Origin of the sequence: Streptomyces sp. NPDC001851, assembly GCF_040297165.1 — a bacterium.
Classification (GTDB): Bacteria; Actinomycetota; Actinomycetes; order Streptomycetales; family Streptomycetaceae; genus Streptomyces.
In genome coordinates, this window is the sequence record NZ_JBEOYR010000005.1 from 1 (window position 1) to 56,079 (window position 56,079).

Sequence of the window (56,079 nt, forward strand, 5' to 3'; positions counted from 1 at the left end):
AGAACTCGTACCAGGAGCCGTACAGGGCGCGTTCACGCTCCACCAGCAGCGGCATCGGATCGGAGGCGGTGACCAGCTCCCGCAACGGATGGCGGTTCAGCAGCGCGTCCACCTCCGGGGCCAGCGCCGCCTTCAGGCGCTCGTGCACGGACAGGCAGTCGTCACCGAGGGCCTGTGCGGCGGCGAGGACGACGTTGCGCTCCGGGCCCTTCGGCACTCCGGCGGCCGCCCGCTCGTACAACTCGGCGCCCTCCTCCAGCACCAGCCCGATGTCGATCCCGGCCGGCACCTTCACCGAGGCGGTGTGCCGCCAGGTCGCGAGCGGATGGCTCCAGGCCTCCACCCGGAAGGTCCAGCGGCCCGTCGCGTCCGGGGTGATCTCCGCGCCCCAGCGGTCACTGCCGGGGGACAGCTCGTGCATCGGCGTCCACGGGCCACGGCGGCCCTTCGGATCGCGCAGGACCACATTCGCGCCCACGGCATCGTGCCCTTCGCGGAACACGGTGGCCGTCACCTGGAACGTCTCCCCGGCCACCGCTTTCGCCGGGCGCCTGCCGCACTCCACGGCCGGCCGTACGTCACGTACCGGTACACGGCCGATGGCCGGGGTCCTGCGCATGTATCTCACCTCCGCCGTGCGCGAAGCCGGGCACCTGGCCCGGCTTCGCGATCCGAGACGGGGCCGACCGACGTCGGTCCCGTGGGGAACGCCTTGTACGGTGCCAGGTCAGGGGCTTGGCGCCGTGGAACGCCGCTCCGGTGGCGGCGCTCTTCTGGCCGACCGGCGCGGCCGCGGTCGCCCGTCCTGCTCGCGCAGGTAGGTGACCAGGTTCGTGCGCAGATAGCGCTCGGCGGCGTCCGCGGCCTCGCGGGCGCAGCGTTTGCCCATCAGCACGCACAGCGTGTAGCCCGAGTCCTCGAAGGTGGCCCGGACCGTGCGGTCGTGGGGCGAGGCGAGCATCACGCGCTCCCACGCCCGGTAACGCCGCAACGCCCGGGCCACTTCGGCCTTGGCGGGTAGCAGCATTGCCCTCTTCACCCTCCACGCTCTCGACTGGGCGCGTTCCCGACGGTCGGGTGGTGTCCGCACGCAGGAGGGCACGGCACCGTTACGGCGATCGAGGCTTTCACTTATGGTGCACGTACGACGACGCAGCGTCTTGTTGGACCTTCAACCACGGACGGTGTCGGGTGCTCATGTTGCACGAATGGCGTAGTGCCGTCACCGTAGAGGTGACTCAGAAGCGATGAGCGCTCACGCTGTGTGTCCGGATCGCACCCGGACGGGCATCCGGGATCCCTCCCGGACGGGCGAGGGGAGCGAGAGCTTCGCCGGTGAGGAGCAAGCGACGATGAAGACCGCAGTGCCCTGCTACTACCACATCGACGTGGAAGTCAGCCCGGAACGGGTGGGACAGGTCAGCCGCATCCTGGCGGCCCACCTCCGCTACTGGGACCTCGACAACCTCACGGTCCCCGTCTGCCGCGGCGCCGAACTGCTGCTGCGCGCTATCGACCAGCACGCCAACGACAAACACACGTCGATCGAGATGTGGTGGAACGGCCAGCACCTCATCACCGCCTTCGGGGACGACGACCCGGATCTGCGCCCCGATCAGGACCTGCGGGCCTGTCTCGCCGACATCGCCGCCATGAGCGACGGGTGGGGCTGCTGCGCCTCCGCCAACGGCACCAAGATCATCTGGTTCTCGCAGCGCGCCCGTGCCGGCCAGCGTGTCCCGCTGGTGCCGACCGCCCCCGCGCCCACGCTGCGGACGGGCCGCCCAGTGCCGCGCAGCGAGCCCGTCGTCGTGCTGGCCGCGCGGGCGCCCGCCGGTGACGAAGTCCTGGAGGGCAGCCGGTGACCCCCCGCAGGACGAGGAAAGGGCTGCCCGTGTGGAGCGGGCAGCCCTATCCGTTGGGTGCCGCGTTCGACGGACAGGGCACCAACTTCGCCCTGTTCAGCGAGGTGGCCGAGCGGGTCGAGCTGATCCTCGTCGACGACGCGGGCAAGGAGAGGCCCGTACGTCTGCACGAGGTCGACGGCTTCGTCTGGCACGCCTATCTGCCCGGCATCGCGCCCGGCCAGCGCTACGGCTACCGGGTGCACGGACCCTGGCAGCCCTCCCTCGGCCACCGGTGCAATCCGGCGAAGCTGCTGCTGGACCCGTACGCCCGGGCCGTCGACGGCCAGATCGACAACCACCCCTCGCTGTACGAGCGGGCCCCGGACGGCCCGGCCCCGGCCGACAGCGCCGGGCACTCCATGCTGGGCGTGGTCACCGACCCGTACTTCGACTGGGGCGACGACCGCCCGCCCCGGACGCCGTACTCGGACTCGGTGATCTACGAGGCGCACGTACGCGGCCTGACCCGCACCCACCCCGAGGTGCCCGAGCGGCTGCGCGGCACCTACGCCGGCCTCGCGCACCCCGCCGTGACCGAGCACCTGACCTCGCTCGGCGTGACCGCGGTGGAGCTGATGCCGGTGCACCAGTTCGTCCAGGACGGTGTGCTCCAGGACCGGGGCCTGTCCAACTACTGGGGCTACAACACCATCGGCTTCTTCGCCCCGCACAACGCCTACGCCGCCTGCGGCACCCGCGGCCAGCAGGTCAACGAGTTCAAGGCCATGGTGAAGGCGCTGCACGCGGCCGGCCTCGAAGTCATCCTCGACGTGGTCTACAACCACACCGCCGAGGGCAACGAGCGGGGCCCCACGCTGTCCTTCCGGGGCATCGACAACGCCTCCTACTACCGGCTGGTCGACGGCGACTGGGCGCACTACTACGACACCACCGGCACCGGCAACAGCCTGCTGATGCGGCACCCCTACGTGCTGCAGCTGATCATGGACTCGCTGCGGTACTGGGTCACCGAGATGCACGTCGACGGCTTCCGCTTCGACCTCGCGGCCACGCTGGCCCGGCAGTTCCACGAGGTGGACCGGCTCTCGGCCTTCTTCGACCTGATCCAGCAGGACCCGGTGATCAGCCGCGTCAAACTCATCGCCGAACCCTGGGACGTGGGCGAGGGCGGCTACCAGGTGGGCAACTTCCCGCCGCTGTGGTCGGAGTGGAACGGCAGGTACCGGGACGCCGTACGGGACTTCTGGCGGGGCGAGCCCGGCTCGCTGGGCGAGTTCGCGTCCCGGCTGACCGGCTCCTCGGACCTGTACCAGCACAGCAGGCGCCGGCCGCGCGCGAGCGTCAACTTCGTCACCGCGCACGACGGTTTCACGCTGCGTGACCTCGTGTCGTACAACGACAAGCACAACGCGGCCAACGGAGAGGACAACCGGGACGGCGAGAGCCACAACCGGTCATGGAACTGCGGCGTGGAGGGCGACACCCGCGATCCCGCCGTCCTCGAACTGCGCGCCCGCCAGCAGCGCAACCTGCTCGCCACGCTGCTGCTCTCCCAGGGGATCCCGATGCTCTGCCACGGCGACGAACTCGGCCGCACCCAGAAGGGCAACAACAACGCCTACTGCCAGGACAACGAAATCTCCTGGGTGGACTGGGAGCTGACAAAGGACCAGCGGGCCCTCACCGACTTCACCCGGCACCTGATCGCCCTGCGCGCCGCACACCCCGTCCTGCGCCGCAGCCGCTTCTTCCGCGGCGAGACCGTGACCAACGCCGAGCAGCCGCTGCCCGACCTGATGTGGCTCAGGCCCGACGCCCGCGAGATGACCGAGCGGGACTGGCAGCGCGACGACGCGCACTCCATGGGCGTGTTCCTCAACGGCGACGCCATCGCCGAGCGCGACCCCTACGGGCGCCGCGTGGTCGACGACTCCTTCCTGCTGCTGATCAACGGCTACTGGGAGCCGGTCGACTTCCGGCTGCCCGACAACTCCTTCGGGGAGCGCTGGACGACCCTGGTCGACACCGCCGACCCCGACGGCATCCCCGACGAACGCGAACGGAAGGCGGGCACGAGGCTTCGGGTGGAGGCCCGCAGTCTGATCCTCTTGTCGAGACCGTCGCGCGCGGCGAGCTAGCGGGTTCCGTCCGGATCAGGCCGGATCAGGCCGCGGCGTCCGGTGCGGTGCAGCGCAAGCGCAAGGCGGAGGCCGTCAGCGTGTCCGGCGGGACGTCACCGTGAACTGGGCCCCGTCGGCATCGCGCAGGATCGCCTCGTCCTCGTCTTCGCTCAGCACACTGCCGCCGTGCTTCTCCGCCGCCCGGGCACACCCCGCCACGTCCGCGACGGCGAAGTGGATCTGCCAGTGCGGCCGCACGGAGGGATCGGGGGCCGACTCCACAGCGCCCGAGTCGATCCGGGCCACGATGTCCCCCTGGCTGCGCAGCACCACCTCGCCGCCCTCGTACTCCACCTCGCAGCAGCCCGGCTTCCCGGACGCCCAGTCGAGGACCTCGCCGTAGAAGATGGCGGAGTCGAAGGCGTCCCGGGTGTGCAGTCGCACGAAGGTCGGTGCCGCCCGCCGCCACGCCTCCCAGTTGCCGACCAGTTCCCCCTGCCAGATACCGAAGGTGGCGCCGTCGCGGTCGGCGAGCAGCGCGGCCCGGCCCGGCGGGAAGGACAGCGGTCCGACCGCCGCCGTACCGCCGCGCTCACGGGCCCGGGCCACCGCGATGTCGGCGTCCGGCACGGCGAAGTACGGAGTCCAGGCCACCGCCATCTGCCACATGGCGGCCACCGCGGCGATCCCCGCCACCGGCACCCCGTCCGCGAGCGCGATCCGGAAGTGCTCGCCGAGCTTGGCGCCGCGCCAGCGCCAGCCGAGGACGGCGGAGTAGAAGTCCTGGGTGGCCCCGAGGTCACGGCTGGTCAGGCTCACCCAGCAGGGGGCACCGAAGACGGAGTGCGTGGAGACGACGTCGCGCCTCCGTGGTCCGCCGCTGACGGGGGCGTTCTGGTTCATGGCAGTCGCGTCCTGCTCTCGGGGCCGGGCGGCCACCGGTCTGGGACCAGTGTCCAACCGGAAGGGGGTGGCGTGCCTGTCGAGTACCCCCGGTGGCATCCGTCCAGGCCACCGAGGACGATGGGGGCATGGGAGCGAGCGAGCCGGAACAGATCGCGGAGCTGCAGGCGCAGGTCGACCAGTTGAAGGAGGCCGTCGCATCCCACGCCGTCGTCGACCAGGCCATCGGGATGATGGTGGCCCTGGGCCGGGTGACCCCGGACGAGGGCTGGGAGATCCTGAAGGAGGTCTCCCAGCACACCAACATCAAGCTGCGCTACATCGCGGAGCTGATCCTCCTCTGGGGCCGTCGCGGCGACATCCCGCCCGAGGTCCGCGCCGCGCTGGAGGACGCCCTGGACCGGTACGGGCCCACGCAGGTGCCGGGATCCGCGGAGGAGTGAGCCCCGGCAGGGGTCACGGCGGCCCCCGGGCCCGGGGGCGGTCCGGCGCCGGCTCAGCGGACCTCGGCGAGCAGTTCCTCGCGCATCCGGTCGAAGCAGGCGCTGAGCAGCCGCGAGACGTGCATCTGCGAGATGCCGAGCTGCTCGGCGATCCGGCTCTGGGTCATCCCGCGGAAGAAGCGCAGGTAGAGGATGGTGCGCTCGCGTTCCGGCAGTGCCTCAAGACACGGCTTGACGGCGGCCCGGTCGACCACGAGGTCGTATCCGGGGTCGGGGGCGCCGAGCGAGTCCCCGAGGGCGTAGCCGTCGGTGCCGGCCACCTCGGCGTCCAGTGACAGCGCGGAGAAGCACTCCAGTGCCTCCATGCCGGTGCGCACCTCGTCCTCGCTGAGCCGCGTGTGGGCGGCGATCTCCGCCACCGAGGGCGGGCGGCCGGAGGTGGTCTGGGAGAGTTCCTTCGTGGCGGTGCGGACCCGGTTGCGCAGGTCCTGTACCCGGCGGGGCACGTGCAGCGTCCACATGTGGTCGCGGAAGTGGCGCTTGATCTCGCCGGTGATGGTGGGCACCGCGTACGCCTCGAAGGCGCGACCGCGCTCCGGGTCGTAGTGGTCGACGGCCTTCACCAGGCCGAGCGCAGCCACCTGGTACAGGTCCTCAAGAGACTCCCCACGGCCGCGGAACCGCACGGCGATCCGCTCGGCCATGGGCAGCCACAGACGGACCAGCTCATCACGCAGCGCCCGCTGTTGGGGGCCCTCGGGCAGCTGTGCGAGCCGTTCGAAGGACTCCGCCGTGTCGGGGGCGTCGTCGTGAGGGTGGGGGGACGTGGTGCCGGTGACACGCATCGTGCGCACCTCTCTCAGGTGCTGGATGGACAGACACCGCGGGAGGTGCGCTCGGACCATGGAGAGGACACCGGGGCGTCCGGCGATGCCGGCTCCCACGGACGTGCCTCCTGTCCGAAGCACTGACGTTCGTTTTCCCGCTCAGGGACATCATCAAACAAATAGGTACAAACGGGATGCGGCTCGGCTGAAAGCAGCACCCGGACGCGCCCGGGTCCTGGACCGCGTCGCTCGGCGCGCTGGGCGGCTCGGTCCGTCGGCTCAGTGATCTTGCCGTGGACGTGATGTGCGGCACGCGTGCGTACCCCCGCCGGAGGCGCCGCGAACGGATTCTTCCTGGGCAGCGCTTGATCACCGATCAAAGCGGGCGAACCCCCTGGCCACAGCGCATTCTGCTCATTTGACAGTGCACTCGGCGCGCAGATAGACAGCAGCTCTCGAAGGTCGAGAGGGGCACTGTGTACGAGCCGAACGTGGTCGGGGACTGGCACGAATACGACGAGCATGCCGGTCTGCGGGTCCGCGTCCACCGCCTGGAGGCGGCCGAGCCGCCGCGCGGACGCGACGACGCCGCTGCCGGGCTGACGTACTTCAGCGTCCGGGTGACGGTCGAGAACCGCGGCGCACGGCCCCTGGGCATCCACCTGGAAGACGGCCAGCTCGACGTCCGGGTCGGCGCCGACGGCGAGGGCGCCTTCATCGACTGGCGCAGCTCCCAGTTCATCGAGGGCTTCGACGTCTACCCGCTGCGCCGCGCCACCGCCGTGCTCTACGCCGCCGCCCCCGAGGCCAACCTCGCCCACGTGGACGTACAGGTGCAGCTCCGGGTGGACGACGAGTGGGCCGACCGCCGGCTGTGGACCGGCGGCATCGGCGTCCTGGAGGCGACCCCGGCGGCCGCGCCCACGGCCGCCGGACAGGGCAGCCTGGCCCACCAGGTCAGCGCCTTCCTGAGGGACCAGACGGAGCCCGGCACCGCCTGACACGGGCGGCCGGGCCCCCGCCGTACGGTCAGTGCGGGATCCCGTCGATGATCTCCCGGGCGCCCTGCCGCAGCAGCGCCACCGCGACCGATGTGCCGAGCGTGGCCGGATCGAGCCGGCCCGCCCACTCGTGGGCGTTCAGCCGGGTCTTGCCGTCCGGGGTGAACACACAGGCCCGCAGGGACAGTTCCCCGCCGCGGTCCACGCGCGCGTAGCCGGCGATGGGGCTGTTGCAGTGGCCCTGCAGCACATGCAGGAACATCCGCTCGGCCGTCGCCTCCCGGTGGGTGTCCGGGTCGCCGAGCCCGCTGACCGCGTCGATCAGGTCGGTGTCGTCCTCGCGGCACTGCAGGGCGAGGATGCCCGCGCCGATCGGCGGCATCATCGTCTCGGTCGACAGCACCTCGCTGATCACATCCGTGTGGCCGATCCGCTCCAGGCCGGCCACCGCCAGCAGCAGCGCGTCCGCGTCCCCGGCGGCGAGCTTCTCCAGCCGGCGGTTGTCGTTGCCGCGGAACGGCACGCACTGAAGGTGCGGGTGCGTGGCGGCCAGCTGGGCCACCCGGCGCACCGAGGAGGTGCCGATCCGGGTGCCGGCCGGCAGCTCGTCCAGGGTGAGCCCGCCCGGATGGATCAGCGCGTCCCGGATGTCGTCGCGCTTGAGGAACGCGGCGAACGCCGTCCCGGCGGGCAGCGGCCGGTCGGCGGGCACGTCCTTGACGCAGTGCACCGCGAGATCGGCCTTCCCGGCCAGCAGCGCAGCGTCCACCTCCTTGGTGAACGCCCCCTTGCCCTCGACCTTGGACAGATCGCCGAGCCACTTGTCGCCGGTGGTCCTCACCGGCACCACCTCGGTGCGCACACCCGGATGCAGGACGGCCAACTCGGCCCGGACCCGCTCCACTTGGGCCAGGGCCATGGGGGAGTCGCGGGAGACGATACGGATCAGTTCGGGAACCGGCATGCGCACACGATAGACCCCTCACCCCGAGCCGGACTCGACCGCCCGATCCTCAGCCGAGGCCCTCGGGCAGGTCCGCCGCCGACTCCTCCGGCGTCAGATCGGGGCGCAGCCGCAGCCACGAGGGCTGGCGCAGCAGTCCGGAGCGGGTACGGGTGCTGTAGCTGACCTCGCCCACCAGCCGGGGCAGCACCCAGCGGGCGTCCGGGATCCGCGGGACCGGGTCGAACGGGCACCGCCCGCTCGCCGCGTCCGCCAGCAGCCGGGCCAGTTCCGTCCGCTCCGCCTCGCTCCAGCCGGTACCCACCCCGCCGACGTACCGCAGCCGGCCGCCCGCGGCGCGCTGCCCGACCAGTACCGCGCCGGGCAGCCCGGTGAGCCGCCCCTTGCCGGGCAGCCAGCCGCCGACGATCACGTCCTCGGCGCGCATGTTCCGGATCTTGATCCAGGCGCGTGAGCGCACCCCGGGCTCGTACACCGAGTCCAGCCGCTTGCACACCAGGCCCTCCAGACCGTGCTCCCTGGTCGCCGCGAGCGCCTCGGCGCCATGCCCGGTCACCGCGCCCGGCACCGACCAGTACGGCCCGGCCAGCCCGAGCTGCTCCAGCCGCGCCCGCCGTCGTGCATACGGCAGCCGCACCAGGGATTCCCCCAGGTACGGCACGTCGAACAGCACCAGGTGCACCGGCACCCGGGCGGCCCGGCGGGCCGCCCGCGCGGGGGCGTGCGCCAGACCCATCCGGCTCTGCAGCAGCTGGAAGTCGGCCCGTCCCCGGTCGTCCAGGGCCAGCACCTCGCCGTCCAGCACGGCGGGTGCCGGGCCCAGCGCGGCGCCCAGCGGGCGCAGTTCGGGATAGGCCGCGGTGATGTCCTCGCCGGAGCGGGCGCGCAGCAGCACGCTGCCGTCGCCGGGCAGATAGACCATCACCCGCTGGCCGTCCTGCTTGGTCTCGTACGCCCACCGCTGGTCCTGGGCCGCGGGCGGCAGGGTGCCGGGGGTGGCGAGCATCGGTGCGATGAGCGGCAGGGGTACGACGGTCACGGCTGAAGGTCTCGACCGCTCCCGGCGGCGTCACGCGCCTTCGGCCGCCGGTTCCCCTGAACGGGCCCCGGGCGGCCGACGGCATCACGCGCGACGCGGCCGGGCCGACTTCATGAGACGTCGCCGACGCGCCTGCTGACGGAGCGACGGGAGATGACCGGCATGCGATCGATGGTGGGGTTGCCGTGGCCGGAAGTGCCGTCGCGGCCTCATCGGTCGAGCGCCGCGCGCAGGCCCTCGTCGCGGCAGTCCGGTCGGGGGTGGCCTCCGCTCAAGGGCCGCCCGGGGCCGGTCAGGCCGGTGTCGTCGCGAGGCTTGCCGCGTTGGCCAGCACCACGGCCCCGATGCCCGCCCACTCCGCGCCGCCCAGCTTCTGGCCGAGCACCGCCCAGCCGACCACGGCGGCCAGGACCGGGTTGACGCTCATGAACAGGCCGAACGTCTGCGCGGGAACATGACGCAGTGTCATGAGGTCGGCCAGATACGGCACGGCGGAGGACAGGACGCCGGCCGTCACCGCGCACAGCACCGCACCGGCCGTCGGCGGATGGCGCAGCGCGACGACGATGCCGGCGGGCAGGAAGGCCAGCGCGGAGACCGTCGCGGCGGCCGCCGCACCCTGGGCCCCGGGTATGCGCTGACCGACGAGGCGGTTGAGCAGGATGTACGACGCCCAGCAGCACGCGGCGACCAGGCCGAGGGCCATGCCCGTGTAGTCGGCGGAGGGACGGGGCCGCATCAGGACCACGACTCCGGCCGCGGCGAGCACCGCGCAGCCCGCGTCCAGCCGGCGCCTCGACGCGGCCAGCGCGATGGCGAGCGGCCCGAGGAACTCCAGGGTCACCGCGAGGCCCAGGCCGATCCGGTCGACGGCGCTGTACAGACTGAGGTTCATCATGCCGAACACCCCGGCCAGCAGCAGGACCGGCCACCACTGCCGCCAGGTGAAGCCCCGCAGCCGGGGCCGGCCCACGGCGAGCAGGGCGAGCGCGGCGACGTACTGACGTACCGCCACCACACCGAGGGGACCGAGGACCGGGAAGGCCAGCGCGCCGACCGCGGCGCCGGTCTGGTTGGACAGTCCGCTGCCGGCCATGGCGGCCACACCGGCGAGCCGCCGGGCCTTCGGCAGGGGAGCGGTGGTGGCCACGGGCAGGGCGCCGGCCGGGCGTTCGAGAGCGCGTCGCATGGCCGGATGGTGCGCCGCCCGCACTCTTGCGCACAATGCATGGACTTGGCGATCTATACGCTGAGCGTATGGACGAGATCGAGCTGCGGCAGCTGCGCTGCCTCGTGGCCATCGTGGACGAGGGCACCTTCACGGACGCCGCGATCGCCCTGGGTGTCTCCCAGGCCGCCGTCTCCCGCACCCTCGCCTCCCTCGAACGTGCGCTGAGGGTACGGCTGTTGCGGCGCACCTCGCGCGAGGTGACCGCGACCGCGACCGGGCTGCGGGTGGTGGCTCAGGCCCGCCGGGTGCTGGCGGACGTCGCCGGCCTGGTCCAGGAGGCCGCCTCGGGGCACACCCGGCTGCGGATCGGCTACGCGTGGTCGGCGGTCGGCCGCCACACCGTCGCCTTCCAGCGGCGCTGGACCGCCGCCCATCCCGGCGTCGATCTGCATCTCGTCCGGGTCAACACGGCGTCCGCCGGCCTCGGCGAGGGCTCCTGTGACCTCGCGGTGGTGCGCCGGCCGCTGGCGGACCGGCGGTTCGACACGGCCATCGTGGGCCTGGAGCGGCGGCTGTGCGCCATGGCCGCCGACGATCCACTGGCCCGGCGCCGGTCCGTACGGCTGGCCGACCTCACCGGGCGGATCCTCCTCGTCGACCGGCGTACCGGCACCACCACCCCTGAGTTGTGGCCGCCGGACGCCCGTCCCGCGGTCGAGGAGACGCACGACGTCGACGACTGGCTGACCGTCATCGCCGCCGGACGCGGCATCGGCGTCACCGCCGAGTCGACCGCGAACCAGTACCCGCGGCCCGGAGTCGTGTACCGGCCGGTGCGCGACGCGGAACCCGTCGCCGTACGGCTCGCCTGGTGGCGCGACGACCCGCATCCCGCCCTGCACGCGGTCCTCGAACTGCTCAGCGAGCTGTACCGGACGGCCTGAGGCGCCCGGCCGGGGCCGGTTCGGTGCCGTCTTCGGCTCGTGGCCCAGCGGGCAGCTGCTCGCCGCGAGCCACGGTGGCCGGGGTGGGCACCGCCTCCGAGGGCAGCGCCGTGGGCGAGGCGTGCCCTTCACTCCTGCGCGTCCGGCTCCGGCTCCGCGTCCAGGCCCGTGCACGCCAGCTCCCCGTCCACCTCGGCGCACGCCTCCACGCCCCGCGGCGAGGACACCGAGAGCATGGGGCTGCTGTTCCCGGCCTGGTCGCCCGCCGGGTAGCGGGCCGACAGCACGTCCTGGCCCGCCCGCACCGACACCTCGCGGGCCTTGGCCGACCGCAGCCGCACCTGGGACCAGGCGGTGCCGCAGGCCGGTGAGTAGCGCAGCAGGACGGTGTAGGAGGGGCCGGTGACCGTGCTCGTGGTCCGCGCGTCCCGGGCGCACGCCGACGCGTCGGGCAGCACACCCTGGCAGGACCGGCCGTGACAGCGCGGTACCGCCGGCAGGTGCTGCGCGGTGGGCGCGCTGTCCGGGCGTCCGGACAGGGTGACGACGGCGGTCAGCGCCGTCGCCGCCCCGAGGAGCGCGAGGGCGGACAGCGGCAGCCAGCGCGTACGCCAGGACGGGATCCGCGCCCACCGCCGCCCGCGTGCGGGGTGTTCGGGCGCGACCGCGGGCGGGGGGACGTCCGCGGCCTCCCAGAGGGCCAGCACGGGGCCGGGATCGGTGCCGGCGAGGCGGCAGAGCGCCTCCACGGCGGATCTGGGCGGCGGCGCGCCGCCGGACAGATAGCGGTGCCACGCGGACTTGCTGTACGGAGTGCGGGCGGCCAGCGCCGCCAGGCTCAGCCCCGTACGGTCCTTCAGTTCGCGCAGTCCCGCCACCAGTGGCTCGTCCGGCGTGGTCGCTGCTTGGGGGTGCCGCATCGTGCGTCCTCGACTCCCTTTCCTCTATGGGCGTTTTGGCCCCTGTTGTCGGAATGACTTCCCGGGAGTGCGTCGGCCGCAACACCCCGTGAGGTAGGGGGAAGGTCAAGTGCGGACGTACCGAAGGCCCGTTCGGGGGTCGTCGAACGGGCCTTCGGTGGCTTGTGGTGCGACGGTGAGGCGCCGTCAGCACCAAGGGAGGGCGCGGTCGGCGCGGACGTAGCGCGCCGAGACATAGCCCCGGTGGTGCGAGAGCCGGTACCAGGTGCGGTTCCCGTACACCGAGGAGCCGTGCGTCCTGCAGACGAGCGCCAGGTGCCGCCCCGTGTGCCGGTGGCCGGTCACCCGGTAGCCGGTGCCCGGTCCGGAGCGCACGTTGAGCCGGGCGTGCCGGGTGGTGACGCGGCCGGTCACGGTCTGCGGGTGACGGTAGGGCACCCACCGCACCACGAGACGGTACTGCAGGCGGTACGGCGCCGTGAGCGGCGCGAAACGGTAGGCCGCCGTCAGCGGGACGGAGCCGAACGCCGCTTCCCGGGGCGTGGGGCGGTGGACGCGGTGCGCCGGGTGCTTGTGGAGGTGGACGCGGTGGTGCGCGCGGTGGTGGATGTCGTACCGGGTGGCGGCGCTGGGCACCGGGTGCTGGGGGGTGGCGCTCGCCGCGGCGGCCCCGGCCGCCGTGGGCAGGAACGCGAGCAACGCTGCCGTGGCCAGCAGCCCGCTCTTGAGGGTCCGTCGGATCATGGAAACCTCCGGCTGTCGTTCTCGTGACCACGAGGAGTGATCACGACAGCCAGCGTTTCCGTGCCGGACCACGGCCATGCCGTCCCGCCGTCCCCGGGGACGGCGGGACGTCCCCCGGGACGGGTGCCCGGCACCCGGGCCCGGCAGCGCGGACGCCCGATGGCCCTGGCCGGCGTACCGCCGGACCGGGCCGCGGTGACCGTGCTGCCGCAGATCGCCGACTGCGAACCGCGGCGGCCGGGGGAGCCGGCGCCGTGCCTGGGCGTGGCGGCCTCCCGCGTCACGCGGACCGTGCGGCAGCCGCGGTGGGCCGGATCCGTCACGCGCGTCACGGCCCCCGCCGACCGCCGGGCCGCGGAGCCGGCCGGCCGACACGGGCCGAGAGGCCGCGGACCGGGTCCGCGAGGCCGGAGCGAGGGGGTCACGCGCTCTGACGGCCGAGGCTGCGGGCGGCGCCGGGCCACTCGCGCCTACCGTCCAGTAATATCCGGCGGCAGGCCACCACAGGAGGAACCGTGACCCGGTCCGAACGCTCGCCCCTGCTGCTCGCCGGCCTGCTGGCCGCTGCCGGGGTCGCCCACTTCGCCACCCCGCGCCCCTTCGACGCCACCATTCCGCGATGGCTGCCCGGCTCACCCAGGGCATGGACGTACGGCAGCGGTGTCGTGGAACTGGCGCTCGCCGCCGGGATCGCCGCACCCCGGACGCGCCCGGTCGCCGCGCGGGTGGCCGCGGCCTTCTTCGTCGGGGTGTTCCCGGCGAACGTGCAGATGGCCGCGGACTGGCGGCACCGGCCCGCGCCGCTGCGGACGGCCGCCCTCGCACGGCTGCCCCTGCAGGTTCCGCTGGTGCTGTGGGCGCGAGGAGTCGCCCGCGACGAGAAGGGACGGTCATGACGGAACGCATCGAGGTCGGGGACAGGGTCGAGGACTTCGCCCTGCCCGACGAGACCGGCACCACCCGCCGGCTCACCGAGTTGCTGGCCGACGGCCCGGTCGTACTCTTCTTCTACCCGGCCGCCCTCACCCCCAGCTGCACCGCCGAGGCCTGCCACTTCCGCGACCTCGCCGCCGAGTTCGCCGCCGTCGGCGCCCGGCCCGTCGGCATCAGCGGCGACGGCGTCGACAAGCAGCAGGAGTTCGCCGGCCGGCACGGACTCGGCATGCCCCTGCTCTCCGACACCGACGGCACGGTCCGTGAGCGGTTCGGCGTCCGGCGCGGCTTCTCCCTCGCCCCCACCAAGCGCGTCACCTTCGTGATCGCCCAGGACCGCACGGTGCTGGAGATCGTCCGCAGCGAACTGCGCATGAACACCCACGCCGACCGGGCCCTCACCGCCCTGCGCGCCCACAAGGGCTGACCCGCCCCCACGCCGCGTCGGCGGCGGACCCCCAACGCCCCTCGGCGGCGCGGCTCACTCCTCCCCGTCGGCCGCCACCTGTGCGAGCGTGCGGCCGGTGCGCACCGAGCGGGCCCGGCGCGGATCCGGTGTGCCGTGCCCGTCCGAGCGGGCCGGCCCCGTGCGCACCAGCAGCCAGGCCTCCTCCTCGCCCTCACCGCCGCGGAACCGGGTCAGCGCGTACTCGCCGTGCAGCTTGGTCCCGTGCAGCCGGAAGGTGGCGTGGCCCTGTTCCAGGGACTCCGCGAACCCCAGCGGGCGCCCGCGGCGGTCGTGGCTGAGCGGCTCGTAGGTGCCGCGGTCCCACACGATCACCGTGCCGCCCCCGTACTCGCCCTTCGGGATCACGCCCTCGAAGTCCTCGTACTCCAGCGGATGGTCCTCGGTCGGCACCGCCAGCCGCTTGTCGGCGGGGTCGGTGGACGGGCCCTTCGGGACGGACCAGGACTTCAGGACGTCATCGACCTGGAGGCGGAAGTCGAAGTGCATCCGCCGCGCGTCGTGGATCTGCACGACGAACCGGGGCTCGTCGCTCCCGGCCCCGGGCTCCTTGCCCGAGGGCTCGCGGGTCCGCTCGAAGTCGCGTTTGCCGCGGTACGTCCGCAGCCGGTCCTCCGCTGCCACCTGCGGCTCCTTCCCTACGTCCGCCTCACGGGCCCCGGGTACCCCGGGACCGGGCCGTTCAGCCTCGCGATGCCGTTCAGCTCGGCGACCGCCTCCTCGGGCAGCACCAGGCTCGCGGCGGCGACGTTCTCCCGGAGGTGCTCCGGCGAGCTCGGTACCGAGGACCTCCCGTGACCGCGCTCCACGGCGGGCAGCCGGAGGTCAGGCCGCCGGCCGCCATCCCAGCGCGGGGCCCAGCTTCGTCGCCATGTCCGTCAGGATCTGTACGTAGTCCTCGTGCTCGAAGGTGAACGGCAGCGCGAACGCGACCTCGTCCACCTCCCGGAACGCGGCGTGGGCGTGCAGCCGCTCGGCGATCTCCTCGGAGGCGCCGACCAGGTCCGGGGCGAACAGCAGCCGGGCCGGCCCCTGGGGGGAGGCCGTACGCGGCAGCCGCTTCGCCGCGTACGCCTCGTACTTGGCGCGCTGCTCCGGGCTCGCGGAGTCGGTGGGGATCACGACCAGGCCGTGCGAGACCCGGGCCGCCTCGCCGTCGGGGTGATGGGCGCGGAACTCCCGGATGAGGGACAGCTGGATCTCGGCGAAGTCCCAGGGCCCCTCCGGCCGTTCCGCCTTGACCACGCTGCTGGTCAGGAAGTTCATGCCGTGCTCGCCCGCCCAGCGCGCCGAGCCGATGCTGCCGCCGCCGTACCACAGCCGCCGCCCCAGCCCCGGGGAGTGCGGCTGGACCACGTCGGAGAACACTTCGAACCCCTCGACGCCGCTGAAGTCGCTGGCGGGCTTGCCGCGCACCAGGTCCAGCAGCCGCCGAAGCCGCTCGTAGCCGAAGTCCTCTGCTTCGGCCGTGTCCGGGTACAGGGCGCCCTTGACCTGCTCGAAGTGCATCGGCGGGCCCACGCTGACGCCCGGGTTCAGCCGGCCCCCGGACAGGATGTCCACCGTGGCCAGGTCCTCGGCGAGCCGCAGCGGGTTCTCCCAGCCGAGCGGGGTCACCGCGGTGCCCAGCTCGATCCGGCGGGTCCGCTGGGAGGCGGCGGCGAGGACGGCGACCGGGGAGGAGATGCCGTACTGCAGATGGCGGTGACGCAGCCAGGCGCTGTCGAAGCCGAGCCGCTCGCCCCACTCGATGAGCTCCAGCGTGGAGGCGTGGCCCCGGGCCGGATCGGCCGGGTCGAACAGGCCGATCGTGAGGAAACCAAGCTTGCGCAGCGGGCGGGCGGTGGACGGCACGGGCTCCTCCAGCGGTCGTACGTCGCTTCCCTCTGCGGACGATTCTCGCAGGCGAGTGTGACAACCGTGTGATCACTTCAGTGGAATGACGATCTCGTCCTCGACCGGCGGATCGACTTCCTGGGCCCGGTTGCCGGTCGCGGCGAAGCAGCGCAGCCGGACCGCTTCCGCGGTGACGTCCAGCCGCAGGAAGCACTTGAAGAACGGCGGGCTGTAGGTGGCCGAACCGGGCGAGAACAACTGGGTGTAGACCTTGCGCACGGGCAGCCGGAACCGGGACGTACGGTCCGGGCGGCCACCGGTGCCGAGCAGGCTCGCGACCAGACGGGTGCGCCGGGTGATCCGGGCGTCGGGGTCGGCCTTGCGGCCCGGCTCGATGCCGAGGCGTTCGGCGACGACCGCGGTCGCCTCCGCCTCGGTCAGGGTGAAGAAGCGGCGCGCCCGGAGCCGACGGCCGTACAGGCGGCTGTAGAAGGCCAGCGAGTCGCCGCGCAGCGGATAGCAGCGGAAGTCCCGCTCGGTGACGCCCGCGACCGAGATGCGCGGGATGGTGTGCGTGGCGTGCATGAACGCCCCGCCGCCGCCCGCGACCACGTACTGGATGGTGCGGCCGTCCACGTCGACCGGGTAGCGCTGGTAGTTGTGGATGTCGCCGCCGATCGCGGCCACGTAGTGGTGCTCCGGGTCCCGGACGATGTCGTCCACCGTCCCGCCGGCCTCGATCGCGCACGGGTGGTGTTCGCCGTCGACGTACAGCGGCGACCCGGTGATGAGGATCTTCGGCCGCGGCCCCTTCGACACCTCGCGCAGCCAGGCGCCCTGTTCTGCGTCGATCGTGCCCAGCAGACCGGTGTCGATGCCGACGATCCGTACCGGGCCCGCGTCGATGGCCCAGTACGGCCCCGGCTGCGCGGCCTGTTGGCCGGGGTCCGCCCGCAAGGCCCGTGCGGCGGCCAGCCGTTGCTCGTCGGCCGGGCGGGGCCGGTGCCACAGCAGGGTGCGCCACCAGGCGCGGGTGAGCGGGCGGGGCCGGGGCTCGGGGTCGAGCGGCGGGGTGTCGGCGCAGAAGACGCGCATGAAGGCGCCGAGGTCCTCGTACCAGTCGTGGTTGCCCGGTATCGCGAAGATGGGCGCCGGATAGTCCTGGTAGGGGCGGAAGAACTTGCTGCCGTAGTCGTCGGCGCTGCCCACCGGATAGATCACATCGCTCGCGATCACCGCGAAGTCGGTGCCCTGACCAGCCTTCAGAAACCCTGGTACGACGGCGTACTGGGAGTCGTCGCCTTCGCCCGTGTCCCCGATGACCATGAACGAGAACGGGTCGGAGACCTCCCGCCGGATCACCTTGTCGGCGGGCGCCCCGGCCGCCTCCCGGCGCGCCACCCAGCGGCTGCGGGTACGGCCGGTCGGATCACCGAACCAGGACGCCAGCACGCCGTTGCGGGCGGCCCACAGGGTCCGGGGATTCAGCCACGACAGCTTCTCGACGTGGTCCGGCATCAGCTGCTGGTAGGCACCGGGCTCGGCCGAGCCCCAGCCGGCGCCCTGTGCGGTATCGCGCGAGGAGTCAGACACGCTGTGCACGGTAACAACGCGCCGGTCAGGGGCGGTTGGCGGGGCCCGGCGTCCACCGCCGGCAGGCGCGCCGGCGGTCTGCGGCGAGGTCCCCCGGCTGCTCGTGGCCGCGCTCGCACCCGGTGTGCGCGTGGCACCGCCCTGACGCCCGGCCGGGTCACCCGTCACGGCCCCGCACCGGAGCTGGTGCGGGGGCCGTGGCACGTGTCATGTCAGCCGAGCGGATCCAGCGTCAGATACGCCTGCTGCGGACTGCCGTCGTGGACCAGTGACTCCTGGTTGCCGACGTCGTCGAAGGCGAACGCGTAGGCCTTGCCGTCGGCCATCTGCGCATGGACCGCACGCGCGTACTGGTTCGTCACCGCGTCCTGGTAGAAGCCGGCCGCCGAGGTGTCCGGCTGGTCGGGGTTGACCAGCAGGGTCGAGCGGTTGAAACCGGCGCACAGCGTACGGGAGATGGGGCCGCGCACGTTGTCGTTCGGCGCGTCGAGCAGCTTGTGGCACCCGAAGACGCTGTCCGCGTCCGGCTTCTGGAAGCTGGTGACCACCGCACCCGAGGCGTTGGTGAAGTTCATGACGTTGCCGGAGACCCGGCCGTAGTACTTGGTGTTCGGCTGGTCGGCGAACGGCGTGACGGTCAGCGTCGACGTCGTGTACTTCTGCCAGACCCGGTTGACGTAGTCGTCCATCACGCTCGCCGGAAGGGCCCCGGTCTCCACGCCGTACAGCGGCGACAGGGCGCGCAGCACCGTGCCGTCGGAGCGGGTCTGGACCAGCCCGGACCAGCCGCCCGGCCGGCTCCGCAGCGCGTCGAAGAAGCCCTTGTACCCGCCGGACTTCAGGTGCCCGGTGCTGCTCACACCGCCGTCGGAGCGCTGTACGCCGACCGCGTACGGGGCGGAGAACATGTCCACCTGGGTGCTGTTCAGCCACAGTCCGGAGTCGTTGAGGGTGTACTCGGACCAGTTGAACAGGATGTTCCGGTTGGGGTCGGAGGGGTTCTGCACGGCGGGCTGCACCAGGCCGCCGGTGGCCAGCCGGAAGTCGAGCTTCTGGCCGTAGGAGAAGTAGATCCGGCCGGAGAACTTCGGTATCCGGATGGTCTTCGACTGCCCGGGGGCCGGGCCGGCGATCGCCGCGTCCGGGGCGGGCGTCGGCGGATTGCCGCCCGCCGGCCAGGCGTGGAAGCCGCCGTTCGCGTCGGCCCAGCCCTGCTGACCGGAGGACAGCTGGGTGCCGAGGTCGTAGACGTAGACAGGTTCGGAGCGGCCCGAGTTGTTGGTGATCTTCAGCGGGACGGTGTCCGGTACGGCGGCACCGGCGTGGTCCGGGGTGCCCAGGGCGAGCACTCCGCCGACCAGGGCCGTGGTGGCGGCCAAGGGCAGCATGGGGCGGGTGAGTCGATGTGGCACTCTCTTGCCTCCGTGTGGGGGTCGGGGTCGTACGGATATTGGTCCGTACCTGTTGTGAGAGCGCTCTCAGGCTGGTACTGGTACGCGTTCATGTCAATGCAATGAACAGATCCGCTTGCGGCGCCTGCCGACCGGCAGGCGCCGTGAGCAGGCGTCAGAAGGTCCGCGCGAGCAGGTCCAGCAGGGCCGCCCAGTGCCGCTCGGTGGCCTCGCGGTCGTACGCGGTCGTGTCCGCCTGCGTGTAGCCGTGCCGGGCGCCCGCGTAGACCTCACAGGTGTGCCGGACCCCCGCCTCGGTCAGGGCCTTCTCGAAGCGCTCGATCTGCTCCGGAGGCAGCGAGGGGTCGTTGTCGGCGTGTCCGAGGTACAGCTCCGCGGTGATGCGCGGGGCACCCAGGTGCGGGCTGGTCGGATCGTCGGTGGCGAGCGCGGCTCCGTGGAACCCGGCCGCGGCCGCCACACGGTCCGGATGCGCCGCCGCCGTCCACAGGGCGAGCCGGGCGCCCATGCAGTAGCCGGTGATCCCGACCGGCCCGTCGGCGACCAGCGGGCTGTCGGCCATCCAGCGCAGATAGGCGGCGGAGTCCCGCTCGACCAGGTCCTGGGTGAGCGAGAACACGATCGGGCCGAGCCGCTCCCAGATGGTCGGGTCGGCGCCCGGGTCGATGAACTCCGGCAGCTCGATGACCGGTGCCCGGCCGAGGCGGTAGGTCACGTTGGGCACCAGCACCGTGTAGCCGGCGGCGGCCAGCCGGTCGGCCATCGACCTCAGGTGCGGGCGCAGGCCGTAGGCGTCCATGTAGAACAGCACACCCGGACGGGGACGTCCGTCCGCGGGGTGGACGAGGTAGGCGTCGGCGACGCCGTCCCCGGTCTGGATGTCGAGGTCGGTTCCCTGGACATCGGTCATGGTGAGGAGGCCTCCTTGAAGGGACGGGCGCCGGGCGGCTGTTGCCCCCGGCGCCGGGACTGCGGCCCATGCTGTCACGCAAGATCAGCACCACCGCACCCGGTGGGCCGCACCCTCACTCGAAGCGGCTGGTGTCCCCGGCGCCCCGCCGCACGATCTCCGCCTCGCCGCCGGAGAAGTCGACGACCGTCGTCGGCTCGGTGCCGCATTCACCGGAGTCGACCACCGCGTCCACCGCGTGGTCGAGCCGGTCCTTGATCTCCCAGCCCTGCGTCAGCGGCTCCTCCTCGTCCGGCAGCAGCAGCGTGCTGGACAGCAGCGGCTCGCCCAGTTCGGCCAGCAGCGCCTGGGTGACCACATGGTCGGGAATGCGCACACCCACCGTCTTCTTCTTCGGGTGCAGCAGCTTGCGCGGCACCTCGCGGGTGGCCGGCAGGATGAAGGTGTAGCTGCCGGGCGTGGACGCCTTCACGGCCCGGAACACGTCGTTGTCCACCCGCACGAACTGGCCGAGCTGCGCGAAGTCCCGGCACATCAGGGTGAAGTGGTGCCGGTCGTCCAGATGGCGGATGGAGCGGATCCGGTCCATGCCGTCCCGGCTGCCCAGCCGGCAGCCCAGCGCGTAACAGGAGTCGGTCGGGTATGCGATGAGCGCTTCCGAGCGCACCGCGTCGGCGATCTGCGCGATGCTGCGCGGCTGCGGGTTGTCGGGATGCACGTCGAAGTACTTCGCCACGCGTCGAGCTTATGCCGTCCGCGTGCCCCGCACGCACCCACGCACCCAGGCGCCCCGCGGTGCAACCCGCGAGCTCGACAGGTGGCGGGGTACTGACGTGCGTAATTCCCGCGTTTCCCGGGCATGCGACCCGTACGCCGTCCCGGGCCTCCCCCCGGCTCAGGACGCGACGACTCCGCCGACGGCTCACCCCCCCCGGGCCGTCGGCGGAGTCATGTCCGGCCCGGGAGGGTGACGTGGGGTAGCGTGCGGCGCGTAGGCCCAGGTGAACGCGGAGACGAGAGAGGGGCTCGTGGCCGGCCGACCGGACGACGGCCCGGCGTCCCAGCAGCCGTACGGCGGCGACGACGCCTGGCCCCAGGAGTTGCTCGGCCATCTGCGGCCCGCCGCGCGCGACCCGCGCCGGCTCGTCGCCTGGCTCGCCCGGACCGCGGGCGCGTCGGTGTGTCTCCAGGACGCCCGCGGTGGCCTGCTCGCCGGGGAGCGCCTGCCGCTCGACGACGCCGTCGCGGCCGACGTCACCTCCGGCCGGGTCTCCGCCGCGGCCCTGCAGGACGGCGAACGGCATGTGCGCCTGGTCGGGATACCGCATCCGGGGCCCGGCCCCGCGGCCCGGGCCGTCCTCGCCGTGGCCCGCCCGGCGCCCTTCGACCGGCGCACCGCGGAGATCCTCGGCCACACCGCCGGCGTGCTGGAACTGCTGCTCAGGGAAGAGGAGTTGACCGAATCCGCGCGGCGGCTGCGGCGGGTCACGGCCGATCTGCGGCTGGCGATCCTGCAACTGCTCATGGTGGAGGACACCGTCTCCGCCCGCCGGGTCGCCGCCGGCCTGTGGCCGGGCCTGCTGGAGGAGGACACCGCCCGCGTGTACGTCCTCGAAGGCACCGCCGCCGGACGCGACCGGCTCGCCGACGCGTGCGTGGACGCCACCGACGGCCGGGCGCTCGTCGTGCGCTGCCCCGCGGTGGACGAACACGTCATCGTCGTCGGCCCGTCCCCCGAGGTGGGGCAGCGGCTGCGGTCCCTGCTCGCCGACCGGCCCGGCACCTACCTCGGCGGCAGCCCCCGCATGCGCCTCGCGCTGACCGCCACCGCCTACGGGCAGGCCGTCACCGCGCTCGCCGTGGCCCGCTTCCGCCCCGACCGGGCCGCGGTCTACGCCGCCCGCACCCGCCCCGCCCAGCTCATGGACCCCGCCGCCCTGCGGGCCTGGGCCGCCGCCGTACTGCGCCCGCTCGACACGCTGCCGCACCCTGTGCGCGCGGAACTGCTCGCCACCACCCGGCTGGGCCTGGAGTTCACCGCCGTGAACGCGGCGAAGGTGCTCGGCGTCAGCCGCAACACGGTCCGCGCCCGGATGGACCGGGTGGCCGCACTGCTCGGCGCCGACCTCTCCCGGCCGGCCGCCCGCGCCGTCGTGCACGCCGCCCTTAGCTCCGAGGCCGCCCACGGCCCCTGCGACCCGCACGGCGGCGCGCCCGGTCCGCCGGCCCGGACCCGGCTCACCGCGCTGCTCGACACGACCGCGCTCCGCTCCTGGGCCGAGGGGCTCCTCGGCCGCCTCGACACGGACGGCCGCGACCTGCGCGGCACCCTGCGCGCCTGGACCGCCGCCGACACACACGCCGAGCGCGCCGCCCAGGCACTCGGCGTACACGCCCAGACCGTGCGCGACCGCGTCCGCGCGGCCGAACCCGTCCTGGAGCGCCGGCTGACGGCCGGCGGCACCGACCTGTACGAGGTCGTCCTCGCCCAGCTCGTCACCGGCGAACTGCCCGTGCCCGACCTCGGTGCGACGAACCAGGACCAACCGGACTCGTCTGTGCACCGGTGAGTGCCGTGCGGGCCGCACCGGGCACCGGTGCACTGTCCCGTGCCCGGCAGCGGGGCGTAGCTTCGGCAGGCAGCGGGGCACGACCGGCACGGGGGACCGGTCGCGGCCCCGCGCTCCGGCTCAGGCCCCCAGGGGGTTTCGTCGGGATCAGGTCGGATCAGGCCGTGCCGGACGCCGCTCCTCAGCGGGCAGACGTTGCCTGCCGGGGCCCTGGCAGGACCGGGATCTCCTGCCAGCCGTGCGCGATGAACGACGGCACGTGCCGCAGCTCGCCGGCGTCCACGGCCAGGCGCAGGTCCGGGAACCGGGCGAACAGCGCGGGCAGCGCCGTGAGCGCCTCCAGCCGGGCCAGCGGAGCGCCGATACAGCGGTGCACACCGATCCCGAACGCCAGATGGTCCTCGGCGTCCCGGGCCGCGTCGAAGACGGCCGCCCCGGGGCCGTAGTGCGCGGGGTCCAGGCCCGCGCACGCGTAGGTCGTGATGATCGCGTCACCGGCCGGGATCGTCACGCCCCCCACCTTCAGATCCTCGACGGCGAACCGCAGCGGCAGCGCCGCGACGGACGGATGGACCCGCAGGGTCTCGTCGACCACCGCGCCCCAGCCCACCGCCCCGGAGCGCACCGCCGTCAGCTGCGACGGGTCGGTCAGCAGCGCGACCACCGCGTTGCCGATGAGGTTGACGGTGGTCTCGAACCCCGCCCCGACCACGAGCAGCAGCGTGTGCAGCAACTCCTCGTCCGAGAGCCGGTCGCCGTCCTCGTCGCGGACCCGGATCAGCTCCGTGGTGACGTCGTCGCCCGGATGCGTCCGCCGGTGTGCGATCAGCGCGCCGAACACCGAGCCGATCCGCTCCTGCACGGACGCGGCGAACTCGGGGCCCGGGTCGGAGGTGTCCATGATGTCGGCGATGAGCCGTGCCGCGCCGTGCCGCAACTCGTCCGGCACGCCGAGCAGTTCGCAGATCATGCGCATCGGCAGCGGATGCGCCAGCCCGGCCCGCAGGTCGACCACCCGGCCGTCGGCCGCCTCGGCCGCCAGCGCGTCCAGCAGCTCGCCGGTCAGGGCCGCCACACGCGGTCGCATCGCCTCGGTACGGCGGTGTGTGAAACTCGGTGCGACCAGCTTGCGCAGCCGGGCGTGGTCGGCACCGTAGGTGGAGAGCATGTTGACCACACCCGCCCAGGTCGCCATCCAGCTCCAGGACGGATGCCGGGCCAGCTCCGGCCACAGCCGCCAGTGCAGGCGTGCGTCCTTGCTGACCCGGGGATCGAGGATCAGCTCCTTCAGGCAGTCGTAGCCGGTGGGAGCCCAGGCGGGGATGCCGCCGGGCAGTTCGACCGGTACGACGGGGCCGAGCGCGCGCAGCCGGGCGCTCTGCGCGACGATGTCCGAGCCGAAGGGATCGAGGGCGATGCGGTCGGTGACGGTCACGTCTGCTCTCCTGGGCGAACGGCCCCCGTGCGAGGCGGTCGCCTTCAGTAGACGCCGCCATCGCCGGCCGGCACACCGCGCGGGCACCGCGGAGGTGGGAAACCGGCCGCGTCCGGGTCTCAACCCGTCGGTGAGACTGGCAAGTTGTAGACGTGCGCCGGGGAGATGATCTTCGTGATGGCCTCGCCCAGCACGGTGCTCGGCTCCTGGGACCGATAGCTGGTGTCGGTGTTGAGGAGCACGACGAGCGTGGTCCGTGCGGACGGCAGGTAGACGGTCAGCGACTCGTAGCCGGGCAGCGAGCCGTTGTGGCCGATCCAGCCCCGCACGTCGAAGATGCCGAGGCCGTATCCGGTGCCCTCGATCGAGCCGGTCGACGGCGTGATCAGCCGCTGCTTCTGGGTGGCGGCGGCGACCATCCGCCTCCCGTCCGGGAACTGGCCCGTGGCGACCGTGCGCGCCCAGGTGCGCAGATCGCCGAGCGTCGAGATCATCGCGCCGGCCGCCCAGCCCCACGACGGGTTCCAGTCGGCCGAGTCGGCCTCCTTGCCGTCCGCCGTCTGCCGGGTGTAACCCTGCGCGTGCGGGGCGGGGAACTCGTTGCCGGTCGGGAACAGCGTGTGCTTCATACCGGCCGGGTCGAGGATGTGCCGCGCGATGTAGTCCCCGAGGCGCTGCCCGCTCTCCTTCTCCACCACCAGACCGAGCAGGATGAGGTTGGTGTTGCTGTAGAAGAACTTCCGCCCCGGCTGGAACATCACCGGGTGCTTGAAGGAGTACGCGAGCAGCTGCCGGGGTGTGAAGGGCCGTCGCGGGTCGGAGGTGAGCGCCTTGGCGAAGCCCGGGTCCTCGGAGTAGTTGAACAGCCCGCTGCGCATCTCGGCGAGCTGACGCAACGTGATCCTGTTCCCGTTCGGCACGCCGTCGACGTACCTGCCGATCGGGTCGTCCAGACCGGCCTTCTTCTGGTCCACCAGCTGCAGCAACGCGGTCACGGTGAACGTCTTCGTCTCGCTGCCGATGCGCAGGTACATGTCCGACGCCATCCGCCGGCCCGTGCTCTTGTCGGCGACACCGAACGAGCGGACGTAGTCCGGCCGGCCCGGCGTCCAGACGCCGACGGTCACGCCCGGCACGTTCGCCTCGCGCATCACCTTCCGCACGGCGCCGTCGAGCCGGCGTGCCACGCGGGGGGTCGGGTCGCGGACGGCCGGTCCGGAGGGCGTCGGGCCGGGCTGCCCGGCGGCGAGGGCGGCCGGCACGGGGACCGGGGAGGCCCGGACGGGTCCGGCGGCCACGGGTGCCATCAGCGTCCCCACCGTGACGGCGACCGCGGCCCCCCTCAGCAGACGGCGGGATTGCGGCATGGCCTGACTCCAAGCACGGGAGAGCCGAACGTGCGGTGAGCGGGACGTCGGAGCCCGGACCCTCCCAGCGTAGGAGCGCCCGTTGGGCCCCGCCCGTCGGGCGCACGCCCGGCGCCAGTGCTCCTTCACCGCCCGCGCAGCGGTGCGAGGACGGCGAGGGTGCCGTTGGCCTGCCGCAGAGCGTCCTCCAGGACGCCGGGTGAGTGGAGCGTGCCGGTGCCGTCGGGCGGCACGAGCCACTCCAGGAAGCGCGCGGACCGGTACGGCGGCGGTACGGCGACCCAGGCCCCCTTGGTCGCGTACCGCAGACCTGCCCCCACCCAGCCCCCGGACGGGTCCGGCGGCAGGAAGAACCCGACCCGGCCCGCCGCCGTGTCCACCAGCGCGGGTCCCGGCGCCGGCATCCCGGGCCGCCACAACAGGTCCAGGGTGAGCAGCCCCAGCCGCTCCGGGACGGTCAGCACGTCCCAGAAGCGGCCGGCCTCCAGCAGCGCGACGCCCTCGCCGTGGTCCCACTCCCGTTTGCAGGAGCGCGGGTCCGCAGCCGCCGCGGCCAGCCATTCCACGCCCCGCGTCCACACCGTGTTCGTCATGCACTGCTCCGGGTGTCCTCGCTCGCCCACGCCCGGCGCAGGCAACGACCGTGACCGGGCACTTCGTGTACCTGCACACCAACCCGGCATATGCATGCTCGTAGATATTTCTATCTGGCGGAAGGGGTGGCGCACCCTGGCGTTTGAGACGGGACGTTCGAACCCCGACCGCGGGTTCGCCGGTTGGGGGAGGAGCCGGGGTGATCAGGCGGCCGGCGGCTCGGGTGCCAGCACCAGCATCGTGACGTCGTCCCGGACCGTGTAGCGCAGCCCCATGAGGTCCGCCCACACCACCCCGGGCAGCTCCGGGGACGGGGTACGGGCCAGCGCGGCGAGGCGGGCGGGCAGCGGATAGAAGGCGTCGCCGGCGTCCCGTGCCTCCCACACCCCGTCCGACGCCAGGAACAGCCGGTCGCCCGGTCCGAGCGTCACCGTGGCCTCTTTCGGCGGGTCGACGCCGACCAGCCCGAGCCCCAGCGGCGGTCCCGGCACGACCGTCATCTCCAGGGCCTGCTCCTCGTGCAGCAGCACGGGGGCCGGATGACCGCAGGCCACCACCCGCACCACCCGCCCGTCGGCGGAGAACTCCAGCAGCACCCCGGTGGCGAACAGCTCCGTGTGCCGCACCCCCGCCGAGTCCACCGCCAGCCTGCGGTCCAGCCGCGCGGCGACCGACTCCAGGTCCGGCTGGTCCAGCACCGCCTCCCGGAAAGCGCCCAGCAGCGACACCACCGTGGCGACCGCCGACAGTCCGTGCCCCTGCACGTCGCCCATCACCGCGCGCACCCCGTACGGTCCGTCCCGCACGTCGAAGAAGTCCCCGCCCACCAGCGTCCCGTCCTGCGCGGCCCGGTAGAAACCCGTGCACCCCACGCCCCCGACCCGCCGCGGCAGCAGCGGCATCACAGCCCGCTGCACGGCCTCGCCGATCGCCCGCTCGGTGTCCAGCTGGGCGTCCCGGCGACTGCGGACATACGACACGAACACGCTCAGCGCGGCGACGAACACAATGGTCAGCAGATCGGTGTTGCCGGGGCGGTCGAGATGGGTGGCGGGCACGTTCAGCACCACGACCACCCCGCCGCCGAGGACCGCGGTGGCCAGCGGGCCGTACGACAGGACGGCCAGCGGCGGGATGGCCCCGAGCAGGAAGCCCAGATCGCGCGCGTGGGCGGTGACCGCCGTGGCCGTGCTGACGGCCACGAGCAGCAGCACGGGCAGCACCCGCACCCACCACGGCGGCGGCGCGCCCCGCAGCCAGCCGCGATCCTCCAGGTCCCCACGCGACGACCCGCCGCGCACCCATCGCACATCCCCAAGCTACGCCGCCCTCCCCACCCGGGCCTCCCGCCTCCGGCGGCACCGGGCCTCCCGCCTCCGGCGGCACCGGGCCTGCCGAACGGACGGCGCGGAGGCCTCCCGTCCGGCACGGGCGATGAGCCGACGGCGTCGACGGGCGGTGGACGCCCGGAGGCGGGCGGCATAGCCTGTGCGGGCACGCCCGAGACGGACGGGAGGAGGCGAAGCGTCATGGCCACTGCCAGTCCGCGCTCCCCCCTCCCCGTCACGCGGGTGTGCCAGGCCTGACCGGGAGCGCCGTCCCCGCCGCACCGCGGCACGCAGCCCGGAGGAATCCATGACCACCCCGGTCATCCACACGCTCGACGAGAGCACCGCGCACCTCTTCCACACCATGCCCGACCCGCTGGCGTTCCGGGACAAGCACCGGCGCACCCGCTACCGCCCCGACTGGCAGCGCATCGCCGTACGCGACGGCCGTACCGTGGCCCGCGCCGCCTGGTGGGGCCGCCCCGAGGACCCCGAGCCGCTCGTGATCAACTGGTTCGACGTGGCCGAGGGCGAGGAGGAGGCCGGAGCCGAACTCCTGCGCACGGCACCGTGGCGGACCGGCGAACTCGAACTCGACCTGCCCGCCGGCTGGCGCGCCGACGCCGGGCAGCGGGCCGCCGCCGACGTCCGAGCCGCTGCCGCCCGCGCGGCCGGGTACGCCCCCCTCGTGGAGCGGTTCCTGTACCGCTGGACCCCCGACCGGGGCCTGCCCGAGCGGCCCGGGCGTCTGCTCTTCTCGGGAGAGCCCGACGACGACGTGTTCTTCGGCCTGCTGCGCCGGATCCACTCCGTCACACTCGACGCGCACGCCCGCCGGGCCATCGAGCAGGGCGGACCGGACCGGGCGGCACAGCAGGAGCTGGACGTCTTCCGCTGGTTTCCGTCCCCGCGCGCGTGGTGGCGGATCGCCCGTACGCCCGAGGGCGAGACGGTCGGCATCCACATCCCCGCGCGCAATCCGTCCGGCCCCTGCGTCGGCTTCATCGGCGTCGTGCCCGAGCAGCGGGGCCACGGCTACGCCTACGACCTGCTCGCCGAATGCACCCACTTCCTGGCGGCTCAGGGCGCCGAGTTCATCGCCGCCGCCACCGACCGCACCAACGTCCCCATGGCCGCCCACTTCACCACGGCCGGCTACCCCGTCGTACGGGAGCGCATCAACTTCTGGGCCGACGGCGTCGCCGGCGCCGGGTGACACACCGGACGCCGCCCCTTCCTCCACGGACACCCATCAGTCCTAGGCCCCGGAAGCCGCCAGGCGGGACTCCGCCATGGCGAGGATCTCGGTGACGCGCAGGCCGAACGCGGCGTCACAGGCGTGCGGGCGGCCCGTGCGGGCGGCCCGCACCAGGGCGTCGACGGCGCGGGTGAGCGCGGGGACCGCGCCCTCGGAGCTGCCCGGCATCAGCGCCACGCCCGCCTCGCCACGCAGCTCCACACCGGCCCCGGCCGCCGCCGGTGGCGCCGTCAGGCTCAGCGTGAGCGTGCTCGACGCGCCGGTGGCGTGGTCGAGGACCAGGTGGACGGTGTCCGCGGGCCCGTGCGCCGCCGCCACGACCTGCCGTACGTCACCGAGGACCGGCAGCAGGACCGACAGCGCGTGCGGGCCGACGTCCCACAGCGCGCCCTTCTCCCGCCGCCACGGCGAGGACGCGAACGGGCTGTCGGAGGTGAACACCGCCCCCAGCCACTGCGCACGGGCCGTGAACCAGCCCGCCTCACCCGCCTGTTCCTCGATCCAGGCCTCCGGCTCCTTCTGGAAGCGCGCGGTGAGGAACACCACCGACGCCACCCCGGCCCGCTCCGCCGCCTCCGTGACCGCCCGCCCCTCGGCGACCGACACCCCCAGCGGCTTGTCCAGCAGCAGATGACGGCCCGCCCGAGCCGCCCGCACCGCCAACTCGGCCTGCACGGACGGCGGCAGGGCCACGGCCACCGCGTCCACGTCGGCCAGCAGCGCGTCCACCTCGGCGTACGCGGGGACGTCGTACTGCTCGGCCAGTGCCGTGGCCGCCTGCGGCCGGCGGCCCCACACCCCGGCGAACTCCACGCCGGTGTGCCCGGCGAGGGCGGGGGCGTACGCCGCCCGGGCCCACGGGCCCGTCCCCAGCAGTCCGATACGCATGTGGCGTTCCTTTCTCCCGGCCGATCCCCGCACCCTCAAGATGCTGCGCTCCGGTCGCCCTCCGCACACCTGCGGTCCCGGTCCCCGCCCTCGGCAAGCCACTTGGCGATCGTCGCGGAGATGGGCTGACCTGTGTCCATCTCGACGAACCCGAACTGGCCCGACTGGTTGCATTCCAGGAACCACCAGATCCCGTCCGCGTCCTCCGCGAAGTCGAATGCGCCGTAAGCCAGTTCCGCGCCCCTCATGTACCGCCGCACGCCCTCGGCGACGCGCGGCGGCACGTCCGCGGGCAGCCAGGGAGAGACCGACGGGGCGAAACGGACGTCCACGTCGTCCGGGTGGGCGTCCGGGTCGGCGGGCTTGCGCGCGCCCAGCAGCTGGTCGCCGACGACGGTGAGCCGGATGTCGGCCCGCTTGGTGATCCGCCGCTGCAGCAGCGTCGGACCGAAGGCCACCGCCGAGAAGTCGGTGTCCGGCGCGACCCGGCTGGTCGGCACCGCACGCGGCGGCTCCTGCGGATGCGCACCCGACACCGGCTTGACCACCAGGTCCGGGAAGCGCTCCGCGAACTCCCGCGCCGCCTGCGGGAACGTCGTGATCAGCGTGGCCGGCACCGCCAGGCCGCTGTGCTGTGCGAGGCGCAGCTGCCAGGGCTTGTGGCGGGCGCGGCGGGCCGCGTCCGGATGGTTCATCCAGCGCGCGTCGGTGGCGCGCAGCATGCCGTACAGCGCCTGCGACGACTCCTCCGTCAGCCAGACGGACGGCTGGGCGGCGCGGGCGGCGGCGTCCCCGGGTCTGCGGACCCAGATGGAGCGCAGGCCGTTCATGCTCACCAGGCGCCCGCCGGCGGACAGGTGTCCACGGCAGGCGCCCTGCACGTACTCGCCCGACAGCGCCACCCCGTTGGTGAGGTCGGCGGGGTCCAGCCGGACGACCGGCACACCGGCCTCGCCCAGCCGCAGGACCACCATGTCGGCCGTCACGTCTTCTTCACTGGTCAGGATGAGCACGGTCATCTTCCGGGGCCCGCGGCTCAGTCGTCGAAGTGCGTCTTGGAGCCCGCCGTGGAGGTCGTGGTCCCAAGTGCCCTGAGAGTCGCGTGGTCGGTGGCGGCGATCCGCCCGTCCGGGAGGACGTTCAACTGCAGTCCGGAGTCGTACGCGTACGGAGTGGTGACGTCCAACTGCACGGCGGGGCGTGCGTAGTTGAGCGTGAACGGTTGCATAGTCTCTCCCTGATTCGGCTTTCACGTCCTAATACGAGTCGAACGGGTGATTGGTTTCCTTACGCTCCGTAACCGCAGGTCGGAGAGCGCCCCGGACGGCCGCCCGGGTGAGGAGTCCGGGTCCGCGTCAGGCCGCGAGTGCGCTGCGGGCCACGGTGAGGGCCTGTTCCGCGTATCCGCGCCCGAACAGCACCGCGTGGACCAGCAGCGGGAAGAGCTGGTGCACGCCGACCCGCTCCCGCCAGCCGGCCGCGAGCGGCGCCGCTTCCTCGTAACCGGCGAGCACCCGGTCGAGATACGGGCAGCCGAACAACTGGAGCATCGCCAGGTCGGTCTCCCGGTGGCCGCCGTGCGCGGCCGGGTCGATGAGCCGGACCTCGCCGTCTGCGCCCCACAGCACGTTCCCGTTCCACAGGTCCCCGTGCAGCCGCGCGGGCGGCTCGGCGGGGCCGGCCAGCTGCGGCAGCCGCGCACAGACCCGCTCGAACACGGCCGCCTCGCCCGGGCGCAGCGTGCCGCGGTCGACCGCGGCACGCACATACGGCAGCACGCGGTGCTCGGCGTACCAGCCGGGCCAGTCGGTGCCCGGAGTGTTGCGCAGGGGCGCGAGGCCGATGAACGCGTCCTCGGGGCCGCCCGGCGGCGGCGCTCCGAAATCCGAAGCGCCCGCGGCGTGCAGTGCGGCGAGGGCCTGGCCGAAATGCAGCGCTGCCGCCGGATCCGGGCGCCCGGTCGGTACCCGCTCCGTCACCATCCAGCGTTCGTCGTACCCGAGCACCGCCGGCACCCGGACCGCCTGCGCGGCGGCCAGCCAGCGCAGTCCCGCCACCTCGGCCCGTACGGCGCCCGGCGCATCGCCTCGCTTGACCATCACCGAAGTCCCGCCGTCCAGCGTGACCCGGGCCGGTGACCCGGACGCCGCGGGCGCGCTGGTGACCGCGCGTCCGGTGAGCCGGGACGCCGCCCGCCGCGGGTCCTCGTGATCCTCGTCTCGGTTGACCACGGCCCCAGCCTACGGCGCGCAACAAGGGCCGTCAGTTGGGCACTTCAACCATTACTACGACGGTTTTCAGCCAAACCCCGGCGGTAACTACCCGTGCTGATTCCGTACCGCTAGCGTGAGGGCGCCGCGCAGCCACACCAGGGGCACAGGGCCCCGCCGGGACTAGCGCGCGGCGGAGGATTTCCCCCTTGACCACAGCATCCGTGCTGATGGCCGACGTCTTCGAAGTCCAGCCCTACACCTCCCACTGCGAAGTGATCCTCGGCGAGGGCGCGCACGCCGTGATCGGGGTGTCCCCGGGCAACAGCTACTTCTCGGCCCGTCGCCTGCACGACCTCGCCCGCTGGGGGCTGGACCACTTCGACAGGGTCGACTTCGTCTACACCGACCTGTACGTCGCCGAGATGTACGAGGCCTCCGGCTACCCCCCGGACGAGGCCCGGCGCAAGGCGGTGAAGAACCTGCGCGGAGTGCGCGCCAAGGTCCGTGACGCCGTGTCGGCGGCCGACCCGGAGGGCCTGCGGCTGGACTGGCACCCGATGTCGGAGTTCCGCACCAACCCCGCCTACCAGGGCATCCACCGGCACCTCCAGGCGCGCCTGGCCTCCGACGCGGCCTTCCGGGCCGTGTGCGACACCCTGGTGAATCGTTTCCTCAGTACTCGGGGAAGCACCCCGACCGAGCGGCAGCGCGCCGTGTGCCTGGAGTACGTGTGCGCCGAGGCCCCGCTCTTCCTGGACACCCCCGCCATTCTGAAGGTGCCCTCGTCGCTCAACTGCTACCACCAACTGCTGCCGATGGCCGAGCTGTTGTACTCCCGCGGCGCCGGCCTGCGCGCCTCCCGCAACCAGGGCCACGCCATTGTCACCCCTACCGCCCTGGAAGGAGCCGTGGCATGACCACAGCCCCGGACACCCGCACCGACCACCCGCCGCTGCTCGACTTCCCGTTCTCCTGGGACGGCACCCGGGTCCCCGCCGAGGTCGAGGAGATACGCGCCGCCACCCCCGTACGGCGCGTGCGGACCATCGCCGGCGACGAGGCCTGGCTGGTGTCGTCGTACGAGCTGTGCGCGCAGGTGCTGAAGGACGACCGGTTCTCCCTGAAGGACACCTCCGCCCCCGGCGTGCCCCGGCAGTACGCCCTCACGATCCCGCCCGAGGTCGTGAACAACATGGGCAACATCACCGGTGCCGGGCTGCGCCGGGCGGTGCTGAAGGCGCTCAACCCCAAGTCACCGGGCCTCATGGAGTGGCTGCGCGAGGAGGCGTACCGGCTGGTGGACCGGATGGCGGACGACGGTCCGACGGCCGACCTGCGCGGCGCGTTCTGCGAGCCGTACTCGGCGGGCATGCACTGCCGCATCCTCGGCATCCCGCAGACCGAGGCCCCCGGCTTCCTGCGCAGCCTCGACATCGCCTTCATGAACTCCCCGTGCCCGATCACCGGCGCGAAGATCAACTGGGACCGTGACATCGCCCGGATGGCGGCCCTGCTCGACGATCCGGCGACGCACGGCCTGATGGGCGAACTCGCCGCCCTGCGCGACGACCCCGACTACGCGCACCTCTCCGACGAGATGCTGGCCACCGTCGGCGTCACGATGTTCGGCGCGGGGGTCATCTCCACCTCGGGCTTCCTCTCCATGGCCCTGGTGTACCTGCTCACCCATCCCATCGCCCGCGACCTCCTCCGCGACCGCCCGGACCTCATCGGGCCGGGGGTGGAGGAACTGCTGCGGGTCAACCTCTCCATAGGCGACGCCCTGCCCCGCCTCGCCCTGGAGGACGTCCGGCTCGGCGACGCCGGCATCCGCGCGGGCGAACTCGTCCTGGTACTGGTGGAGGGGGCCAACCTCGACCCGGAGAAGTTCCCCGACCCGCACCGCTTCGACCTCCACCGCGACAACACCGCCGACCACCTCTCCTTCGGCGGCGGCGCCCACTACTGCCCCGCCACCGCGCTCGGCCGCGCACACGCCCGGATCGCCCTGGAGGTCCTCCTCGACCGGTTCCCGGACCTCGCGCTCGCCGTACCGCCCAGCCAACTGGTCTGGCGCACGGGCTTCATGAAGCGGATCCCCGAGCGGCTCCCGGTGACCTGGTAGCCCCCGACACCCCGCCACCCGTACGGCGTCCCCGCCCCGGCACCCCCGGGCGGGGACGCCGGCTGGTCCCTGAGGATTCCCATGGAGGACGGAGGACGGAGGACGGAGGGCGGAGCGCCAGTCGCCAGTCGGCCCGAGGGCGGGTCAGCGGCCGACGCGGTACGAGCCCCGGGTCAGGCCCACCGGATTGCCCGGTGGCAGCAGGCCCGAGCTCTCGACCATGCCCGCCAGCGGGTCCAGCAGCTCGGCCAGGCGTGCGGTGCGCTCGCTGCCGAGCGCGGTCCAGGGTCCTTCGGCCGCCGCGTCCGTGAGCGCCTCCACCTCCACGCGTACGGCCGCCCCGGCCGCGGTGAGCGAGCCGTCGGCCGCGAGCAGTCCCCGCTCGCGCAGCCGCGTCCCCGCTGCCTCCCAGTCCGGCTGCTCCCACTTCCGTGTCTCCCGCAGCAGCGCCCCGTCGGACTCGCCGGCCGCCGCCTTGAGCACCATGGCCTCGACAGGCCCGAGCCCCTGACCCACCAGCACCGCGACATGCGAGTCGCCCCGGTGCTCGCGCAGGGTCGTCAAGCCCTGCCACAGCCGCGCGGTGGGGCGGTCCGGGCGCTCCAGCGCCTGATTTGCGGCGGCCAGTACGCGGCCCGCGGTGTCCGCCGCGGCGGCGGCCTCCCAGGCGAGGTCGGCGGCCTCGGTGAACTCCGCCGAGCCCACGGTGTCCCGCCCGAACAGGCCTGTCATCACCGCGTCCAGGGCATCCTGCCGGGCGGCCAGCACGTCGGTGGGGGCGGCGTACGTCCAGGCGTCCGGCAGCGCGCGGGTCACCCGGGCCGGGTGGAAGACGTAGAAACAGCTCGTCACGACGGACGGGGGAACGGCACCGAGCGGTGCGGCGCGCAGTGCGAAGTACCCCATCCAGAACCCGCGCATCCCGAGCGCGTCCGCCGCCCGGCGCACCTCCGGCGCGAAGTACACGAGATCGTGCACCGGCTCGTACCGCTCCCACAGCTCCCGCGCCATCCCGTCCGCCACCGCTTCCTCCCACCGCGCCGACACTCCGTGCTGTCGGCACCAGCCTGCGTTATGACGGCGGTCATAACAAGAGGGGTGGGTGTCCCGAGCGCCGTCCGGCTCCCGAACACACGGATTCGCCCGGACGGAGGGGTACGCCGAGGGGAAGAGTGGGGCAGACGGGTGGCCCGGTGACCCGGCTGGGCGGCTCGGATGGTGGGAGTCGGAGGGCTCCCTGACGGTGGTTCATGTCGAGGCCGGGTTTATCCAGCTGATGAGGTATCCGCTGCCCGGCCACGGCGGAAGGACATCACTATGCGTTCTGCCCGCATGATTCTGGCGACGGCCGCCGCTACGGCAGCCCTCGCCTTCGCCGCGCCCAGCGCCGCGTTCGCGGTTCCGGCGGGTGGCGACGGAGGCCGGGACGGCTCCTCCCACAGCCAGGGGCGCGACCACGGCTCCGGCGACGACCACGGCGACGACCACGGCGGTGACCGTGGCGACGACTCGGGCCGCGACCACGACAATGATCACGGCGACGACCACGACAAGGGCCGCGGACACGACGAGCCGCGCGGCGGAATGCACACGGGTGGCGGAGCGCTCGCCATGGTGCAGGGCGACGACTGGGGCTCGGACTCGGACTCGGGGCGCGACGACAGCCGGTTCGACCCCGACAGCTACCGGGACGGAGGCAAGGGCGGCGGCCGGGACAGCGGTCGCGGCGGCGGCGACGAGCGAGGCGACGACCACGAGAAGCCGCGCGGCGGTATGCACACCGGCGGCGGCGCGCTTGCCACTCCGAGTGTCACCGCGGGCGGTCTGGCCGTGCTGGGCGTGGGCGCCGCCGGCATGTACGCGCTGCGCCGCAAGAAGGCCGGCCAGCCGGCGTCCTGATCCGACGGCTCGTGACGAGAGGCTGCGGCCGCCGCCGACGCGCCCACCGCGTCGGCGGCCCGCACCCGCGGCGACCGGCCCCTGCGCCCCGCCCCACGCCTGGCGTAGCGCACCCGCCCACCCTGTATGCCGACGCCTGGCACCTCTGACGCGTCCCTTTGCCACGACGGGCCGTGCGCACCGGCGTCCCCTGTCCTGATTCCCCTGTTCTGATTCCCCGTGCTGCCGTGCCCGAGTGAGGTGGTGTCCGATGGCAGCAGATTCCTCCTCTTCGCCCCCCGCGGAACCCCCGGCGGCCGGGCAGAGTTCGGGCCGTGGCGGGCGGCTGACCTTCTGGGGCGTGGCGATCGCGATCATCGCCGTCACCATGTTCGGCGGCCACCACGGCTCGGACGGCACCTCGCAGGCGTCCCGTGCCGCGGGTGCGAGCGCCGCCGCGCCGGCCGATCCGCAGCAGACCGGCCAGGCGCTGCCCCGGTCCGCGCCGACCCGCCTGGTCATCCCGAAGATCTCCGTGGACGCACCCTTCACCACGCTGGACATCGGGGCCTCCGGCCAGCTGGAGCCCCCGCCGGCGGGCGACACCAACCTCGTCGGCTGGTACGCCAAGGGTGTCTCCCCCGGTGAGAAGGGCACCGCCATCATCGCGGGGCACGTCGACACGACGACCTCCGCGGCCGTGTTCGCCGGCCTCGGCGAGCTGCAGCGCGGTGACCGCTTCACCGTGCAGCGCGCCGACGGGAGCGACGCCGAGTTCGTCGTGGACAGCGCCGAGACCTTCGCCAAGGACGCCTTCCCCAGCAAGCGGGTCTACGCCGACGCCCAGCGCCCCGAGGTCCGGCTGATCACCTGTGCGGGGGACTACGACCACGAGGTGCGGGACTACACCGACAACCTCGTCGTCTTCGCCCACCTGGTGTGAACCGGCCCCTACGGCCGGACGGCGGAGTCAGCGAAGGGGCCGCCCGGCCCGAACGCCAGCGCAGCGAACCGTTCGCCGATCCGGCGGTGCGCGGCGGCGTCAGGGTGGAGGCCGTCGGGCAGCGGCAGTTCGGCGAAGTCGGCCTCGCCGTACAGGTCACGGCCGTCGAGGTGGTGCAGACGCGGATCCTCGGCCGACCGCTCGCGCACGATCCGGGCCAGCTCCTCCCGGATGACTTCCAGGGTGAGTTTCCCGCTCGCCGTTTCCGCCGGGTCCCCGGCCGCCCGGAACCGCAGCCGCCCCTCGCTCAGGGCGGAGAAGTCCGGGAGGGTGGGGCCCGGCGTGTCCTCGTGGAGGGGGCACAGGATCGGCGAGACGACGAGCAGCGGGGTGTCCGGGTGGCCGTCGCGCACGGTGTCGAGGAAGCCGTGGACGGCGGGGCCGAACGCACGCCGCCGCATCAGGTCGGCGTTGACGACATTGATGCCGAGCTTGACGCTGATCAGGTCGGCGGGCGTGTCGCGCAGGGCGCGCGCGGTGAACGGGTCGAGCAGGGCGCTGCCGCTCAGCCCCAGATTGACCAGTTCCGCACCGCCCAGGGACGCGCCGAGCGCGGGCCAGGTGGTGGTCGGGCTCGCCGCGTCCGAGCCGTGACTGATGGAACTGCCGTGGTGCAGCCACACCCTGCCGCGCCGCTCCGGTGCGGGTTCGACGGGCGCGTCGGTGCGCAGGGCGACGAGTTCGGTCGTCTCGTTGTGCGGCAGCCAGATCTCCACGACCTTGGCGGCGCCGGACAGCCCGGTGAAGCGCACGGTGCCGACGGGGCCCGGCCGGTGTGCGGCGGTTCCGGCGGCCATGTCGATCGTGAGCGTGTTGCCGCCGGCGACCCGGCCGCTGCCGGCCGGTCGTCCGTCGACGAGGAGGTCGTACACGCCGTCCGGGCGGGGCGGTGCGCCGACGTAGGTCCGCTTGGTGGGCAGGGTGTCCAGCTCGATGGTGGTCGCGCGGGTGCGGAAGACCAGTCGTACGCCGGCGGGCTGGGACTCCGCCATGGCCAGCTGCGGATCGGCGCACTGCGCGCGGGCGCGGGCCGGCAACCGGTGCGGCAGCAGGCCGTGGGCGGTGCGCTCCAGGTCGAGGGCGCCGCGGACGAGTTCGGCGGTCAGGGGCGTGGTGTGCATCATCTGGGCGTGTCCAGGGTCAGGGGGCGGGCCAGTTGCGCAGCAGGGAGTCGAGGGCGTCCACGATCCGCGTCCAGGACTCCTGTGAGTCGGGGGCGCTGTGGCTGAATCCGCCGGCCGCCTCCAGGCTGACGTAGCCGTGGAAGACGCTGCCGAGGAGGCGGACCGCGTGGGTCTGGTCGGGCTCGGCCAGGTCGTAGCCGCGCAGGACGGCCCGGGTCAGCTGTGCGTGCCGGGCCCCGGCGCTCGCGGCGGCCGTCTCCGGGTCCAGCGGGTGCCGGGCGGCCGTGTAGCGGCCGGGGTGTTCGCGGGCGTAGTCGCGGTAGACGTCCGCGAAGGCGCCGAGGGCGTCCTTGCCGGACCGGCCGGCAAGAGCGTCGGCGGCACGGTCGGCCAGTTCCTCCAGGGCGAGCAGCGCGATCCGCGTCTTCAGATCCCGGGAGTTCCTCAGGTGTGAGTACAGGCTCGCGACCTTGACGTCGAACCGCCGGGCCACTGCCGACACGGTCACCTGGTCGAAGCCGACCTCGTCGGCGAGTTCCGCGCCGGCCCGGACCAGACGCTCGGTGGTCAGTCCCGCGCGCGCCATCAGATGTCTCCCCTCTGCCAAAAGCTATTATGAAGTTACCTAAAAGCTTTAGGAAGGCCCTGGCAGGGCCCTTAATTGGTTAGCGGGTCGCGATGACCGGCACCTAACCTGCCGGGCATGGCGAAAGCACCCGTTCTCACACCCCGCGCGGAGGACTTCCCGCGCTGGTACCAGGACCTGATCGGCAAGGCTGAGCTGGCCGACAACGGCCCGGTGCGTGGCACCATGGTCATCCGACCGTACGGGTACGGCCTGTGGGAGCGGATGCAGCAGGAGATGGACGCCCGGATCAAGGAGACGGGCGCGCAGAACGCGTACTTCCCGCTCCTCATCCCGCAGTCGTACCTGACGAAGGAGGCCGAGCACGTCGAGGGGTTCGCGCCCGAGCTGGCCGTCGTGACCCACGGGGGCGGCAAGGAGCTGGAGGAGCCCGTCGTGGTCCGCCCCACCTCCGAGACGATCGTCAACGAGTACTTCTCGAAATGGGTGCAGAGCTACCGGGATCTGCCGCTGCTGATCAACCAGTGGGCGAACGTGGTGCGCTGGGAGCTGCGCCCGCGGGTGTTCCTGCGCACCACGGAGTTCCTGTGGCAGGAGGGACACACCGCGCACGCCACGTACGAGGAGGCGCGTGCCTTCGCGGCGCGCATCCAGAGCGAGGTCTACGGCGACTTCCTGAAGAACGTCCTCGCGGCGGACCACGTCTCCGGCCGCAAGACGGTCAAGGAGCGCTTCGCGGGCGCCGTCAACACACTCACGCTGGAAAGCATGATGGGCGACGGCAAGGCCCTCCAGATGGTCACCAGCCATGAGCTGGGGCAGAACTTCGCGAGGGCGTTCCACACCCGTTATCTGTCCAGGGACGGTTCGCAGGAATACGTCTGGCAGACCTCCTGGGGATCCACCACGCGGATGGTCGGAGCACTGGTGATGATGCACGGGGACGACGACGGGCTGCGCGTCCCGCCCCGGCTGGCCACGGTCCAGGCGGTGGTGCTCGCCGTCAAGGACGACGCGGCGGTCCTGGCCCGGGTCCACGCGATCGGTGAACGGCTCAGGGAGGCGGGTGTCCGGGTCCGCGTCGACGACCGCACGGACGTGCCGTTCGGCCGGCGCGCGGTCGACTGGGAGCTGAAGGGCGTGCCCGTACGGATCGAGGTGGGGCCCCGCGACCTGGAGAACGGCACCGCCGTGCTGGTCCGCCGGATCCCGGGCACCAAGGAGCCCGTCACGGCCGAGGCGCTGCCCGCGCTGCTGCCCGGGATGCTGGAGGACGACCAGGCGCTGCTGCTGGAGCAGTCCCGCCGGCGCCGCGAGGACCGCACGGTCGAGGTGACCACGGTGGAGGAGGCCGCGGAGGCCGCGAGCACCGGCTGGGCCCGCGTCCCCTGGGCCACGCTGGGCCCGGAGGGCGAGGCGAGGCTCGCCGAGCAGGGCGTGTCGGTGCGGTGCCTGGTCGCGGCGGACGGTTCGGTCCCGGAGAGCGACGACCAGCCGGGGAACGTGGCGGTCGTGGGACGGGCGTACTGACGGAAGCGGGCGCTTCCGCCGTCGCGGGAGGGGCGCCCGCCCAGAGGCGGAGGGCCGGTCCACCGACCGGCCCTCCTGCGCAAGTCACACCCGCGTCGAAGGATGTGGCCCGGCAGGGCCGACCTCGACACCTGGCATACCCACTTTTTTGTGCGTACTTGGCAGCCGCCGCCCGGCCGGGAGAGGCTGTTCTCCGAGGTCAGGGACCACGGCGACGGCACGGGAGGAGGTGACAGCAGCAGTGCGTCAGGACGCCGCCCCGCGTGCGCGGAGCCGTTCCACATGGCCGTGCCCCCACTCGGACACAGGGCCCAGGGCCTGGGACAGGTCTCGGCCGAAACCGGTCAGCGTGTACTCGGTCTTCGGCGGCAGCACGTCGTACACCTCACGGTGCACCAGGCCGTCCTCCTCCATCTCGCGCAGCGCCTGAGTCAGCACCTTCTCGCTCAACCCCGGCAGCCGGCGCCGCAGTTCGCCGGGCCGGAGCGGACCGGACTCCAGCAGCCACAGCAGCGACGTCTTCCACTTGCCGTCGATCACGGCGATCGCGGCGGTCACCCCGCAGACGTTCGTGTCCTGTGCGCGACTGCGTGTCATCTGCGTCCTCTTCTGTTCCTCGTCAGGCCGTACGGCCACAATCCTTTGCATGTACAGGAGTTGAAACATGTCCACGTCCACGGATCTTCCTGCCGTCACCGTGCTCGGTCTCGGCCCGATGGGCCGCTCGCTGGCCGGCGCGTTCCTGGGGGCAGGGCTGCGCACCACGGTCTGGAACCGCACACCGGGCAGGGACCGGGAGCTGATCGAGCAGGGTGCGGCCGGCGCCGGATCGGCCGGGGAGGCCGTGGCCGCCGGTGACCTGACCGTGGTCTGCGTGGTGAACTACGACGCGGTCGACGCCCTCCTGCGGCCCGAGCCCGTCAGCACCGCCCTCAAGGGCCGCACCGTCGTGAACCTCACCGCCGACACCCCGGCCCGTGCCCGGGAGACGGCGGGCTGGGCCGCCGCCCACGGCATCCGCTACCTGGACGGCGCGATCATGACCCCGGCCGGCAGCATCGGAACACCCGACGCGGTCTTCCTGCACAGCGGACCGCGGGACCTGTACGAGGAGCACCGGCGCGTACTGGAGGCACTCGGTGGCAGCCACACCCACCTCGGTGAGGAGATCGGGCGCGCCGCCACCTTCGACATCGCCCTGCTCGACCTCTTCTGGACGGCGATGGCGGGCTACGCGCACGCCGTGGCGGTCGCCCGCGCGGAGGGCGTCACCGCCGGGGAGCTGGCACCCTTCGCCCAGGGCATCGGTGCGATCCTGCCGCCGCTCTTCGCCGAGTTCGCGCAGGACGCCGACGACGGAACCTACTCCGGGGCGATCAATCCCCTCACCTCGGCCGTGTCGACCATGGCCCATGTCGTGGCCGTCTCCGAGGACCACGGGATCGACGCGGGCGTGATGCGTGCCGTGGAGGGCATGGCCCGGCGCACCATAGGCCTCGGCCACGGCGCGGACGGTTTCATCCGGGTCGCGGAGGTGCTGGGCCGCCACTGACCGGACCGGCTCGCTCGGAGGCGGTGCCCCGAGCTCGGCGGACCTGCGACTTGTGCCGGACGCGGCACGGTGCGACGCTTCGGTCCGCCGGTCACGACCACGGCCGGCGGTGGCTGTGAGCAGTGGCTTTCCCGGGAGGCGGACGGACCTGCCGGGGCCGTGGACGGAACGGGGAGTGGAGCGATGGAGCTGGAGCTGCGGCATCTGCGGGTGCTGTGCGCGATCGCCGACGCGGGAAGCGTGGGCCGGGCCGCGTCGCAGCTCGGCTACTCGCAGCCCGCCGTGAGCACCCAGCTGCGGCGCATAGAGCGCCACCTCGGCGAGCCGCTCTTCGAGCGCGGCACGAGCGGAGTACGGCCGACCCGCTACGGCGCCGAGGTCGTCGCCCAGGCCCGTGACGTACTGGCCCGCGCCGACGCCATCGGCCACCGCCCGGCCGCCGCCCGAGCCCGCCGTACCCTGCGCATGGCGGCGACCAACTCGCCCATGCTGTCCGGCACGGTTTCCCGCGTCCGCACCCGGCTGCCGGAAGTGTCCCTCGCGGTCACCAGCGTCTACGCCTCCTCGCGGATCGTCGAGCTGCTGGAGGACGGCGCGGTGGACGCGGCCATCGCCGCCGACTATCCGGGCATGGAACTGCGCCACTCGGTCGCGGTGCGGCATCGCGGGATCGTCACCGAACCCACCTTCGTGGCCCTGCCCTCCCGGCACCGGCTGCGTCAGTGCGCCCAGGTCCAGCTCGCCGATCTGGCCGAGGACGCGTGGTTCGTGACCCCGGACGACGGTGCCGGCTGGCCCGGGGTGTTCTACGACGCCTGCGCGGCGGCCGGGTTCACCCCGGTCACGGTCCATGAGTTCCTCGGCGACCAGACCCAGCTGCAGAGCATGATCGCCGACGGTCTGGGGGTGTCGCTCGTGCAGCCGACGTTGCGGCCGATCCCGCACGTCGTGGTCAAGCCGCTGGTCGGCTCCCCGCTGTGGTGCCGTTATGTGCTGGCCTGGCGGCCCGACACCGTCACCGATGAGGTCGTGGAGGCGCTGTCCCAGTCCGCCACGGCCGCCTACGGCGAGCTCGTCGCCCAGGCCCCCCACCTGCGGGCCTGGGCCTCGCGGACGTGGAGCGTCACCGGCGCCTGACCTCCAGGCATCTCGTACCGGGCGGGGCCGCGGTGTGTCAAAGGTGCGCCGTGATGTTATGAGCATGCAGTGGCATGTGCTATGTCACACGGCATTGTTGGGCCGGGTGGCCCGCTGAGACAGTGCCTCACACGCCTCAACACCCCACCGAGGCGCATCCCTTCGTGGAGGAACCCCAGATGCGCTATCGCTTCGCGCTGCCCAGACGCATGCCCGGCCGCAGGCACCCCCACACGGGCGGACGCCTGGCCGGCGCCGCGGCCGTCTGCGTCACCGTGACCGGTCTGCTGGCCACGCCGGCGCTCGCGGCACCGCTGCCGCACACCGCTGCCGCCACCGCTCCCCACGGGCACACATCCGTACCGTCGCCGGCCGGCGCGACCACCGCCGTCACCGAGCACCCGGCGAGTCAGTCCCGACGGCTCAGCCCGTCCCAACTCCCGCCCCTGCAGCCCCTCACGGCCAAGCCGGCCCGCAGGGCGGCGACGGCGGCCTCCTGCACTCCGGGCGACTTCGGCAGCCGTTCCGGCTCCGCCCTCGTCGCCTTCGTCAAGGCCTCGTCCACGGACTGCGTCAACACCCTCTTCTCGGTGACCGGCAAGAACGCGCACGACATCTTCCAGCAGGCCCAGATGCTGACCGTCGCGAGTGCGTACACGCGTACGGCCGGGCAGTACCGGGGTGACGACTCCGGCGGCATCGAGCAGCTGGTCCTCTTCCTGCGCGCCGGCTACTACGTGCAGTTCAACCACTCCGCGGACGTGGGGCCGTACACCTCCCGCCTCACCTCGGCCGTCACGGCCGGCCTGGACGCCTTCTTCGCCCGCTCCCACTCCCGGGACGTCAGCGCGGCCAACGGCGACATCCTCGGCGAGACGGTCATCCTGACCGACAGCGCCGACCAGCAGGGCCGCTACCTGTATGTATACCGTCGACTGCTCAACGCCTACGACAGCTCCTACGACGCGGTCGACAGCATGATCCGGGCCGTCAACAACGTCTACACCCCGCTGTGGCGCGGCAACTGGAACCCGTCGTACGTGAAGGCGGTCGAGTCGGACCCGCGCATCATCGACACCCTGTACGACTTCGCGCTCGCCAACACCGACCAGCTCGGCACCGACCTGGCCTTCCTGGACTCCAACGCCGGAATGAACCTGGCGCGTTACGTCGAGCACCCCGAACTCCAGGAAAACGCCCGGCCGTTGGCCAAGGACGTCCTGGACCGGACCGCGATGACCGGACCCACGGCCGGGCTCTGGGTCGCCGTGGCCACCCAGGCCAGCGCCTACGACGGCGCCAACTGCTCCTACTACGACGTCTGCGACCTGTCCGGGAAGCTGACCAAGGCCGTGCTGCCCGTCAGCCACCAGTGTGACGCGAACGTCACCATCCTCGCCCAGTCGCTGACCGCCGCCGACCTCGACGCCGCCTGCGCCAGCGTGCTGAACCAGAGCGGCTACTTCCGCGGTGTGGTCAAGGCCGACGGAGCGATACCCGGCCAGTACGTGTCGGCCATCCAGCTGGTGGTGTTCGCCAGCCGCACCGACTACCAGACCTACGCCGGCCCGATCTACGGCATCGGCACCGACAACGGCGGCATGACCCTGGACGGCAACCCGTCCGACCCGGCCAACCACGTCACGTCGATCATGTACCAGAAGCCCTCCGACGACGGATTCACGGCCCGGATCTGGAACCTCAACCACGAGTACACGCACTTCCTCGACGGCCGCGACGACATGAAGGGCGCGTTCGACCAGCAGATCTCCGTACCGGACGTGTGGTGGATCGAGGGCCTCGCCGAGTACGTGTCCTACAGCTACCGGGGCATCGCCGACGACCAGGCGGTCCAGGAGGCGGCCAAGCACACGTACAAGCTGAGCACCCTCTTCGAGAGCACCTACGACAACAGCGACGTGATCCGCACCTACCCGTGGGGCTACCTCGCCGTGCGCTACATGGCGGAGAAGCACCCCGACGACCTGCACAGCATGCTCGCCCGCTTCCGCGTCGGTGACTACGCCGGCGGATACGCCGTCTACCACGACGGCATCGGCACCCGCTACGACGCCGACTTCGACCAGTGGCTCACCGCGTGTGCCGCGGGCGCCTGCGCGGTTCCGGCGAAGGCCTGACCGCACGCGCCCCAGCAGGACGGCCGCCGACCGGAACCCGGTCGGCGGCCGCGGCCTGTGCGCGGGTATCCGTCAGACGGCCGTCGCCGGGTACGTCGGGTACTCCACGCCCGACACGTGCTGGACGACGCGGACGACCTGGCAGGAGTAGCCGAACTCGTTGTCGTACCAGAGGTAGAGGATCGCGTTGTCGCCGTCGACCTTGAGGGCGCCGGCGTCCACGATCGAGGCGTGGCGCGAGCCGATGAAGTCGCTGGAGACCGCGTCGGGCGCCGTGATGAAGTCGATCTGGCGCTTCAGCGGAGAGGTCAGCGACACCTCGCGCAGGTAGTCGTGGACCTCCTCGCGGGTGGTCTCGCGGGCCAGCTGCAGGTTGAGGATCGCGATCGAGACGTCCGGCACGGGCACGCGGATCGAGCTGCCGCTGATCTTCGCCTTGAGGTCCGGGAGGGCCTTGGCGACGGCGGAGGCGGCACCGGTCTCGGTGATCACCATGTTGAGCGGCGCGGAGCGGCCACGGCGCTCGGACTTGTGGTAATTGTCGAGCAGGTTCTGGTCGTTGGTGAACGAGTGGACCGTCTCCACATGACCGCGCAGCACGCCGTACTCGTCGTCCATCGCCTTCAGCGGCGGCACGATCGCGTTGGTGGTGCAGGAGGCGCAGGAGAGGATCTGCTCGTCCGGCTTGATGGTGTCGTGGTTGACGCCGTGCACGATGTTCGGGACATCGCCCTTGCCCGGCGCGGTCAGCACGACCTTCTCGATGCCGGGGCGCAGGTGCTTGGACAGGCCCTCGCGGTCGCGCCACTTGCCGGTGTTGTCGATGAGGATGGCGTCACGGATGCCGTACTCGGTGTAGTCCACGGCTGACGGGTCGTCCGCGTAGATCACCTTGATGGCGTTGCCGTTGGCCACGATGGTGCTGCTGGCCTCGTCGACGGTGATCGTGCCCTGGAACTGGCCGTGGATGGAGTCGCGACGCAGCAGCGAGGCGCGCTTGACGATGTCCTGGGCGCCGCCGCCGCGGACCACGATGGCGCGCAGCCGCAGACCGTTGCCGGACCCGGCCTTCTCGATCAGCAGGCGGGCGACCAGCCGGCCGATGCGGCCGAAGCCGTACAGGACGACGTCGCGCGGCTCACGGCGCTCGATCTTGTTCGCACCGGTGGCGCCGGCGACGGCCTCGGCGGTGAACTCCTGCACGCTCAGGCCGCGGTCGTCGGCCTTGTAGGTGGTGGCCAGCATGCCCAGGTCGATCTGGGAGGGCCCGAGGTCGAGGGCGGTCAGGGCCTCAAGGAACGGCATGGTCTCGGTGACCGACAGCTCCGCGCCGTCGATCTGCCGGGCGAAACGGTGCGTCTTGAGGATGCTGACCACCGACTTGTTCACCAAGGAGCGGCTGTGCAGCAGGACGGTCACGTCCCGCTCGCGGTGCAGCTTCCCGATGAGCGGGATCATCGACTCCGCGATCTCCTCGCGGATCTTCCAGTTGGTGAACGAGTCGTCGTTGACAGTCACGGATCCATCTTTCGAGCTAGGCAGCGCTCATATGGTAACCACACCCCTCAGGTGCTCCTTCCGGGGGTCGTGAGGTAAGGGATTTACACCCATCCCTTGACCAATTCCTGAATCGGGGTGGAAGTGCGTAAGAAACCCGGGTCGCGATTTGCACGTCTTACCTGGCGTGCCCAAGGTCAACAGAGTGAGCACCTCTTCCGTACCCCGGCCGCCCGAGTCGGCCGCCCCTTCCGGCCCTGCCCGACGCCCCGGCCTGCCACGGATCACCCGGCGCGGGATCACCGAGGGCGCCCTGCCGGCCCTGGCCCTGTTCGCGGCCGTCCGGCTCGCCGGGGTCCTCGCGGTGGTCCTCACCAACGCGGTCAGGGGCCACCCGCTCCTCCGGACCCTGGCCCACTCCTGGGACTCCCGCTGGTACCTGCACATCGCCGCCCAGGGCTACGGCCACAAGATCTGGATCACCCCGCAGGGCGACGTCCAGAGCGACTGGGCGTTCTTCCCGCTGTACCCGGGGCTCATCAGGGCACTGACCACGATCCTGCCGTTCACCCCCGGCCAGGCCGCGCTGCTCATCGCCTGGACCGCCGCGGGCGTGGCGGCGTACGGCGTGTACGTCATCGGCCACCACCTCTACGGCCGCGGGGTCGCCACCGCGCTGGTCGCCCTCTGGGCCGCCCTGCCGCACTCCGTCGAACTGACCATCGCCTACACCGAGTCGCTGTTCGCCGCGCTCGCGATCTGGTCCCTGTACTGCGTCCTCAAGGGCCGCTGGCTGTGGGCCGGGGCACTGGCCGCGCTGGCGGGACTGTCCCGGCCGAGCGGTTTCGCGATCGCCGGGGCCGTCTCCCTCGCCGCCGGGTACGAGGCGCTGCGGCAGCGGGGCCGGGTGCCGGTGAGCCTGTGGGCCGGAGCCGTACTGGCCCCACTGGGCTGGCTCGGCTATGTGCTGTGGGTGGGAACCCGGATAGGAGACGTGTTCGGCGGCTACTTCAAGGTGCAGAGCGCCTGGGACTCCCGCTTCGACTTCGGCGCCGGATCGGCGCGCTTCCTGAAGGCCCTGCTGCTGCACGGCGGGGGCGTCGTCTACCCCGTGGCCCTGGCGATCGTCGCGATCGGTGTGGTGCTGTTCGCGCTGCTGTGCCTGGAACGTGCCCCGTTCGTCCTGGTGGTCTTCGCGGGCATCCTGATCCTGCTCGTGGTCGGCGGCTCCGGCTCCTTCTCCTCCAAGCCGCGGTTCCTGCTGCCCGCCTTCCCGCTGCTCATCCCGGTGGCCCGCGCCCTGACCCGCACCTGGCGGCTCCGGCCGGCCCACGCCGTGGTCGTCTACGGCGCCCTGACCGTCGTGTCCCTGCTGTTCGGCGCCTATGTGACGGCGGTGGCCCGCTCCCCGCTGTGAGCCCCCACCGGCTCGCCACACGGGCTTCCGCTCCCGCCCGCCCCGGCGTACGCCGCCCAGGACCGGACCTGGGCGGCTCCGACGTTCAGCGCGGACATCGCGAACGCGCCCGCGCGAGCGACGGGGCGGACGTCGCCTCGCGGAGCACCCGGGTGATCAGCGTCGCACCGGCCCAGAACGTCGAGAGGCCCCCGCAACGGGACCAGGGGGGAGGGCCGCCACGGTGTGCCCGGCGGGCGGCGCGGGCAGAGTCAGCCGTGAGCGACGCGGCCCCGCCCAGCGCCGGCACGGCCGGCACCTCGGCCGGGCTGCCCGGCGCCGAGCGGGCGATCGCGGCGAGTGCGGGCGCGGACAGCACAGCCACCGCTCGGAACGCCGAACGCCGGCCCAGCAGTCGGCCCGGCGCGGCCCCGGCGGGCACGCCCGCCACCCAGGCGAGCGTGGCCGGTCGCCGCCGCGAGCCCGACGGCCAGGAAACCGAACACACTCGGAGACACCAGCAGTGCCGGGGGGTACCCGCACCCGGCATACGGGGGCCTGCCGCAGCGTGCCGCTCGCCCAACCCATGATCGGCTTGCCGTGACACAGGCCGGGGGCAGGGGAGGCGGACGGATGCGGGACAGGATCTGGCGTGCGGCGTGGATCGCGGGGGTGGCACAGTTCTTCGTCGCCCACAGCCTCGTCGAGTCGGCATGGGAACGGCCGTACAGCTGGGCGCGGAACAACATCAGCGATCTCGGCGACGCGCGCTGCGCCTGGCAGACCGACCCCGAGCCGAGATACGTCTGCTCTCCCCGACACGCCCTGATGAACACCTCGTTCGTCACCCTCGGGCTGCTGCTCGTCGCCGGGGTCGTGCTGACGGGCCCGCTCTGGCGGCGCGGCACTGCCGCGGTCCTGTGCCGGTTGCTGCTCGCGGGGGCCGGCGTCGGGTTCGTCCTGGTCGGGCTGGCGCCGGCGGACGTGCACGAGAACCAGCATGTGCTCGGCGCCCTGCTGATCATGGGAACGGGGAACACCGGCCTGCTGCTGGCCGGCCCCGCTCTCGCCGACGGCGCGCCGCGCCTGCTGCGGTGGGGGAGCGCGCTGCTGGGCGGTGTCGCCCTCGTCGCCTTCGGGCTCTTCCTCTCCCACCACTACCTCGGTCTCGGCATGGGCGGCATGGAACGAGTCGCCGTGCTGCCGGTGCTGGGGTGGACGGCCGCCGCCGGGCTGCACGGTCTGCTCCGCGGGGGTGCCGTGCGAACGCCGTGAATCGGGGTAGACGGGGGGACGCCCGAGGAAAGGACCGTCATGACGACCTACGTGATCACCGTTCCCGGTACCTTCACCGCGGATGTCGGGACCGACACCCGCAGTCGCCTGGCCACGGCGCTCAGGCCCGCCGATCCGCACGGCACCCGGATGGGCAGCGCCGAGGACCTCGACGTGCTCAGCGTGAACGAGGACAACACCTTCACGCTGCGCCTGACCGTCGAGGCGGACACCGGTCCGCACGCCGAGGAGGAGGCCCGCCGGCTGGCCGACTCCGCCCTCCGGGGAGCGGGACTGGACGAACGGAGCGCACCGCTCGGACCCGCCGTGATCACCGGGATCGACTCCGAGGTGCGCTGACCGGGAGTCGTACCGCCCCTCACCCGCAGGGCGAGAACTTCCGATATAGGTAAAATCTAGGCGTTTGCCGAATCTGCAGGCGGCCGGTCAGGCAAGGCCACCGCCCCGCCGGAAGTGATCGATGCCCCGCAAGCGCCCCACGGACGACGGCGACGAGCTGCTGGCCAGGCTCGGCTCGCTCATCGCCCAGGCACGGGAACGCGCGGAGCTGCAGCGCACCCAGGTCGAGCTGGCCATCGCCCTGCAGCGCGGCATGCTCCCCCGGGACCTGCCCACCGCACCCGGCCTGCGTCTCGCCGTCCGCTACGCACCGGCCAACCTCGGTCTCAACGTGGGCGGCGACTGGTACGACGCGTTCACCCTGCCCGACGGCCGGATCGGGCTGTCCATCGGCGACGTCCAGGGGCACAACATCGAGGCCGCCGCTTTCATGGGCCAGGTGCGGGCCGGACTGCGCGCCCTCGCCTCCGTCACCGGGGAGCCGGGCGAACTCCTCGCCCGCACCAACGACCTGCTCGTCTCACTGGGCAGCGAACTCTTCGCCACCTGCACCTTCATGCGCCTCGACCCGGCCACCGGAGTGCTGGAGAGCGCACGGGCCGGCCACATCCCGTTCGTGTGGGCGACGGCGGACGGCAAGTCCGGCGTCGTCGACGAGGAGGGAGGGCCGCCGCTCGGCATCGACAAGGGCATGGAGTTCCCGGTCAGCCGCCACCGGCTCACCACGGGCGGCGTGTTCGTCCTCCTCACCGACGGCGTGGTGGAGGGCCCCTCGCTGACCATCGAGGACGGCCTCGACCAAGTGGTGCGCCTCGCCGGTATCGCCGCCGTCGCCGGCCTGGAGGCCCACGCGCTGGCCGCCGCCGTGATCAAGGGCGCCGAGAGCGTCGGGCACGAGGACGACGCGGCCGTCCTCGTCGTGGGCCTGGACGGAGTCCGCACCTGACCGGTCCGGCCCTGTCAGCACCGGCCCACCGGCCGGGGATTCAGCCATAGGGCCGGACGGCACCGGCTCTCGCCTCGCCGACCCGGGGCCGCCGGTGTGGGATGGCTGCTGTGGTGGGTTTCGAGGTTCTGCGCCGGCCGGGCGGCTACGCCGTCCAGGTACTGGCCGTCGCGGCCTGCTACTACGCCGCCGCCCGGCTCGGACTCCTGCGCGAACTCACCGTCGAAGGCGCCGTCGTCACCCCCATCTGGCCGCCGACGGGCGTCGCCGTCGCCGCGCTGCTGATCCTCGGCCTGCGCTGCTGGCCCGGCATCACGATCGGCGCCTTCTTCGCCGTGATGTACATCACCAGCTTCCGGCCTGATGTGCTGATCACCCTGGCCGGCCAGACCGGCGCACCGGTGTGCGCGGCGCTCCTGCTGCGCCGCGCCCGCTTCCACACCGGCCTGAGCCGGTTGCGGGACGGCCTCGCCCTGGTGTTCCTGGGGGCACTGACCGCCACCCTGATCAGCGCCACCGTCGGCGTCGGTCTCCTCGTCGTCACGGACAAGCTGGACCCGGCCGACTTCTGGCTCGTGTGGCTCGCCTGGTGGGTGGGCGACGCCATGGGCGTCCTGATCGTCACCCCGCTCCTGCTGTTGCTGCACCGCGCGCGCTGGCCACCGCCCCTGGCCCGCTGGAAGGAGGTGACCGCGCTGACCGCCGTCGCCTGCTGCCTGGTGCCGTTGGCGGTCTACAGCACGGTCAGCCTGCTCTACCTCGTCTACCCGCTCCTCATCTGGACCGCCCTGCGCTTCCAGTTGGTGGGCAGCGTGCTGTCCGCGCTGCTGACGTCCGTACTGGCCACCGTCGCCGCGACGGACGGCGTCGGCGCCTTCACCGGGCTGAGCCGGATCGAGGTCATGGCGAAGCTCCAGGCGTTCAACGGCTCCATGGCCCTGACCGCGCTCCTGCTGTCCGCGCTGATCACCGAGCAGCGCAACACCCGGCGCTCGGTGGAGCGGGCGTGCCAGGAACTGGTCGAGGTACTGGAACACCTCACCGCCGGCGAGGCCCCGCCACCCCGGCCACAGCCGGACGCCCACGATGCCCAGAACACCCGGAACACGGGCGACTGGGCTTGGCCGACGGGGCCCCCATGACACGCAACGGAGTTGGCGCTGCCCGGCTCAGTGGCGGGTGCCAACCCCTCTCCCGGCGTGTCGAACGGCCGGTCCGGGGCACTGGGAGACGATGGGCGCAGCCCGGACGGGCCCGGGCCGGACCGGAGGGACAGCGGCGGCATGGAGCAGCGGACGGCGAGCGCGGCCGAGCAGCGGGCCGGGGCGGGCCGGCCCGGCCCGGCCGCCCCACAGCGGCACGCGGACGCGACCGTGGGGCCGCGGGATCACACCGCGTGGACGTCGGCGGATTGCGTACAGTCGACTGCCGCCCGGCCTCCGGAGGACCCCGTCCGCCCTGCGGAGTACTCCGCACGGCCACCCGAGAACCCGGCTCCGCCACCGGCCGACACCGACGCGCGTCGTAGCATCCCCCGCACCGACCACCTGCTGCGCGACCCCCGGCTGGCCGCGGCCGTGGACCGGCTCGGTGTCGGCGCGGTCAAGGCCGCCGTGCGCGAGGCGCAGGAGCGGGCCCGTGGGGGAGGGGTCCCGCCCGAGGAGGTGCTGCGGACCGCCCTCGCCCTGCTGCCCGGAACCGCGAGCGGGCTGCGCCCGGTGCTGAACGCCACCGGGGTGCTGCTGCACACCAACCTCGGCCGGGCCTCGCTGTCGGCCGCCGCCCGGCAGGCCGTGCAGGAGGCCGCCGGGCCCACGGACGTGGAGCTGGACCTGGCGACCGGCGTACGCGCCCGCCGTGGCCGCTCCGCCCTGGCCGCCCTGCGTGAGCGGGTACCGGCGGCCGGGGCGGTGCATGTCGTCAACAACGGCGCCGCCGCGCTGGTGCTCGCCGCCACCGCTCTCGCGGCCGGCAGGGAGATCGTCGTGAGCCGGGGCGAGATGGTGGAGATCGGGGACGGGTTCCGCCTGCCCGACCTGCTCGTCTCGACCGGCGCCCGGCTGCGCGAGGTCGGTACGACCAACCGCACGACCGCCGCCGACTACGCCACCGTGATCGGCCCGGACACCGGGTTCGTGCTCAAGGTGCATCCGTCCAACTTCCGTATCACCGGCTTCACCCGGTCCGCCGAGACCGCTGAACTCACCGGCCTCGGCGTCCCGGTCGTCGTCGACATCGGCTCCGGGCTGCTCGCCCCGCACCCGGCGCTGCCCGAGGAACCCGACGCCGATACGCAGCTGCGCGCGGGTGCCGCGCTCGTCACCGCGAGCGGCGACAAACTGCTCGGCGGACCTCAGTGCGGACTCCTGCTCGGCGACCAGGACCTGGTCCGCGCCCTCGCCCGGCACCCGCTGGCCCGCGCGCTGCGCGTCGACAAACTGACCCTGGCCGCGCTGGAGGCCACCCTCACCGGCCCGCCCACCCCTACCGCCGTCGCCCTGACCGCCGACCCGGCCCGCCTGCGCGCCCGCGCCGACCGGCTGGCCGAGAGTCTCAACGCCGACGGCATCGACGTACGGGCCGTCGAGTCCGCCGCTGCCGTCGGCGGCGGCGGAGCCCCCGGAGTCACCCTGCCCAGCGCCGCCCTCTCCCTGCCCGCGTCCTACGCCGCCGCGCTGCGCACCGGCGGCGTCCCGGTCGTCGGGCGCCTGGAGGCGGGCCGTTGCCTGCTGGATCTGCGGGCGGTGCCCGAACAGGACGACGACCGGCTGGCCGATGCCGTGCGCTCGGCCCGGCCCGCCGGGGGAGGGCGGGCATGATGCGGGTGCTCGCCACCGCCGGCCATGTCGACCACGGCAAGTCCGCCCTGGTACGGGCCCTCACCGGCATGGAGCCCGACCGCTACGAGGAGGAGCGCCGCCGGGGACTCACCCTCGACCTGGGTTTCGTATGGACCCGGCTCGGCCCGGACGGGGACCACCTCGCCTTCGTCGACGTCCCCGGCCACGAACGCTTCGTGCCCACCATGCTGGCCGGCGTCGGACCGGTGCCCGCCGTGCTGTTCGTGGTCGCCGCCGACCAGGGCTGGCAGCCCCAGTCCGAGGAACACCTGGCCGTCCTCGACGCGCTCGGCGTCCGGCACGCCGTGCTCGCGGTGACCCGCAGCGACCTCGCCGACCCCGGACCCGTGCGCGCCGACGCCGTCGAACGGCTGGCCCGGACCTCCCTCGGCAAGGTGCCCGCGGTCGCGGTGAGCGCGGTCACCGGCGCCGGACTCGACGAGCTGCGCGACGAACTCGCCCGGCTGGCAGGCGAGTTGGCCGATCCGGACCCCGACGCCGACGTACGGCTCTGGCTCGACCGGGCCTTCACCGTGCGCGGGCACGGCACCGTCGTGACCGGCACGCTCGGCGCGGGCACCCTGCGCGTCGGCGACCGGCTGGTCACGGGGGACGGCACGGCCGTGCTCCGGGTGCGCGCGCTGCAGACCCTGCAGGAGGAGCGGAGGGAGGTCAGCGCGGTGGCCCGCGTGGCGGTCAACGTGCACGGACCGGGCGACGACGGCCTGCGCCGGGGCCATGTGCTGCTGACCCCGGACCGCTGGCTGAGCAGTGCGCTGATCGACGTCCGGGTCACCGGCGAGCCGGTCGCCGGCCTGCCCCGCGCCGTCACCCTGCACATCGGCACCGCCGCCGTACCGGTGGCCGTACGCCCCCTCGGCGAGGACACCGCCCGGCTCACCCTCGCCCGCGGCCTGCCCCTGCGGGTCGGTGACCGCGCGGTACTGCGCGAACCCGGCGGCAGCCGCATGCCCTGCGGTGTCACGGTCCTCGACGTACGACCGCCCCGGCTGACCCGGCGCGGTGCCGGCCGCGCCCGCGCGGCGGAACTCGCGGGCATGACCGGCCGCCCCGACGGCACCGCCGAACTGCGCCGCCGCAAGCTGATCCGGCGCGCCGACCTGAGGGCGATGGGCGTCCCGCCGCCCGCGGCCGGGGCCCAGGGCGGCCCGCGGACGGGGGCAGGGCGCCTTTCCGCCCCGGCCCCCGCCGTCGCCGGGGACTGGCTGGTCGACGCGACGTACTGGAACGCCCTGAAGGACCGGCTGGCCGCCGAGGCCGGCCGGCACGCCCGCGCGCACCCGCTGGAGCCCGGCCTGCCCGCCGAGGCGGCCCGCCGGCTGCTCGGCCTGCCCGACCGCACCCTGGTCGACGCGCTGGTCGACGCGACACCCCGACTCCGGTCCCGTCAGGGCCGGTTGTACGCCTCGGACCGTGTCCGCCCGGACCTTCCCCCGTCCGTCCGGGCCGCCGTTGACGCGGTGCGCGAGGATCTCGCCCGTATGCCGTTCCGGGCGCCGGAGGCCGGCCGGCTGGCCGAACTCGGCCTGGACCGCAGGGCGTTGGCCGCCGCCGTCGCGGCCGGTGCCCTGCTGCGGATCGCCGACGGGATCGTGCTGCTGCCCGGCGCCGACGCCGAGGCCGCCGCCGTGCTGCGCACCCTGCCCCAGCCGTTCACGCTCAGCGAGGCCCGGCGTGCGCTGGACACCACCCGCCGGGTGGCCGTACCGCTGCTGGAGTTCCTCGACGCGCGCGGCCACACCGAACGCGTCGACGACCAGCACCGGCGCTGCCGCACGGACCCGGAGAACGGAGGCGGACGGGAATCGAACCCGCCGGCCCGAGATCCTCGGGCCCCTCGGTTTTGAAGACCGGGAGGGCCACCAGGCACCCACACGCCTCCACCGCTCGTCAGGCTACTGCCCCGGGAGACCGCCGGTATGACATCGACATCCCCACCGACCGGCCGGGCGCCCGTCCGGCTCACGCAGTACGCCCACGGCGGCGGCTGCGCCTGCAAGATCCCGCCCGGAGAGCTGGAGGAGGTGGTCGCCGGGCTGGCCGCGCACCCGCTCGCCGGGGGCGACACCCCGCTGCTCGTCGGGCTCGCCACCGGGGACGACGCCGCCGTGGTCACCCACCGGGGAACGGCGCTGGTCTGTACGGCGGACTTCTTCACCCCCGTCGTGGACGACCCCTACGACTGGGGACGCATCGCCGCCGCCAACGCGCTGTCCGACGTGTACGCGATGGGCGGCCGTCCGGTGCTCGCCGTGAACCTGCTGTCCTGGCCGCGCGACCGGCTCCCCTTCGACCTGGCCCGCGAGGTGCTGCGCGGCGGTCTGGACCTCGCCACCGAGGCCGGCTGCCATGTCGGCGGCGGACACAGCGTCGACGACCCGGAACCGAAGTACGGCATGGCCGTCACCGGCCTCGCCGATCCGGACCGGCTGCTGCGCAACGACGCCGGGCGGCCCGGGACGCCGCTGTCGCTGACCAAGCCGCTCGGCGTGGGCGTGCTGAACAACCGGCACAAGGTCACCGGCGAGCGGTTCGAACAGGCCGTCGCCACGATGACGGCGCTCAACCGGGACGCCGCCGAGGCCGCCCTCGCGGCCGGGGCCACCTGCGCCACCGACGTCACCGGGTTCGGTCTCCTCGGGCATCTGTACAAGCTGGCCCGCGCCTCCGGCGTGACCGCCGTGGTCGACACGGCCGCCGTGCCCTACCTGGACGGGGCGCGGGAGGCCGTCCGGGACGGCTATGTCAGCGGCGGCACCCGGCGCAACCTCGCATGGGTCGCCCCGCACACCGACTTCGGGACCACCGACGCCGACACCCGGCTGCTGCTGGCGGACGCCCAGACCTCCGGCGGGCTGCTCGTCGCCGGCGAGGTGCCCGGCGCGCCGGTGGTGGGGGAGCTGGTGCCCCGCGGTCCGCACTCC

52 protein-coding genes, 1 tRNA gene and 1 pseudogene (1 of these 54 only partly in view) are annotated in these 56,079 nt (G+C 73.1%); 25 read left to right on the top strand and 29 right to left on the bottom strand.

The features are described from left to right. The coding region (locus ABT171_RS08295) for a maltotransferase domain-containing protein (protein WP_351241134.1) at positions 1-619 on the bottom strand (619 nt) is incomplete at its 3' end. A gap of 108 nt (positions 620-727) precedes the next feature. Next, positions 728-1,027 carry a DUF5133 domain-containing protein gene (locus ABT171_RS08300; protein WP_228622012.1) on the bottom strand — a complete coding sequence of 100 codons (300 nt, stop codon included), beginning with the start codon at positions 1,025-1,027 and terminating at the stop codon, positions 728-730. 325 nt (positions 1,028-1,352) lie between these two features. On the opposite strand from ABT171_RS08300, the gene ABT171_RS08305 reads away from it, so the two are divergent. After that, positions 1,353-1,865, top strand: a complete 513-nt coding sequence (locus tag ABT171_RS08305) for a pep a2 (RefSeq protein WP_351241136.1) — start codon at positions 1,353-1,355, stop codon at positions 1,863-1,865. Further along, positions 1,862-4,006 (top strand): glycogen debranching protein GlgX, encoded by a 2,145-nt coding sequence (gene glgX, locus ABT171_RS08310; RefSeq protein ID WP_351241138.1) that lies wholly within the window; start codon positions 1,862-1,864, stop codon positions 4,004-4,006. The genes ABT171_RS08305 and glgX overlap by 4 nt, the downstream gene beginning before the upstream one ends. Before the next feature lie 75 nt (positions 4,007-4,081). On the opposite strand, the gene ABT171_RS08315 is transcribed toward glgX, so the two are convergent. Beyond that, positions 4,082-4,891 carry a VOC family protein gene (locus ABT171_RS08315; RefSeq protein ID WP_351241140.1) on the bottom strand — a complete coding sequence of 270 codons (810 nt, stop codon included), beginning with the start codon at positions 4,889-4,891 and terminating at the stop codon, positions 4,082-4,084. A gap of 128 nt (positions 4,892-5,019) precedes the next feature. Here ABT171_RS08315 and ABT171_RS08320 point away from each other — a divergent pair, with 128 nt between their 5' ends. Further along, positions 5,020-5,334, top strand: a complete 315-nt coding sequence (locus ABT171_RS08320) for an ANTAR domain-containing protein (RefSeq protein WP_351241142.1) — start codon at positions 5,020-5,022, stop codon at positions 5,332-5,334. Positions 5,335-5,387: 53 nt separating this feature from the next. Here the strand turns inward: ABT171_RS08320 and ABT171_RS08325 are convergent, their stop codons facing one another. After that, on the bottom strand, positions 5,388-6,179 hold the full coding sequence (locus ABT171_RS08325) for an RNA polymerase sigma factor SigF (RefSeq protein ID WP_351241746.1): 792 nt from the start codon (positions 6,177-6,179) through the stop codon (positions 5,388-5,390). Positions 6,180-6,637: 458 nt separating this feature from the next. On the opposite strand from ABT171_RS08325, the gene ABT171_RS08330 reads away from it, so the two are divergent. Then, on the top strand, positions 6,638-7,162 hold the full coding sequence (locus ABT171_RS08330; protein ID WP_351241144.1) for a hypothetical protein: 525 nt from the start codon (positions 6,638-6,640) through the stop codon (positions 7,160-7,162). Between the two features lie 28 nt (positions 7,163-7,190). Here the strand turns inward: ABT171_RS08330 and hemC are convergent, their stop codons facing one another. The 3 genes from hemC to ABT171_RS08345 form a co-directional block, all read right to left on the bottom strand. Further along, positions 7,191-8,132 carry a hydroxymethylbilane synthase gene (hemC, locus tag ABT171_RS08335; RefSeq protein WP_351241146.1) on the bottom strand — a complete coding sequence of 314 codons (942 nt, stop codon included), beginning with the start codon at positions 8,130-8,132 and terminating at the stop codon, positions 7,191-7,193. 43 nt (positions 8,133-8,175) lie between these two features. Next, positions 8,176-9,132: an ATP-dependent DNA ligase gene (locus tag ABT171_RS08340; RefSeq protein ID WP_351241748.1), complete on the bottom strand. Its 957-nt coding sequence runs from the start codon at positions 9,130-9,132 to the stop codon at positions 8,176-8,178. A 325-nt stretch (positions 9,133-9,457) separates the two neighbouring features. Further along, positions 9,458-10,354, bottom strand: coding sequence for an EamA family transporter (locus ABT171_RS08345; protein WP_351241148.1), 897 nt, complete (start codon positions 10,352-10,354; stop codon positions 9,458-9,460). A 68-nt stretch (positions 10,355-10,422) separates the two neighbouring features. On the opposite strand from ABT171_RS08345, the gene ABT171_RS08350 reads away from it, so the two are divergent. Further along, positions 10,423-11,280 carry a LysR substrate-binding domain-containing protein gene (locus ABT171_RS08350; protein ID WP_351241150.1) on the top strand — a complete coding sequence of 286 codons (858 nt, stop codon included), beginning with the start codon at positions 10,423-10,425 and terminating at the stop codon, positions 11,278-11,280. Between the two features lie 128 nt (positions 11,281-11,408). On the opposite strand, the gene ABT171_RS08355 is transcribed toward ABT171_RS08350, so the two are convergent. Further along, on the bottom strand, positions 11,409-12,200 hold the full coding sequence (locus tag ABT171_RS08355; protein WP_351241152.1) for an XRE family transcriptional regulator: 792 nt from the start codon (positions 12,198-12,200) through the stop codon (positions 11,409-11,411). A 186-nt stretch (positions 12,201-12,386) separates the two neighbouring features. Next, complete coding sequence (locus ABT171_RS08360) at positions 12,387-12,944, bottom strand: hypothetical protein (protein WP_351241154.1); 558 nt, start codon at positions 12,942-12,944, stop codon at positions 12,387-12,389. Positions 12,945-13,459: 515 nt separating this feature from the next. On the opposite strand from ABT171_RS08360, the gene ABT171_RS08365 reads away from it, so the two are divergent. Together ABT171_RS08365 and ABT171_RS08370 are read left to right on the top strand one after the other, a co-directional pair. After that, positions 13,460-13,840 carry a DoxX family protein gene (locus ABT171_RS08365; protein WP_351241156.1) on the top strand — a complete coding sequence of 127 codons (381 nt, stop codon included), beginning with the start codon at positions 13,460-13,462 and terminating at the stop codon, positions 13,838-13,840. Continuing rightward, on the top strand, positions 13,837-14,304 hold the full coding sequence (locus tag ABT171_RS08370; RefSeq protein WP_351241158.1) for a peroxiredoxin: 468 nt from the start codon (positions 13,837-13,839) through the stop codon (positions 14,302-14,304). Before ABT171_RS08365 ends, ABT171_RS08370 begins: the two co-directional genes overlap by 4 nt. Positions 14,305-14,358: 54 nt before the next feature. Here the strand turns inward: ABT171_RS08370 and ABT171_RS08375 are convergent, their stop codons facing one another. From ABT171_RS08375 to ABT171_RS08400, 6 genes are all read right to left on the bottom strand, one after another. Then, positions 14,359-14,967, bottom strand: a complete 609-nt coding sequence (locus tag ABT171_RS08375) for a DNA polymerase ligase N-terminal domain-containing protein (protein WP_351241160.1) — start codon at positions 14,965-14,967, stop codon at positions 14,359-14,361. Between the two features lie 201 nt (positions 14,968-15,168). Further along, entirely contained in the window at positions 15,169-16,197 is a 1,029-nt protein-coding gene (locus ABT171_RS08380) for an LLM class flavin-dependent oxidoreductase (protein ID WP_351241162.1), read from the bottom strand. 72 nt (positions 16,198-16,269) lie between these two features. Further along, positions 16,270-17,772, bottom strand: coding sequence for a metallophosphoesterase family protein (locus ABT171_RS08385; protein WP_351241164.1), 1,503 nt, complete (start codon positions 17,770-17,772; stop codon positions 16,270-16,272). A 212-nt stretch (positions 17,773-17,984) separates the two neighbouring features. Then, entirely contained in the window at positions 17,985-19,160 is a 1,176-nt protein-coding gene (locus tag ABT171_RS08390) for a glycoside hydrolase family 64 protein (RefSeq protein ID WP_351241750.1), read from the bottom strand. Positions 19,161-19,338: 178 nt separating this feature from the next. Beyond that, positions 19,339-20,094, bottom strand: a complete 756-nt coding sequence (locus tag ABT171_RS08395) for a dienelactone hydrolase family protein (protein ID WP_351241166.1) — start codon at positions 20,092-20,094, stop codon at positions 19,339-19,341. A 115-nt stretch (positions 20,095-20,209) separates the two neighbouring features. Further along, the gene (locus ABT171_RS08400; protein WP_351241168.1) at positions 20,210-20,830 is read right to left on the bottom strand and encodes an L-threonylcarbamoyladenylate synthase; all 621 of its coding nucleotides are present in this window, start codon (positions 20,828-20,830) and stop codon (positions 20,210-20,212) included. Positions 20,831-21,122: 292 nt separating this feature from the next. On the opposite strand from ABT171_RS08400, the gene ABT171_RS08405 reads away from it, so the two are divergent. After that, positions 21,123-22,664 (top strand): helix-turn-helix domain-containing protein, encoded by a 1,542-nt coding sequence (locus ABT171_RS08405; RefSeq protein WP_351241170.1) that lies wholly within the window; start codon positions 21,123-21,125, stop codon positions 22,662-22,664. Positions 22,665-22,845: 181 nt separating this feature from the next. Here the strand turns inward: ABT171_RS08405 and ABT171_RS08410 are convergent, their stop codons facing one another. From ABT171_RS08410 to ABT171_RS08425, 4 genes are all read right to left on the bottom strand, one after another. Further along, positions 22,846-24,099 (bottom strand): cytochrome P450 family protein, encoded by a 1,254-nt coding sequence (locus ABT171_RS08410; protein WP_351241172.1) that lies wholly within the window; start codon positions 24,097-24,099, stop codon positions 22,846-22,848. 119 nt (positions 24,100-24,218) lie between these two features. Then, positions 24,219-25,466 carry a serine hydrolase domain-containing protein gene (locus ABT171_RS08415; RefSeq protein WP_351241174.1) on the bottom strand — a complete coding sequence of 416 codons (1,248 nt, stop codon included), beginning with the start codon at positions 25,464-25,466 and terminating at the stop codon, positions 24,219-24,221. A 125-nt stretch (positions 25,467-25,591) separates the two neighbouring features. After that, positions 25,592-26,059, bottom strand: a complete 468-nt coding sequence (locus ABT171_RS08420) for a hypothetical protein (RefSeq protein WP_351241176.1) — start codon at positions 26,057-26,059, stop codon at positions 25,592-25,594. Between the two features lie 204 nt (positions 26,060-26,263). Beyond that, entirely contained in the window at positions 26,264-27,370 is a 1,107-nt protein-coding gene (locus ABT171_RS08425) for a PP2C family protein-serine/threonine phosphatase (RefSeq protein ID WP_351241178.1), read from the bottom strand. Between the two features lie 325 nt (positions 27,371-27,695). Here ABT171_RS08425 and ABT171_RS08430 point away from each other — a divergent pair, with 325 nt between their 5' ends. Beyond that, a complete protein-coding gene (locus tag ABT171_RS08430; protein ID WP_351241180.1) occupies positions 27,696-28,604 on the top strand; it encodes a GNAT family N-acetyltransferase in 909 nt (302 codons plus the stop codon). Positions 28,605-28,646: 42 nt separating this feature from the next. Here ABT171_RS08430 and ABT171_RS08435 read toward each other — a convergent pair whose 3' ends face one another. From ABT171_RS08435 to ABT171_RS08450, 4 genes are all read right to left on the bottom strand, one after another. Continuing rightward, the gene (locus ABT171_RS08435) at positions 28,647-29,534 is read right to left on the bottom strand and encodes a Gfo/Idh/MocA family protein (RefSeq protein ID WP_351241182.1); all 888 of its coding nucleotides are present in this window, start codon (positions 29,532-29,534) and stop codon (positions 28,647-28,649) included. 35 nt (positions 29,535-29,569) lie between these two features. After that, positions 29,570-30,553: an ATP-grasp ribosomal peptide maturase gene (tgmB, locus tag ABT171_RS08440; protein WP_351241184.1), complete on the bottom strand. Its 984-nt coding sequence runs from the start codon at positions 30,551-30,553 to the stop codon at positions 29,570-29,572. A gap of 17 nt (positions 30,554-30,570) precedes the next feature. Beyond that, positions 30,571-30,762, bottom strand: coding sequence for a putative ATP-grasp-modified RiPP (tgmA, locus tag ABT171_RS08445; RefSeq protein WP_020938095.1), 192 nt, complete (start codon positions 30,760-30,762; stop codon positions 30,571-30,573). 127 nt (positions 30,763-30,889) lie between these two features. Next, a complete protein-coding gene (locus ABT171_RS08450) occupies positions 30,890-31,765 on the bottom strand; it encodes a fructosamine kinase family protein (RefSeq protein ID WP_351241187.1) in 876 nt (291 codons plus the stop codon). A 188-nt stretch (positions 31,766-31,953) separates the two neighbouring features. On the opposite strand from ABT171_RS08450, the gene ABT171_RS08455 reads away from it, so the two are divergent. Together ABT171_RS08455 and ABT171_RS08460 are read left to right on the top strand one after the other, a co-directional pair. Continuing rightward, entirely contained in the window at positions 31,954-32,664 is a 711-nt protein-coding gene (locus ABT171_RS08455; protein WP_351241189.1) for a cyclodityrosine synthase, read from the top strand. Beyond that, the gene (locus ABT171_RS08460) at positions 32,661-33,872 is read left to right on the top strand and encodes a cytochrome P450 (RefSeq protein WP_351241191.1); all 1,212 of its coding nucleotides are present in this window, start codon (positions 32,661-32,663) and stop codon (positions 33,870-33,872) included. The genes ABT171_RS08455 and ABT171_RS08460 overlap by 4 nt, the downstream gene beginning before the upstream one ends. A gap of 144 nt (positions 33,873-34,016) precedes the next feature. Here the strand turns inward: ABT171_RS08460 and ABT171_RS08465 are convergent, their stop codons facing one another. Beyond that, positions 34,017-34,895 (bottom strand): SCO6745 family protein, encoded by an 879-nt coding sequence (locus ABT171_RS08465; RefSeq protein ID WP_351241193.1) that lies wholly within the window; start codon positions 34,893-34,895, stop codon positions 34,017-34,019. Between the two features lie 294 nt (positions 34,896-35,189). On the opposite strand from ABT171_RS08465, the gene ABT171_RS08470 reads away from it, so the two are divergent. Both ABT171_RS08470 and ABT171_RS08475 read left to right on the top strand, forming a co-directional pair. Then, positions 35,190-35,771, top strand: coding sequence for a hypothetical protein (locus tag ABT171_RS08470; protein ID WP_351241195.1), 582 nt, complete (start codon positions 35,190-35,192; stop codon positions 35,769-35,771). Between the two features lie 250 nt (positions 35,772-36,021). Next, a complete protein-coding gene (locus ABT171_RS08475; protein ID WP_351241197.1) occupies positions 36,022-36,693 on the top strand; it encodes a class F sortase in 672 nt (223 codons plus the stop codon). 8 nt (positions 36,694-36,701) lie between these two features. On the opposite strand, the gene ABT171_RS08480 is transcribed toward ABT171_RS08475, so the two are convergent. Together ABT171_RS08480 and ABT171_RS08485 are read right to left on the bottom strand one after the other, a co-directional pair. Beyond that, positions 36,702-37,874 (bottom strand): GDSL-type esterase/lipase family protein, encoded by a 1,173-nt coding sequence (locus tag ABT171_RS08480; protein WP_351241199.1) that lies wholly within the window; start codon positions 37,872-37,874, stop codon positions 36,702-36,704. A gap of 19 nt (positions 37,875-37,893) precedes the next feature. Further along, entirely contained in the window at positions 37,894-38,463 is a 570-nt protein-coding gene (locus ABT171_RS08485) for a TetR/AcrR family transcriptional regulator (RefSeq protein ID WP_351241201.1), read from the bottom strand. A gap of 117 nt (positions 38,464-38,580) precedes the next feature. Between ABT171_RS08485 and proS the strand changes: the two genes are divergently transcribed. Continuing rightward, entirely contained in the window at positions 38,581-39,993 is a 1,413-nt protein-coding gene (gene proS, locus ABT171_RS08490; protein ID WP_351241203.1) for a proline--tRNA ligase, read from the top strand. Between the two features lie 246 nt (positions 39,994-40,239). Here the strand turns inward: proS and ABT171_RS08495 are convergent, their stop codons facing one another. Next, positions 40,240-40,590 (bottom strand): winged helix-turn-helix transcriptional regulator, encoded by a 351-nt coding sequence (locus tag ABT171_RS08495; protein WP_351241205.1) that lies wholly within the window; start codon positions 40,588-40,590, stop codon positions 40,240-40,242. Between the two features lie 67 nt (positions 40,591-40,657). On the opposite strand from ABT171_RS08495, the gene ABT171_RS08500 reads away from it, so the two are divergent. The 3 genes from ABT171_RS08500 to ABT171_RS08510 all read left to right on the top strand — a co-directional run bounded on the left by ABT171_RS08500 (position 40,658) and on the right by ABT171_RS08510 (position 44,820). After that, the gene (locus tag ABT171_RS08500) at positions 40,658-41,545 is read left to right on the top strand and encodes an NAD(P)-dependent oxidoreductase (RefSeq protein WP_351241207.1); all 888 of its coding nucleotides are present in this window, start codon (positions 40,658-40,660) and stop codon (positions 41,543-41,545) included. A gap of 183 nt (positions 41,546-41,728) precedes the next feature. Next, the gene (locus ABT171_RS08505; protein WP_351241209.1) at positions 41,729-42,682 is read left to right on the top strand and encodes a LysR family transcriptional regulator; all 954 of its coding nucleotides are present in this window, start codon (positions 41,729-41,731) and stop codon (positions 42,680-42,682) included. Between the two features lie 179 nt (positions 42,683-42,861). Further along, a complete protein-coding gene (locus tag ABT171_RS08510) occupies positions 42,862-44,820 on the top strand; it encodes a collagenase (RefSeq protein WP_351241211.1) in 1,959 nt (652 codons plus the stop codon). A gap of 72 nt (positions 44,821-44,892) precedes the next feature. Here the strand turns inward: ABT171_RS08510 and ABT171_RS08515 are convergent, their stop codons facing one another. Further along, the gene (locus tag ABT171_RS08515; protein WP_351241213.1) at positions 44,893-46,338 is read right to left on the bottom strand and encodes a glyceraldehyde-3-phosphate dehydrogenase; all 1,446 of its coding nucleotides are present in this window, start codon (positions 46,336-46,338) and stop codon (positions 44,893-44,895) included. A gap of 184 nt (positions 46,339-46,522) precedes the next feature. Here ABT171_RS08515 and ABT171_RS08520 point away from each other — a divergent pair, with 184 nt between their 5' ends. From ABT171_RS08520 to ABT171_RS08550, 7 genes and pseudogenes are all read left to right on the top strand, one after another. After that, entirely contained in the window at positions 46,523-47,734 is a 1,212-nt protein-coding gene (locus ABT171_RS08520) for a putative hexosyltransferase (protein WP_351241215.1), read from the top strand. Positions 47,735-48,346: 612 nt separating this feature from the next. Continuing rightward, on the top strand, positions 48,347-48,988 hold the full coding sequence (locus ABT171_RS08525) for a DUF998 domain-containing protein (RefSeq protein ID WP_351241217.1): 642 nt from the start codon (positions 48,347-48,349) through the stop codon (positions 48,986-48,988). A 39-nt stretch (positions 48,989-49,027) separates the two neighbouring features. Beyond that, positions 49,028-49,348, top strand: coding sequence for a hypothetical protein (locus ABT171_RS08530; RefSeq protein ID WP_351241219.1), 321 nt, complete (start codon positions 49,028-49,030; stop codon positions 49,346-49,348). 121 nt (positions 49,349-49,469) lie between these two features. Continuing rightward, a complete protein-coding gene (locus tag ABT171_RS08535) occupies positions 49,470-50,294 on the top strand; it encodes a PP2C family protein-serine/threonine phosphatase (RefSeq protein ID WP_351241221.1) in 825 nt (274 codons plus the stop codon). Positions 50,295-50,395: 101 nt separating this feature from the next. Next, positions 50,396-51,436 carry an MASE1 domain-containing protein gene (locus tag ABT171_RS08540; protein ID WP_351241223.1) on the top strand — a complete coding sequence of 347 codons (1,041 nt, stop codon included), beginning with the start codon at positions 50,396-50,398 and terminating at the stop codon, positions 51,434-51,436. Positions 51,437-51,577: 141 nt separating this feature from the next. After that, a complete protein-coding gene (selA, locus tag ABT171_RS08545) occupies positions 51,578-53,113 on the top strand; it encodes an L-seryl-tRNA(Sec) selenium transferase (protein WP_351241225.1) in 1,536 nt (511 codons plus the stop codon). After that, positions 53,113-54,861: pseudogene (locus ABT171_RS08550) on the top strand (GTP-binding protein); the annotation flags it as partial. The gene selA and the pseudogene ABT171_RS08550, both read left to right, overlap by 1 nt. An 83-nt stretch (positions 54,862-54,944) precedes the next feature. Here ABT171_RS08550 and ABT171_RS08555 read toward each other — a convergent pair. Continuing rightward, a tRNA-Sec gene (locus ABT171_RS08555) sits at positions 54,945-55,037 on the bottom strand. Positions 55,038-55,074: 37 nt separating this feature from the next. On the opposite strand from ABT171_RS08555, the gene selD reads away from it, so the two are divergent. After that, positions 55,075-56,079, top strand: partial view of a selenide, water dikinase SelD gene (gene selD, locus ABT171_RS08560; RefSeq protein WP_351241227.1) — the 5' portion only. Its footprint extends 15 nt past the window's final position; only the first 1,005 of its 1,020 coding nucleotides appear in the window; the start codon lies at positions 55,075-55,077; its stop codon lies beyond the right edge, outside the window.

Excerpts from the sequence above, each read along its gene's own strand:
- ABT171_RS08500 (WP_351241207.1), top strand. The coding sequence starts at position 40,658 with ATGTCCACGTCCACGGATCTTCCTGCCGTCACCGTGCTCGGTCTCGGC.
- ABT171_RS08360 (WP_351241154.1), bottom strand. The coding sequence starts at position 12,944 with ATGATCCGACGGACCCTCAAGAGCGGGCTGCTGGCCACGGCAGCGTTG.
- tgmB (WP_351241184.1), bottom strand. The coding sequence starts at position 30,553 with ATGACCGTGCTCATCCTGACCAGTGAAGAAGACGTGACGGCCGACATG.
- ABT171_RS08430 (WP_351241180.1), top strand. The coding sequence starts at position 27,696 with ATGACCACCCCGGTCATCCACACGCTCGACGAGAGCACCGCGCACCTC.
- ABT171_RS08480 (WP_351241199.1), bottom strand. The coding sequence starts at position 37,874 with ATGCACACCACGCCCCTGACCGCCGAACTCGTCCGCGGCGCCCTCGAC.
- ABT171_RS08340 (WP_351241748.1), bottom strand. The coding sequence starts at position 9,132 with ATGCTCGCCACCCCCGGCACCCTGCCGCCCGCGGCCCAGGACCAGCGG.
- ABT171_RS08370 (WP_351241158.1), top strand. The coding sequence starts at position 13,837 with ATGACGGAACGCATCGAGGTCGGGGACAGGGTCGAGGACTTCGCCCTG.
- ABT171_RS08305 (WP_351241136.1), top strand. The coding sequence starts at position 1,353 with ATGAAGACCGCAGTGCCCTGCTACTACCACATCGACGTGGAAGTCAGC.
- ABT171_RS08420 (WP_351241176.1), bottom strand. The coding sequence starts at position 26,059 with ATGACGAACACGGTGTGGACGCGGGGCGTGGAATGGCTGGCCGCGGCG.
- ABT171_RS08525 (WP_351241217.1), top strand. The coding sequence starts at position 48,347 with ATGCGGGACAGGATCTGGCGTGCGGCGTGGATCGCGGGGGTGGCACAG.
- ABT171_RS08415 (WP_351241174.1), bottom strand. The coding sequence starts at position 25,466 with ATGCCGCAATCCCGCCGTCTGCTGAGGGGGGCCGCGGTCGCCGTCACG.
- ABT171_RS08475 (WP_351241197.1), top strand. The coding sequence starts at position 36,022 with ATGGCAGCAGATTCCTCCTCTTCGCCCCCCGCGGAACCCCCGGCGGCC.
- ABT171_RS08495 (WP_351241205.1), bottom strand. The coding sequence starts at position 40,590 with ATGACACGCAGTCGCGCACAGGACACGAACGTCTGCGGGGTGACCGCC.
- ABT171_RS08535 (WP_351241221.1), top strand. The coding sequence starts at position 49,470 with ATGCCCCGCAAGCGCCCCACGGACGACGGCGACGAGCTGCTGGCCAGG.
- ABT171_RS08510 (WP_351241211.1), top strand. The coding sequence starts at position 42,862 with ATGCGCTATCGCTTCGCGCTGCCCAGACGCATGCCCGGCCGCAGGCAC.
- ABT171_RS08325 (WP_351241746.1), bottom strand. The coding sequence starts at position 6,179 with ATGCGTGTCACCGGCACCACGTCCCCCCACCCTCACGACGACGCCCCC.
- ABT171_RS08390 (WP_351241750.1), bottom strand. The coding sequence starts at position 19,160 with ATGCTGCCCTTGGCCGCCACCACGGCCCTGGTCGGCGGAGTGCTCGCC.
- ABT171_RS08460 (WP_351241191.1), top strand. The coding sequence starts at position 32,661 with ATGACCACAGCCCCGGACACCCGCACCGACCACCCGCCGCTGCTCGAC.
- ABT171_RS08485 (WP_351241201.1), bottom strand. The coding sequence starts at position 38,463 with ATGGCGCGCGCGGGACTGACCACCGAGCGTCTGGTCCGGGCCGGCGCG.
- ABT171_RS08505 (WP_351241209.1), top strand. The coding sequence starts at position 41,729 with ATGGAGCTGGAGCTGCGGCATCTGCGGGTGCTGTGCGCGATCGCCGAC.
- ABT171_RS08435 (WP_351241182.1), bottom strand. The coding sequence starts at position 29,534 with ATGCGTATCGGACTGCTGGGGACGGGCCCGTGGGCCCGGGCGGCGTAC.
- ABT171_RS08530 (WP_351241219.1), top strand. The coding sequence starts at position 49,028 with ATGACGACCTACGTGATCACCGTTCCCGGTACCTTCACCGCGGATGTC.
- proS (WP_351241203.1), top strand. The coding sequence starts at position 38,581 with ATGGCGAAAGCACCCGTTCTCACACCCCGCGCGGAGGACTTCCCGCGC.
- ABT171_RS08300 (WP_228622012.1), bottom strand. The coding sequence starts at position 1,027 with ATGCTGCTACCCGCCAAGGCCGAAGTGGCCCGGGCGTTGCGGCGTTAC.
- ABT171_RS08470 (WP_351241195.1), top strand. The coding sequence starts at position 35,190 with ATGCGTTCTGCCCGCATGATTCTGGCGACGGCCGCCGCTACGGCAGCC.
- selA (WP_351241225.1), top strand. The coding sequence starts at position 51,578 with ATGGAGCAGCGGACGGCGAGCGCGGCCGAGCAGCGGGCCGGGGCGGGC.
- ABT171_RS08350 (WP_351241150.1), top strand. The coding sequence starts at position 10,423 with ATGGACGAGATCGAGCTGCGGCAGCTGCGCTGCCTCGTGGCCATCGTG.
- ABT171_RS08540 (WP_351241223.1), top strand. The coding sequence starts at position 50,396 with ATGGCTGCTGTGGTGGGTTTCGAGGTTCTGCGCCGGCCGGGCGGCTAC.
- ABT171_RS08320 (WP_351241142.1), top strand. The coding sequence starts at position 5,020 with ATGGGAGCGAGCGAGCCGGAACAGATCGCGGAGCTGCAGGCGCAGGTC.
- ABT171_RS08345 (WP_351241148.1), bottom strand. The coding sequence starts at position 10,354 with ATGCGACGCGCTCTCGAACGCCCGGCCGGCGCCCTGCCCGTGGCCACC.
- tgmA (WP_020938095.1), bottom strand. The coding sequence starts at position 30,762 with ATGCAACCGTTCACGCTCAACTACGCACGCCCCGCCGTGCAGTTGGAC.
- ABT171_RS08395 (WP_351241166.1), bottom strand. The coding sequence starts at position 20,094 with ATGACCGATGTCCAGGGAACCGACCTCGACATCCAGACCGGGGACGGC.
- ABT171_RS08315 (WP_351241140.1), bottom strand. The coding sequence starts at position 4,891 with ATGAACCAGAACGCCCCCGTCAGCGGCGGACCACGGAGGCGCGACGTC.
- ABT171_RS08355 (WP_351241152.1), bottom strand. The coding sequence starts at position 12,200 with ATGCGGCACCCCCAAGCAGCGACCACGCCGGACGAGCCACTGGTGGCG.